Consider the following 57,478-nt stretch of genomic DNA (forward strand, 5'->3'; position numbering starts at 1 on the left):
GGCACGTGAACGCGGAGGAGCGGGAAGAGGGGGCTCTTGATACACAGCGTGCTCCCTAGAGTCGAGTGCCCAAGGCATAGCAACGGCCTACTGGGTGAGCAAGACAACCCGCCGCGAACCGGGCAGGTTCAAGGCGCCCTCGAACGCCTCACCGCCCGCTGTGCGGAGATCACCGCTGGACAGCCCCTGCATCCGCCCCGGGCCCCGGCGAACCGCTATGCCCTTGTTCCCCGAGAGCTCCCCATCGCAGCCTGTTGACCTGCTCTGTGACCGTCCGTCGAATCCTCGCCACGTTCTCGGTTCGTGTCCGACGACGGCCAACACCCGATCGCAACCTTCGACCGCATCCGCACCGCCCCGCGCACCCTCACCCCGGACACCGCATCAGCCCCCAAGCCGGCCGGTCCGACTCCTCAGCCACTCGAACCGAAACGTCGCTGGTGGAAGCGACGTGGCTGCTGCCGCCGAAAGACTCTCGGCGCAAAAGGGCTGTCAACGCGGCTTGACGTGGATCAAGCCCTCCTTCCTCTGGATGATGTACCGCTGCGGATGGGGCTCCAAGGACGGTCAGGAAACCGTCCTCGCCATCGAACGACCACATACGGGACGGGGACCTGACTGCAGCACGACGCCTCCTACCTGCAGAGCATTCCTAACCAGTGCCCGAAGGAGGGTTGGACCACTTGCACCAGTGACCAGGGCCACCAATTGAGATGATTTCTTAGGCCCGGGCCACGAAGAACTCCGCCAGCACCGGTGCGAGCGCGTCCGGGTCCACCATGTGGGTCTGGCCCTCCAGGACGCGGTACGTGCCCCGCGGCACCGACTCCGCGACCGCCCTGGTCGCCGCGCGCAGCCACGCGGGGCTCGCGCCGCCCGCGACCGCCAGGACGGGGACGGTGACCGAGGCCAGCCGGTCCCGGGGGACGAGACCGTCGCCCATGACGGCGTCGTCGTGGGCGAGGCTCGGGGCGATGGCCTCCATGCCGGGCCACATGGGGGACCGACGGGCGCCCTGGATCATCTCCTCTGCCATGCCGGTGAGGCGCAGGAACAGCTCAACCGCGTCCCCGCGCCGCCCCTCGGCCAGTGCCCGGCCCAGGCTCTCGGTGTACTCGGCGCGTTCCGCGGTGCCGCCGCCCTGGTCGGCGAACGGCGTCTCGTAGACGGCGACCTGACGTACCGGCAGCCCGGCGGCGGCCGCCGCCAGCACCAGCGCGCCGCCCGACGAGACGCCGTACAGCGCCGCGTCCCCGCCCGCCGCCTCGATCAGCGCGGCGAGGTCCTCCACCTCACGAGCCACCGAGTACGGCGCCGTGTCGCCGCTCTCGCCGCGGCCCCGGCGGTCGTAGACGATGACGCCGAAGCGGTCCGCGAGCCGTGCGGCCAGCGGTGCCACCGTGCCGCCCGTGGACATCGCCCCGCTCACCAGGACGACCGTCGGGCCCCGTCCGGTGTGCTCGTAGGCGATGGGGGTGCCGTCACGCGAGATGGTCTGCTTGTCCATACCGGTGAAGACTGCCGTCCGGCACCGGACTCATCGGGTCACGACACCTCCACTTCGTAGAAACAGAGGTGGTCCTTGATCGCGGCGACGTCCGGCTTGGGATCGGGATAGGACCAGACGAGGTCCGCCGCGTCGGGCAGCGACCAGTACGAGGCCGTGCCCTTGAACGGGCAGTACGTATGCGTGTCGGAGGGCGTCAGCAGGTCGAGCCGTACGTCCTCGGCGGGGATGTAGTACCGCACGGGGCTTCCCGTCTCGCGCAGTACGAGGGGGCGGTCGCTCTCCGCCAGAGTCCGGTCGCCGTGCACGACCCGGACGCGCCGGGTGCCCTGCTCGATGGTGATCGTGTGTCCTTCAGCCATGTAGGGAGAGCGCCTGGGGGCCGCCGGTTCTTCCCGCGTACGGTGACGGCATGCGTATCTGTGTCTTCCTCTCCGCCGCCGACCTCGACGACCGCTACACCCGACCCGCGCGCGAGTTCGCGGAACTGCTGGGCAAGGGCGGTCACACCCTCGTGTGGGGCGGGTCGGACACGGGCCTGATGAAGGTGGTCGCCGACGGCGTGCAGGAGACCGGCGGCCGGCTCTGCGGGGTCTCCGTGGACTTCCTGGCCGCCAAGGCCCGCGCGGGCGCCGACGAGATGGTGATCGCGCGCGACCTCGCCGAACGCAAGCGGCTGCTCCTGGAGAAGGCCGACGCCGTCGTCGTCATGGTGGGCGGCACCGGCACCCTCGACGAGGCCACGGAGATCCTCGAACTGAAGAAGCACGGGCACACCGACAAGCCGGTCGTGCTGCTCAACACCGAGGGCTTCTACGACGGCCTCAAGGAGCAGTTCCGCCGGATGGAGGACGAGGGCTTCCTGCCCCGCGCGCTCACCGACCTGGTGTTCTTCGCACAGGAGCCGGTCGGGGCACTGGCCTACCTGGAGGAGAGCCAGGGCGTCGAGTGAGCACCGGGTGATGCGAGCATGGCCGTCATGGCTACTCATGTGATCACCGGGGCCGGCTCCGGCATCGGCGCGGCCGTCGCCCGCCGCCTGCACGCACGCGGGGACGAACTCGTGCTGCACGCGCGCGACGCGGGCCGCGCGAAGGAACTGGCGGCCGAGTTCCCCGGGGTGCGGACGCTGGTCGGTGACCTGGCGGACCCGGACAAGCTGAGCTGGGCGTTCTCCCACCAGACCCTCCCCGAGCGGGTGGACTGCCTGCTGCACATCGCCGGGGTGGTCGACCTCGGCCCGGTCGGCGACCTGACCCCCCGGTCCTGGCACCACCAGCTCAACGTCAACCTGATCGCCCCCGCCGAGCTGACCCGCCACTTCCTGCCCCAGCTGCGCGCCGCCCGCGGCCACGTCGTGTTCGTGAACTCCGGCGCCGGCCTGAACGCCCACGCCGACTGGTCGGCGTACGCCGCCTCGAAGCACGGCCTGAAGGCACTCGCCGACTCCCTCCGCCACGAGGAGCACGCATCCGGCGTCCGTGTCACGTCCGTCTACCCCGGCCGCACGGCCAGCCCGATGCAGGCCAAGGTCCACCAGCAGGAGGGCAAGGAGTACGACCCCGCGCGGTGGATCGACCCCGAGTCGGTCGCGACGGCGATCCTGATGGCCGTCGATCTGCCGCGGGACGCGGAGGTCAACGACCTGACGGTGCGACCGGGGCAGTGAGCCGGGCGCGGCCGCGGGCAGGGCTCATCGGCCCGTCCGGCGTCTGACGGCGGGGCCGTTCGGGCCGAAGCGCGGGTCCGGGGGGCGGCAGCCCCCGGGCACCGGACACCCCGGATCCGGCCCGCCCGCGGAGCCGTACGCTTCCGGGGTGAGTGAAGACAAGCAGTTCAGCTTCGGTCCCGCGACCGGTGTCGGCTCCATGCCCGGCGGCGACGCCCGGGAGACCGCCAAGACCGTCACGGGGTCCCTCGAGGACTTCCCGTACCTGCCCGAGCTGCCGGCCCGCGGTCCCGGCGCGGACATGATCGGCCGGACCGCCGGGATGCTCGTCGAGCTGTACGCGCGCGTGGAGCCCAGCGGGTGGCGGCTCGGCGACCGGCCGGGGCGGGACACCAAGCGGGCCAGGTCGTGGTTGGGCCAGGACCTGGACGCGCTGGAGGAGTTCACCCAGCAGTACGAGGGGCCGTTGAAGGTGCAGGCGGTGGGTCCCTGGACGCTGGCCGCCGCGCTGGAGCTGCGCAACGGCGAGGCCGTCCTCTCCGATCCCGGTGCCTGCCGCGATCTCGCCGCCTCCCTCGCCGAGGGCCTGCGCCTCCATCTCGCCGAGGTACAGCGCCGCATCCCAGGCGCCCGGCTCGTCGTCCAGCTCGACGAGCCCTCCCTCACCGCCGTCCTGCGCGGCCAGGTGAAGTCCGCGAGCGGCTACCGCACCCACCGCGCCGTCGACCGGCAGGTCGTGGAGGCCACGCTGCGCGATGTCATCGGTGTGCACGACCAGGGTCCGGCCGTGGTGCACTCCTGCGCCCCCGACGTCCCGTTCGCCCTGCTGCGCCGGGCGGGCGCGGCGGCGGTGTCCTTCGACTTCGCGCTCCTCACCGAGCGTGACGACGACACGATCGGCGAGGCGGTGGAGGGCGGGACGCGGCTCTTCGCCGGTGTCGTCCCCGGCACGGACGGCCCATTGTCGGACCCTGCCGGTAGCGTCATGGGTGTCAGAACGCTGTGGCGCAGGCTGGGACTGCAACCGGGGCTTCTCGCGGAGGCGGTCACGCTCACCCCGACGTGCGGACTCGCGGGGGCGTCCCCCGAGTACGCGCGCAGGGCGCTCGCCCACTGCGTCCTGGCGGCGAGATCCCTCGCGGACAACCCAGAGTAACGGGAGGACGACACGGTGGCCGGCGACAAGCAAGCGGAGACGACGGTGCCCGCCGAGGCACGGGAGAAGCACGCGCAGCTCGCTGAGCAGATCGAGGAGCACCGCTTCCGGTACTACGTGAAGGACGCCCCCGTCGTCAGCGACGCGGACTTCGACACCCTCCTGCGCTCCCTGGAAGCGCTGGAGGAGGAGTACCCCGAACTGCGCACGCCCGACTCGCCGACCCAGAAGGTCGCGGGGGCGTACGCCACGGAGTTCACGTCGGTCGAGCACCGCTCGCGCATGCTCTCCCTCGACAACGCCTTCAGCGACGAGGAACTGGCCGCCTGGGCGGAGCGCGTCGCCAAGGACGTGGGCACCTCCGAGCACCACTTCCTGTGCGAGCTGAAGGTCGACGGCCTCGCCGTGAACCTCACCTACGAGCACGGCCGCCTCACCCGCGCGGCGACCCGCGGCGACGGACGCACCGGCGAGGACATCACGCCCAACGTCCGTACGATCGCGGAGATCCCGGACCGGCTGACCGGCGACCGCGTCCCGGACCTCGTGGAGATCCGCGGCGAGGTCTATTTCCCGATGGAGAAGTTCGCGGAGCTCAACGCCCGTCTGGTGGAGGCCGGCGACAAGCCCTTCGCCAACCCCCGCAACGCGGCGGCGGGTTCGCTGCGCCAGAAGGACCCCCGCGTCACCGCGAGCCGCCCGCTGCACATGGTGGTCCACGGCATCGGCGCCCTGGAGGGCTACGAGGGCCTCACGCGCCTCTCCCAGGCCTACGACCTCCTCAAGACCTGGGGCCTGCCCACCTCCCCGCACAACAGGGTGGTCGACGACCTCGACGGCGTACGGGAGTTCATCGCGTACTACGGCGAGAACCGGCACTCCGTGGAGCACGAGATCGACGGGGTGGTCGTCAAGCTCGACGAGATCCGCCTCCAGGGCCGCCTCGGTTCCACGGCCCGGGCTCCCCGCTGGGCCATCGCCTGGAAGTACGCCCCGGAGGAGGTCAACACCAAGCTCGTCAACATCCGTGTGGGAGTGGGCCGCACGGGCCGGGTGACGCCGTACGCCCAGGTCGAGCCGGTCACGGTGGCCGGCTCCGAGGTCGAGTTCGCGACCCTGCACAACCAGGACGTGGTCAAGGCCAAGGGCGTCCTGATCGGGGACACGGTCGTGCTGCGCAAGGCCGGTGACGTCATCCCGGAGATCCTCGGCCCGGTCGTCGACCTGCGCGACGGCAGCGAGCGCGAGTTCGTGATGCCGGCCGAGTGCCCCGAGTGCGGGACGCCGCTCAGGCCGATGAAGGAGGGCGACGTCGACCTGCGCTGCCCGAACGCCCGCGGCTGCCCCGCCCAGCTGCGTGAGCGGCTGTTCTATCTCGCGGGCCGCAAGGCACTGGACATCGAGCACTTCGGCTATGTCGCCGCGGCGGCGCTGACCAAGCCGCTGGAGCCCGCCGACCCGCCGCTGAGGGACGAGGGCGACCTGTTCGACCTGACCATCGAGCAGCTGCTGCCCATCAAGGCGTACGTGCTCGACCAGGACAGCGGTCTGCCCAAGCGCGACCCGAAGACGGGCGAGGAGAAGGTCGCCACCGTCTTCGCCAACCAGCAGGGCGAGCCAAGGAAGAACGCGCTGGCGATGCTGGAGAACATCGCGGCCGCCAAGGAGCGCCCGCTCGCCCGCGTTCTCACCGGCCTGTCGATCCGTCATGTGGGCCCGGTGGCGGCCGAGGCGCTGGCGCGCGAGTTCCGCTCCATCGACCGGATCGAGCAGGCCACCGAGGAGGAGCTGGCGAACACCGACGGTGTCGGGTCGATCATCGCCGCCTCCCTCAAGGAGTGGTTCGCCGAGGCGTGGCACCAGGAGATGCTGCGCAAGTGGAAGGCCGCCGGCGTCCGGACGGAGGACGAGGGTTCCGGCGAGGACGAGGGCCCGCGCCCGCTCGAAGGACTCACCGTCGTCGTCACCGGCACGCTCGAGCACTTCACGCGTGACGACGCCAAGGACGCGCTCCAGAGCCGCGGGGCGAAGGTGACGGGTTCGGTGTCGAAGAAGACGGCGTTCGTCGTCGTGGGTGACAACCCGGGCTCGAAGTACGACAAGGCGATGCAGCTCAAGGTGCCCGTCCTGAACGAGGACGGCTTCACCGTGCTGCTGGAACAGGGGCCGGAGGCGGCGGCCGAAGTCGCCCTGCCGGTCGAGGAGTAGCGGTGGAAGGCCACCCGATCGGCGCATACCAGATGCATACGGGTGGCCGGGGTTCAATCGGGCAACCGTCGACGACCGCTGCCCGTGAAAGCCTTCTGCGGCCTACTGTTGAGATGTGCGCCCGCCGTGCCCAGCTGCGGTCGGGGCATCCCCGTGCTCCTGGTGAGCCACGGAAGGGCTTTTCGACGCGGCGCCGTTGATGGTTGTCGGGCATCGGGTCGCGTGGCGTGGGCACCGCCGGCTGTGAGAGGGACGGGAATGGAACCGACCGAGAGCGCCGCTGCGGACTCACGGCTGCGCCTGTGCCGGGTCACCGGCGCCTGGCGGGACAGCAGACGCAGGACGAGGTCCGCGGCGCTCGACGGCGCGCAGGGGCGCTCCACCGGCCGGCGCACCACCGTGGACGGCCACGGCCCCGCCCGGAACCTCGTCGTCGACAGCCTCGGCCGGACCGGCCGAGGCGCCGAGCACCCGTCCGGCCTGCCCGGGACCGAGTCCGAACGGCACCTGTCCTGGCCCGCGCTGCGCGCGGGTGTCGTCACCGCCGCCGGGTTCGTCCTGGGCGCCGGCTTCTACCGCGCCTTCACCGGCAGCCACGCGCTCTTCCCCTCCGGCACCGTCGGCTGGTCGCTGGCCGTGCTGACCGGCATCATCGTCGGCCACCTGGTCATGCTGGGCCGCGCCCGCTGGTGGGGCGGCACCGGCTCCGGCGGCGCCCTCACCCTCGCCGTGCTGCTGCTCTACGGCTGGGTGCCCGCCGGAATGGTCAGCCTCACCGTCGTCGTCCTGGTCGGCATAGCCCGGCGCCACCGCTGGCGGCAGGGCATCCTGCACGGCGCGGTGGACATCCTCGGGATCGGCGCCGGGGCCCTGGTGCTCGCCGCCTTCGGGCGCGTGCCGTCCGTCGAGAGCCCCTGGAACCCCGACACCTGGACCTTCTACACGGCCCCCGAGGTGGTGCTGGTCGCGGCCGCCTACCTCGCGGTGACCCGCGTCCTGCTGTGGTACCTGCACGCACCCCGTGGCGGCGGACTGCCCACCGTCGCCCGCACCGCCCTGGTCAGACAGGGCCTGGTCGCGATCGCGCTGCTCGGCATCGCGCCCCTGGTCTGCGTGGTCGCCGTCGCCGAACCGATCCTGCTGCCGCTGTTCTCCATCCCGCTCGTCGCCCTCGACTCCACCCTGTGGATCGCCCGGGCCCGCGCCGAGGAGCAACTGCGCGACCCGCTGACCGGCCTGCCCAACCGTCAGTGGCTGCTGGAACGTATCTGGACGGCCCTGGACGACGCCGAGCGCATCGGTGCCCGCTCCGCCCTGATGCTGATCGACCTGGACCGTTTCCGCTCGGTCAACGACACCCTCGGCCATCTCGCCGGCGACCGGCTGCTCCTCCAGATCGCCGACCGGCTGCGGGTGGCCCTGCCGCGCGGGGCGGAGGCCGCGCGGCTCGGCGGCGACGAGTTCGCGGTGTTACTGCCGGTCGCCGACTCGACCACGTCCGCGACCCGCGTCGCCCGCGGTCTGGTGACCGCCCTCAGCTCCCCGCTCGACCTCGACGGGCTCACCCTCGTCCTGGAGGCCAGCGCGGGCGTCGCCGTCTTCCCGGACCACGCCCTCGACGCCGAGGGGTTGCTGCGGCGCGCGGACGTCGCCATGTACCAGGCGAAGCGGGACCGTACGGGCGTGGAGGTCTACGAGTCCAAGCGGGACTCGAACACCCCGGACCGGCTCGGGCTGCTCGGCGATCTGCGCCGGGCCCTGGACGCCCACGAGGTACAGCTGCACTACCAGCCCAAGGTCCGCTTCGACGGACAGGTGGCCGGCCTGGAAGCCCTGGTCCGCTGGGTGCATCCGGAGCGCGGAAAGGTCCCGCCGGACGAGTTCATAGCGATCGCCGAGTCCTCGGGGCTGATGCCTCATCTGACGGAGTACGTCCTGGAGACGGCGCTGGCGCAGGTCGCCCAGTGGCGCGCCCAGGGGCTGTACGTGCCGGTCGCGGTCAACGTCTCCCCGCGGGACGTCCACACACCCGGTTTCGCCGGCTCCGTCGCCGCCCGGCTCGCCCGGCACGGTGTCCCGGCCGGGGCACTCCAGCTGGAGATAACGGAACACGTCCTGCTCGAGGACCCGCAGCGCGCCGCCGACACCCTCGCCGCGCTGACCGGGCACGGGGTGAAGATGTCGCTGGACGACTTCGGCACCGGTTACTCCTCGCTGGTGCATCTGCGCCGGCTGCCGGTCAGCGAACTGAAGATCGACCGCTCGTTCGTGGCCCGGCTGGCCGTGGACACGGAGGACGCGGAGATCGTCCGCTGCACGGTCGACCTCGCCCATTCCCTGGGCCTGCTGGTGGTCGCCGAGGGTGTCGAGGACGACGAGACCTGGGAACGCCTGCGCGACCTCGGCTGCGACGCCGTACAGGGCTGGCTGGTCGCCGCCGCGATGCCTCCCGAGGAGACGACGGCGTGGCTGCGGGCGCGCGGGTCGCGCGGATGGCAGCGCCCGGCGGCGGCCCTGCCCGCGGCGGCCTCCGAGGAATGACCTTCCCTCTTCCGCCGGGGTGAGCCGTCGGCGGTGACCGTGGCCCGGAGCGGGCCCGGTCGCCGCTGTGCTCAGTCCGCCCCCGCCGTGAAGCGGCCGATCAGCAGGGCCAGTCGGCGGTCGTGCCCCGCCGCGGGCAGGCGTCCGCTGCGCATGAGGGTCACCAGTCCGTGCAGGCCCGCCCAGTACGTCTCGGTGAGCAGATCCGGGTCGTCGCCGTCGGCGACGACCGGCAGCACGGCGGTGTGCAGTTCCCCGAACGCCTCCCGGAGCGCCGCAGGTGCCTGTGCCGTGGCGAACGGCAGGTCCACCGTGTGCGTGAACATCGCGTCGTACAGGGCGGGCCGCCGCCGCGCGAAGGCGGTGTACGCCTCACCCACCGCCGCCAGTGCCTGCCGGTCGCCCCCGGCCGCCGTACGCACCGAGCGCAGCTCGTCGGCCAGCTCGGCGAAGCCCTGCACCGCGACCGCGGCCATGATGGCGTCCTTGCCCTTGAAGTGGCTGTAGAGGACGGGCTGGCTGTACTCGATCTCGGCGGCCAGCCGCCGCGTGGTGACCGCGTCCCAGCCCTCGGCCTCGGCCAGCTCCCGCGCGGCCGTGACGATCAGCCGCTCGCGTTCCGCTCGTTCGCGCTCCCGGCGCGTCTGGATCGACATGACCGGAATTCTAGCACTGCTAGTGTTCCTGTCGATGATCTGCTAGCTTCGCTCTTGTCCCTAGCGCTGCTAGCAAGGAGATCCGGCGTGACCATCACCGCGTACACCCTGGCTGTCGTGCTCGACCTGTTCGTCCTGTTCATCGGGGCCCGGTTCCTGTTCCAGCCCGGCCCCGCCGCCGTCGGCTACGGCGTGCCCGCCGAGCCGGCCGGGGACGCCGCCGCCTACCTCACGGTCAAAGGCCTGCGTGACGGCACGTTCGGCCTGCTGGGGCTGGCTCTTCTCGCGTTCGCCGGTGCCACCGCCGAGGCGTGGTTCATGCTCGCCGTGGCGATCGTGCCGCTCGGCGACACGCTGACAGTCCTGCGCAACGGCGGCACGAAGGCCGTGGCCTTCGGGATCCACTTCGCCACGGCGATGGTGGTGCTGATCAGCGCCGGGCTGCTCTTCGCGGTCTGAGGGAGTCCGCTGCGGCCGCCGGCGCGTCCGTGCCGGTCGCCGGAAACGTCCGGATCGGTCAGCCGTCGGCTCGTCCGGATCGATCAACCGTCGGCTCGTCCCTATCAGTCCCGAGCTCGGCCGTGTCGGTCGCCTGACCGCCCGCGTCCGTGTCGGTTCCTAGCTCGTCCGTGTCAGTCACAAGGAGGTTCGGAAATGTCGCTGCTCATCCCGAAGTTCGACTCGTCCGTGGTCGTCCGTGCGGCGGAGGCCGAGACGATCGGTGACGATCCCGTCGCCGTCAGGCTGCTGGCCGACAGCAGCGCGTCCGGCGGAGCGCTGTCCACCGTACGGGTCACCCTCGCGGAGGGCGCCGACGGCGCCCACCCGCATCTGCACCAGCGCTCCGCCGAGATGTTCTTCCTGCTGGACGGGGCCGCCGAGATCCTCTCCGGCGACGACGTCGTCACCGCGGAACGCGGCGACCTCGTCATCGTCCCGCCGGGCAGGCCGCACGCCTTCGCCGCCGGCCCCGGCACCGGCGCCGACATCCTCGTCGTGATCACTCCGGGCGTCGAGCGCTTCGAGTACTTCCGCCACCTCCAGCGCATCCGCCTGGGCGAGGCCGGCCCGGAAAGTCTGCTGGAGGTCCAGGACCTCTACGACAACCACTTCCTGCACAGCGAGGCGTGGGCCGGGCGCCGCTGACGAGGGCCTCCCGGGCCGGTCCGGGGGAAACCGTTTCACGTGCACACCGCCCGGCCCCCTAGGATTGGGGCCAAACCACTCTCACTCACCCCAGAGGAACGCTGCATGCCTGGCATCACGCGCGAGGAGGTCGCCCACCTCGCTCGGCTGGCGCGTCTGGAGCTGGAGGACGAAGAGCTCGACCACTTCGCCGGCCAGCTGGACGACATCATCGGCGCGGTGGCCCGCGTCAGTGAGGTCGCCGACCAAGACGTACCGCCGACCTCGCACCCGCTCCCGCTGACGAACGTCATGCGGGCGGACGAGGTCCGTCCGTCGCTCACCCCCGAGCAGGCGCTCTCCGGCGCCCCGGCCCAGGAGCAGCAGCGTTTCAAGGTGCCGCAGATCCTGGGGGAGGACTAAGACCATCATGACGGACATCATCAAGCTCACCGCCGCCGAGACCGCCGCGAAAATCGCTTCCGGCGAGCTCACGGCCGTCGAGGTCACCGAGGCCCACCTGGCCCGGATCGAGGCCGTCGACGAGAAGGTGCACGCCTTCCTCCACGTCGACCGCGAGGGCGCCCTCGCGCAGGCCCGCGCCGTCGACGCCAAGCGCGAGCGCGGCGAGAAGCTCGGCCCGCTGGCCGGCGTCCCGCTCGCCCTCAAGGACATCTTCACCACCGAGGGCGTCCCGACGACCGTCGGTTCGAAGATCCTCGAAGGCTGGATCCCGCCGTACGACGCGACCCTCACCAAGCGGCTGAAGGCCGCCGACGTGGTCATCCTCGGCAAGACCAACATGGACGAGTTCGCCATGGGGTCGTCGACGGAGAACAGCGCCTACGGCCCGACCGGCAACCCGTGGGACCTGACCAAGATCCCCGGCGGCTCCGGCGGCGGCTCCAGCGCCGCCCTGGCCTCCTTCCAGGCCCCGCTCGCCATCGGCACCGACACCGGCGGCTCCATCCGCCAGCCGGCCGCCGTCACCGGCACGGTCGGTGTGAAGCCGACGTACGGCGCGGTCTCCCGCTACGGCATGGTCGCCTTCTCGTCCTCCCTCGACCAGGGCGGCCCCTGCGCCCGTACGGTCCTGGACGCGGCGCTGCTGCACGAGGTCATCGCGGGGCACGACCCGCTCGACTCCACCTCCATCGACGTCCCGGTCCCGCCGGTCGTCGAGGCCGCCCGCAACGGCAGCGTCGAGGGCATGCGCGTCGGCGTCGTCAAGCAGTTCCGCGGCGAGGGTTACCAGGCCGGCGTCATCCAGCGCTTCGACGAGGCCGTCGCCCTCCTCAAGGAACTGGGCGCCGAGATCGTCGAGCTGGACTGCCCGTCCTTCGACCTGGCCCTTTCGGCGTACTACCTGATCGCGCCGTCCGAGTGCTCCTCCAACCTCGCCCGCTTCGACGGCCTGCGCTACGGCCGCCGGGTCGGCGACGACGGCACGCACTCCGCTGAGGAGGTCACCTCCCTCACCCGTGAGGCGGGCTTCGGTCCCGAGGTGAAGCGCCGCATCATGCTCGGCACGTACGCCCTGAGCTCGGGTTACTACGACGCGTACTACGGCTCCGCCCAGAAGGTCCGCACGCTGATCACGCGCGACTTCGAGAAGGCCTTCGAACAGGTGGACGTGATCGTCTCCCCGACGACCCCGACCACCGCCTTCGCGATCGGCGAGCGCGCCGACGACCCGATGGCGATGTATCTCGCCGACCTGTGCACCATTCCGACCAACCTGGCGGGTAACGCGGCCATGTCGCTGCCCTGCGGTCTCGCCCCCGAGGACAACCTCCCCGTCGGGCTCCAGATCATCGCCCCGGCACTGAAGGACGACCGCCTTTACAAGGTCGGCGCCGCCGTCGAGGCCGCCTTCGTGGAAAAGTGGGGTCACCCGCTGATCGAGGAGGCTCCGTCGCTGTGAGCAAGGCACTGTCCAAGGCCAAGGGCTTCAAGAAGTCCAAGTCCGGCACATACCTGTCCATGGCCACCACGGCCTTCGGTGCGATGGGTGTCGCCAAGCAGATCAAGAAGGCCCGCGCCGAGCACGACACACTGCGCCTGGTCGACGCCACGGTGTCCGCCGTCGCGATCGTCACCGGCCTCGCCATCCTTTACCGCGAGCTGAAGCGGCTGGGCGACGACGACGTCCTGCTGGGCTGAGAGGGAAGTTTCACCGTGACCACCACGACCGACCTGGTGTCGTACGAGGACGCGCTGGCGTCCTACGACCCCGTCATGGGCCTCGAGGTCCATGTCGAACTCGGCACCAAGACGAAGATGTTCTGCGGGTGTGCCACCGAGCTGGGCGCCGAGCCCAACTCGCAGACCTGCCCCACCTGCCTCGGCATGCCCGGCGCGCTCCCGGTCGTCAACGCGATCGGCATCGAGTCGGCCATCAAGATCGGTCTCGCGCTGAACTGCGAGATCGCCGAGTGGTGCCGCTTCGCCCGGAAGAACTACTTCTATCCGGACATGCCGAAGAACTTCCAGACCTCCCAGTACGACGAGCCGATCGCCTTCAACGGCTACCTCGACGTCCAGATGGAGGACGGCGAGACCTTCCGGGTGGAGATCGAGCGCGCCCATATGGAGGAGGACACCGGCAAGTCCACCCATGTGGGTGGTGCCACCGGCCGTATCCACGGCGCCTCGCACTCCCTGCTCGACTACAACCGCGCGGGCATCCCGCTCATCGAGATCGTCACCAAGCCGATCGAGGGGGCCGGCGAGCGTGCCCCCGAGGTCGCGCGGGCGTACGTCCGTGAGCTGCGCGAGGTCATCAAGGCGCTCGGCGTCTCCGAGGCCCGCATGGAGATGGGCCAGATGCGCTGCGACGTGAACCTGTCGCTGCGCCCGCACGGCCGGGAGAAGTTCGGCACGCGCAGCGAGACCAAGAACGTCAACTCGCTGCGGTCCGTCGAGCGCGCGGCCCGCTTCGAGATCCAGCGGCACGCGGCCGTGCTGAACAGCGGCGGCACGATCATCCAGGAGACCCGCCACTTCCACGAGGACACGGGGTCGACGACCTCGGGCCGGGTGAAGGAGGAGGCCGAGGACTACCGGTACTTCCCCGAGCCGGACCTGGTGCCGGTGGCGCCGTCCCGGGAGTGGGTCGAGGAGATCCGGGCCGCGCTGCCCGAGCTTCCGCTGGTCCGCCGCAACCGGCTGCGCGAGGAGTGGGGGATCTCGGCGACCGACATGCAGTCGATCCTCAACGCCGGTGCATTGGACCTGATCGTCGCCACCATCGACGCCGGTGCCGACGCGGGCTCCGCCCGCAAGTGGTGGATGGGCGAGCTCGCCCGCAGCGCCAACGAGTCGGCCCGGACGCTCGACGAGCTGGCCATCACGCCGGAGCAGGTCGCCCGGGTCACCGAGCTGGTCGCGAAGGGTGACCTGAACGACAAGCTGGCCCGCCAGGTCATCGAGGGCGTCCTCGCGGGCGAGGGCACCCCGGACGAGGTCGTCGACCGGCGCGGTCTGAAGGTCGTCTCCGACGAGGGCGCGCTCACGACGGCCGTCGAGGAGGCCATCGCCGGCAACCCGGGCGTCGCGGACAAGATCCGCGGCGGCAAGGTGGCCGCCGCCGGCGCCCTGGTCGGCGCGGTCATGAAGGCCACGCGCGGCCAGGCCGACGCGGCCCGCGTCAAGGAGCTGATCCTGGAGAAGCTGGGCGTCAGCGAGGGCTGAGTCCCGCTCCTGTGAACCCTGGGGGGACGCGTCGACACCGATGCGTCCCCCCAGGTGTGTTCAGCGGCGGCGACCGACCGCCCGTACGAAGCCGAGCGCGCGGCCTTCGTCGGCGCGCAGCAACGCGACCGACTCACGGGCCATCCCGGCCATGAACTCGCTCGGGCTCTCCTCGGCGCACACCTCGCTCCACAGCAGCCAGTCCTGCCAGCCGTCTGGCTGCCGGTCGACGGTCTCGACCTCGACGGCCCCGCTGCGGATCCAGTGGCGCCGCCACCAGGCGGCGGAGTGGAAGGACCAGAAGGCGGGTTCCCAGAACGGCTTCAGGTGCTCCGGCGGCTCGGTGCCCGTCGGCTCCTCCCGCAGCGCGGGAACGACGACCCCGATCCGCCCGCCCGGCTTCAGCAGCCGGGTCAGCGTGGGCAGGTACAGGTCGTCGGTGCCGAAGTAGTGGTACGCGTCGACGGAGACGATCGCGTCGAACGTGCCGTCGCCGAACGGCAGGTCGTGCGCCTCGACGAGCACGGGCAGGACGCGGTCGGCGACGCCCGCCTCGGCGATGCGCGCGGCGTTGTCGTCGGGCTTCACCCACAGATCGGCCGCGACGACCTGGACGCCGTACTCCTTCGCGAGGAAGACGGAGGTCATGGCGCGACCGCAGCCCAGGTCCAGGACGCGTGCGCCGGGGCGCAGGGTGTCCAGGCCGAGGGCCGGGGCCAGCCACTCCAGCAGCCACAGCGCGTACGGGCCCATCTGGTTCTCGATGCCCCAGCGGACGTCGTAGCGGTTGCTGCGCGGGTAGCGGGCCTGGCTCAGACGCTCAGCGAGACCGTCGGCGGAGGACTTCGAGGTGGGGGAAGGCGCGGTGTCTGTCGCGGTGTGGGGTCTGTGGTCGGGTGCGAGGTCGGGTGTGTGGTCGGACATCGGTGAACGGGCTCCTCGGGTTCGTGGTGGTGGAACGGGTGGCGTAGGAGCTCGGTCGGACCGTCAAACAATGCACCTGCTCGGATCGGTGGCGCTGGGCCGGGGACTGCGGACGGCGGGACGCTAGCAGCGGGCGGCACTCCCCGCAGCCGGGTTTCCGGGCCGGAGGGACTACGCTCGCCCGCCATGAGTGGTCGTACTGATTCCGAGACGGACGCCGAGAGGGATGCCGACATAGCCACGGTGCACGACGCAGGGGACCGGCCCGAGGACGAGGACCCGGGGGACCGGCCCGAGGGCGGCGACCTGGACGACCTGGGGGACCGGCCCGGGGACGAGGACCCGGGAGACAGGTCCGAGGACGAGGAGCCGGAGGACCGGGCCGAGGACCTGGAAGGCCACTCCGAGGACGAGGACCTGGAAGGCCAGGACGAGGACGTGCGCCGGGCCCGCTGGACGGCGACCGGTACCGGCGGCCTGCTGACGCTGGCGGGTCTGGCCGCGGCACTGCTGCGCTGGACCGGCTCCGCTCCGGTGCTCGCCCCGGCGGCCTACGCCCTCGGCGCCGTCGTCTGCGCGCTCGCCGCGGTCCTGGGATTCCGGGGACGCACCCGGCGCGCGCTGTGGCTGCTGATCGCCGGCGTGATGGTGATGGCGGTCGGAGACCAGTTCGACTGACGTTCCGGCGACCAGGGCGCGACGCGCCGCTCATGAGCGGCGACGCGGCCGAGAGCGACCGCGAGGACGCCCCCGAGTGGGGCGAGGCTCGCGCGTGTACCGCTCACAGGGTTCATTAAGAAAGCTCTCAGACTCCGTCCGTACGGTGCGGTCCATGGGAACGAAGACTGTTGACGAGACCGGTGCCACCACGGGCGCCGAGGCCACGACCGACGAGGAGAAGCTGGACGTCACCAAGACCGACGACGCCTCTGCCGAGGTGACGCAGACCGAGGCCGAAGACCTCGTCGAGGACGGACACGACGACGCGCAGGAGGGCCCCTCCGGGGTCGGCCAGGGCGCCGCCGCCGTGGTCTCCGCCGGACTCGGTCTCGTCTCGCTCACCGGTGGCTGGATCTCCACCGTGGCCGCCGCCCGCGAGACCCTGATCGGCCAGCTCAAGACCTCGTCGAACGCGAGCGTCGCCAACCAGATCAAGGAGATCTACGGCGACGCCTGGCACACCACCGCCCTGTGGGGCGGCCTGTTCGCGCTGACCGCCCTGGTCGTCGGCGTCGTGGTGCTCGCGCGGCCCGCGTTCGGCGCCCCCGGCAGGCCGCAGGCCCCGTGGATCAAGTCCGTCGCCTGGGGCGGGGTCGCGCTGGGCGTCATAGGACTGCTCCTGGCCGTCCTGAAGTACACGGACGTCCTGCTCGGACTGCCCTCCGCGAGCTGACCGCCGGCCACATCCCCGCAGGTCCCGAGGGGTCTTAGGGCGTCCGTAACCGCACTTACGGGCGCCCTGGGACCCCTCACCCGCGTCTAAGGCCCCCCTGCCCGCGGAAGATGCGGAACTCTCCCGATGTGGCGGACCCCCCTGGGAGACGAGGGTGGAGTCATCGCAGCGAGCGACAGCACCACTCCGACTCTCACCTCACAGGGGACACCATGTACGAGTACGAGCTCCAGCGGCTCCGTTCCGCCGAGCTGATCCGCCACGCCGAGCGGGAGAGGCTGGCCCGTGCGGTCGTCCGGGACCGTCGCGCCGCCCGCCGTGCCGCCGCCGAGCGGGCCACGGAGAGCGAGTCGCATATCCACCGCCCCCGCCGGCACCGGCTCACCCGCGCCGCGTGAGCCGCGGGGAGCCGCCGGGGCACGACGGCACGCGGCAGACCGTCCCGGCCGGTGGTGAGGGTCCGTGGCACACCGACGCGGTCGGCGAGGGGACGCGGCACGCCGCCCCGGCCGGAGACCGTCCGCGGGAGTCCGTCCCGGTCGTCGATGGGGCGCGGCGGCCGCCGTCCCGGGCGGCGGTGTCGGATCGCAGGGGGACGGCCGCACGGGGGTCGGCCGTCCGCTGCCACCGGATCACGGGGCGACGCCGGCCGGGCCCCTCCTCGCCCTCCCCATGACGGCTGGGGCACGGCCAGGCCGTTGTGCGATGCTCGGGCCCGTGGAGAACAGGTCCGTCAGCCCCGTGTTCGTGGGCCGCGCAGAGGAACTGGACGTTCTGAAGGACGCGCTCGCCCGTGCCGCCGCGGGCGAGCCGCAGGCGTTGCTGCTCGGCGGTGAGGCCGGAGTCGGCAAGACCCGGCTCGTCGAGGAGTTCGCCACCGCCGCCTGCCGCCGGGGCGCGGTCTTCGCGCTCGGCGGCTGCGTCGAGATCGGCGCCGACGGACTGCCCTTCGCCGCGTTCTCCACCGCACTGCGCGCCCTGCGCCGGGAACTGCCCGACGAACTGGCCGCGGCGGCCGCCGGGCAGGAGGAGGAACTGGCCAGGCTCCTGCCCGAGCTCGGCGAGAGCGGCTCCGGACGGCACGACGAGGAGGGCATGGCCCGCCTCTTCGAACTCACCGCACGGCTGCTGGAGCGGGTCGCGGCCGACCGCACCGTGGTCGTCGCCCTGGAGGACCTGCACTGGGCGGACGCCTCGACCCGTCACCTCCTCGCCTATCTCTTCCGCACCCTGCGCACCGGCCGCCTCGTCGTCCTCGCCACCTACCGCGCCGACGACATCCACCGCCGCCATCCGTTTCGGCCCCTGCTCGCCGAACTCGACCGGCTGCGCACCGTCCGCCGCCTCGAACTCGCCCGCTTCAACCGGGCCGAGGTGGGCCGCCAGATCGCCGGCATACTCGCCGCCGAACCGGACCCCGCCCAGGTCGACGACATCTTCGAACGCTCCGACGGCAACGCGTTCTTCGTCGAGGAACTCGCCGTCGCCGCGGGCGAGGGCTGCTCCACCGGACTCACCGACTCCCTGCGCGACCTGCTCCTGGTCCGGGTCGAGAGCCTGCCCGAGAGCACCCAGTACATCGCCCGGATCGTCGCCGAAGGCGGCTCCACCCTCGAATACCGGCTGCTCGCCGCCGTCGCCCGGCTCACCGAGGACGACCTCATCGAAGCGCTGCGCGCCGCGGTGAACGCCAACATCCTGCTCGCCACCCAGGCCGGCGACGGCTACCGCTTCCGGCACTCCCTGGTCCGCGAGGCCGTCAGCGACGACCTGCTCCCCGGCGAACGCTCCCGCCTCAACCGCCGTTACGCCGAGGCCCTGGAGAGCGACCCGACGCTGGTCCCCGCCGAAGAGCGCGTCATGCGCCTGGCCAGCTACTGGTACCACGCCCACGACCCGGCCAAGGCCCTGCCCGCCGTCCTCGACGCCTCCGCCACGGCCCGCCGCCGGCACGCCTACAGCGAGCAGCTGCGGCTGCTGGAACGCGCGATGGAACTGTGGGACACCGCCCCCGAGGCCGTCCGGGCCGGGCTGCGCACCCTCGACTACGCGCAGGCCTACCCTGCTCACGGCTGCGACCCCGCCACCACCCCTCTGCGGTTCCTCGACCTGATGGCCGAGGCGGCCGTCGCGGGCCGCTTCTGCGGCGAACGCGAACGCGCCCTGAAGATCACCAAGCGCGCGCTGCACCTGCTGGACGGCGACGACGACCCGCTGCGCACCGCCTGGTTCTGGGTCCAGCGGTCCCGGCTGGTGCAGGCCCAGGCCCGCGGTGACGGCTGGGAGGAACTGGCCACCGCCCAGGAACTCGTGCGCGGTCTGCCGCCGTCGGAGGTGCACGCCGAGGTGCTGGGCAGCGTGGCCGCCTGGCTGATGACGCACGAGCCGGGCCCCGAGGCCCTCTCGGCCGCCGAGCGCGCCGTGGAGTACGCCCACATGGTCGACGCGGGCGAGATCGAACTGAACGCCCGCCTCACCCTCGGCGGCCTGATGGTCGACGCCGGGCACATCGACGCAGGACTCGCCCAGATGCACGAGGTCAGGCAGCGGGCGCTCGACCTCGGCATCGCGTACGTCGGCGGCCGCGCCTACGTGAACCTGCCCGCGAAACTCGAAGCCGTCGGCCGCTCCCGGGAAGCCGTCTCGCTCCTGGAAGAGGCGGCCCGCTACACCCGGAAGTTCGGCCTCGTGGACTCCGAGGGCTGGGTCCGGGGCAACCTCGCGGGATCGCTGTACTCGCTCGGCCGCTGGGACGCCGCCGCCGACGCGGCACAGACCGCCATACGGTATGGACAGGACGCCCGACCGCAGGGCGAAGGAGCCCTCTGCCTGGCCCAACTCGCCCTGTCCCGGGGCGACCTGGCCGAGGCCGGACGCCAACTGGCGGCGGCGAAGGCGCACTTCGGATCCTGCGATCCCGTGCCCCAGCAGACGATCCCGCTGGCCTGGGTCACCGTCGGCGTCACCGCCGCCGAGGGCCGCCTCCTGGACGCCCGCGCCGCACTCGACCAGACCCTCGACGTCGGCTTCTCACCCGGCACCCAGCGGTCTGCCTGGCCCCTGCTGCTGGCCGCCGCCACCGCCGAGGCCGACGCCCGTGCGCTGCCCGCCGCGCAACAGGGTCGCCGGCGGACCCTGGAGCGCATCCTGGGGTCCGTCAAGAACCTCACCACGGACGCACCCGTCTGGCTCGCCCACGAGAAGTGGGTCCGCGCCGAACTGCACCGAGCCGAGGGCCGGGCCACCGCCGACACCTGGACGGAGGTGGTCACCGCCTTCGAACAACTGGAGCGCCCCTACGACCTCGCCCGCATCCGGCACCGCCTCGCCGAGGCGCTCCTCGCCGGCGGCGGCGAGGACGAGCGCGCCCGCGCCACCGAACTGCTCCGCCTGGCCCACGCCGTCGCCGAGCACCTCGGCGCCCGCCCGCTGGCCGACGCCGTCACCCTCCTCGCCCAGCGCGCCCGCATCTCCCTGACCCGGGCCCCCGCGCGGACCACCGACCCCACCGAGACCCTGGGCCTGACCGGCCGGGAACGCGACGTCCTGCGACTGGTCTCCGCCGGCCGCACCAACCGCCAGATAGCCGAGGAACTCTTCATCTCCCCGAAGACCGCGAGCGTCCACGTCTCCAACATCCTGGGCAAGCTCGGGGTCTCGGGACGGGGGGAGGCGGCGGCGGTGGCGCATCGGATGGGGCTGTTCCCGTCCGACTCGCTCCCCACCGGGCCCGGCAGCTGAGCCGTACGCTGTAGGGGACCGGCAGGAGGACCAGTGTTCGACGCCTTCGCGGACCTCTTCGCGCCGGGCCGCAAGCACACCCGAGACGAGCAGAACCGGCTGGAGCTGACCCGTGAGGACACCGGGGACAGCGACCCCGGACGCGGGCCGATAGATCTCGCGTCCGGGAAGGTCGTCGTCCACCCGCCCCGGCGGCCGGCCGAGGCGGACCGAGCCGACTCGGACGACTCCGACCTCGGTGGCTCCGACCCGGGTGGCTCCGACCCCCGTGGCTCCGATCCCGGCGGGGGATGAGGAAGCGAGGAGCGAGGAGCGAGGAACGGGGAACGGGGGGTGGGCTCAGCTCACCTCCAGTTCCAGGATCCGGTCGTCCCCCTGCTTCGGGTCTCCACGGCCGTCCGTGTTGCTCGTGACCAGCCACAGCTTGTCGCCGCCCGCCGACACCACCGTGCGCAGGCGGCCGTACTCGCCGCTGAGGAAGGCTTGCGGGGGCGCCGACGCCTCCGTGCCCTTCAGCGGGATGCGCCACAGGCGCCGGCCCTTCAGACCCGCCATCCAGAGGGAGCCCTCGGCGTACGCGACCCCGCTGGGGGAGGCGTCGTCCGTACGCCACTGGGTCACCGGGTTGTGGTACTTCGGGTCGGACGCCTTGCCCTCGGCATCCGGCCAGCCGTAGTCGTCGCCCGGCTTGATCGCGTTCAGCTCGTCCCAGGTGTCCTGGCCGAACTCCGAGGCGAACAGGCGCTGTTCGGAGTCCCAGGCCAGCCCCTGCACGTTCCGGTGGCCGTACGAATACACGGGGGAGTCGGGGAACGGGTTCCCCGGCGCCGGTTCACCCTCCGGGGTCAGCCGCAGGATCTTGCCGCCCAGGGACTTCTTGTCCTGGGACAGCCCCCGGTCGCCGCTCTCGCCCGTGCCGGCGTAGAGCATCCCGTCCGGGCCGAAGGCGATCCGGCCGCCGTTGTGGATCACGCCCTTCGGGATGCCCTTGAACACCGTGTCGGGCGCGCCCAACTGTTCGCCCGCGGGCTTCTTGTCGTCGTAGAGCATGCGGACGATGCGGTTGTCCGAGGCCGAGGAGAAGTACGCGTAGATCATGTGGTCCGAGGCGTAGTCCGGTGAGAGCGCGATGCCCAGGAGGCCGCCCTCGCCGGCCGGAGACACCCCCGCCACCGCGCCCAGCTCCGTCTTCTTGCCGGTCTCCTCGTCGACCAGGGTGATCGTCCCCTCGTCCCGGGAGGAGACGAGCAGGCCGCCGCCCGGGAGCGGGGCCAGGCCCCAGGGACTCTTCAGATCCTCGGTGACCGTGCGCAGCACCTTCACCGAGCCCTTCGCGGGCGGGGTCTTCTCGGCGGCCGGATCCGAGGGGGACGCCTGCGCGCTCGTACGGCTCGGGGAGGCGCTCGCGCCCTCGCCCGGTCCTCCTTTGCCGCCGGAGGAGCAGCCGGCCGTCAACAGGAGCGCTCCCGCGGCCAACACGGCCGTCACAGCACGACGTTGCACGATCATGGTCCCTTCGACGCGGCGGGTTCTACTTGTCTTACACCGCTCGCGCCTCACGGGTTCCCGATCACGGCCACCGATGCGGGAACGAGTCCCCGGCCACGGCTCTGCCGACCCCGGTTCGAGTCCCCGGCCCCGGCTCTGCCGACCCCGGTTCGAGTCCCCGGCCCCGGCTCTGCCGACCCCGGTTCGAGCCCCGACCTCAGACGCCCTCAGTCCCAGGACCCCAGCGCCCCCGGCAGTTCCGCCACCTCCGACAGGTCCTCGGCCGTCAGGCGCAGTCCGGCCGCCGCCGCGTTCTCCGTCACCCAGCGCTCCTGCTTGGCACCCGGCACCGGAACGACGTGCCGGCCCTGGGCCAGGACCCAGGCCAGGGCCACCTGGGCCGCCGTGACGTGCTCGCCGTGCCGGCGGGCCACCCGGCGCAGGCCGACGACGATCGGCTGGTTCGCGGCCATCATCTCGGCGGTGAAACGGGGGTGGCGGGCGCGCATGTCGTCCGGCTCGAAGCCCTCACCGGGAGTGAGCGTGCCGGTCAGGAAGCCGTTGCCGAGGGGCATGGCCGCCAGGAACCCGATGCCGCGTGCCTCGCACCACGGCAGCAGCGCGTCCAGCGCCTCCGGCGACCACACGGACAGTTCGGCCTCCACGGCGCTCACCGGGAAGACCTGCTGCACCCGGTGCAACTGGCGGATCGTCGCGTCGTGCAGCCGTGCCCCGGACCGGCGGCCGCCCCGCGCGCCCACCGCGCACAGCCCGAGCGCCCGCACCTTCCCGGCCCGCACCAGCTCCGCCATCGCGCCCCAGGTCTCCTCGACGGGAACCTCGGGGTCGGCGCGGTGCAGTTGATAGAGGTCGATGACGTCCGTCTGGAGGCGGCGCAGCGAGGCGTCGCAGGCCCGCTTCACATACCCGGGGCGCCCGTTGGCCACGACGTGCTGCTCGCCCACCAGCAGGCCGACCTTCGTGGACACCAACGCGTCCGCGCGCCGTTCCTTCAACGCCCGTCCCACCAGCAGCTCGTTGGTGAACGGGCCGTACATGTCGGCCGTGTCCAGGAGCGTCGAGCCCAGGTCCAGAGCCCGGTGCACCGCTCTGAGCGATTCGTCGCCCCGCTGCCGAGACCCGCTGTACGCCCAGCTCATCGGCATGCACCCGAGTCCGACGGCCCCCATCGCGAGCGCCCCCGCACCGATCGTCCTGCGCTCCACGTGCCGTGAACCTCCCTCTCCTGCCCCCCAACCTAACCTCTGCCTCCCGGGCGGCCTGACATAGCCTCCTGGCCATGAGTGCTGACGTGTGGCTTCCCATCCCGCCGGACGAGATCGAGGGGCTTCCGCAGGGACCCAGGTACCTCTTCTGGAACGGTGCCCCGGACTTCCCCGCGGACCCCGCCGACTGCGCCTTCTACGTCGTGCCGTACATGAAATCCGCCGAGATCGGCGTACGCCCCCTGGCGGAGATGAGCTCCGTCCAGGTGATCCAGACGCTGTCCGCCGGCACCGACCACGTCGAGCCCGCGCTCGCGGGCCTGCGTCCCGGGGTGCTGCTGTGCAACGCCCGTGGAGTGCACGACGCGAGCACCGCCGAACTCGCGCTGGCGCTGATCCTCGCCGCGCTGCGGGGCATCCCCGACTTCGTGCGGGCCCAGGACCAGGGCCGGTGGGCCGGCGGGTTCCGGCCGGCCCTCGCCGACAAGAACGTCCTCATCGTCGGCTACGGGGCCATCGGCGAGGCCATCGAGGACCGGCTCGTTCCGTTCGAGGTTGCGCGGGTGGCGCGCGTCGCGCGCTCTGAGCGCACCACGGCGCGCGGTCCGGTGCATCCACTCACCGAACTGCCCTCCCTGCTCCCGGAGGCGGACGTCGTCGTCCTCTCCACGCCCCTGACGGAGAGCACGCGCGGTCTGGTCGACGGTGCCTTCCTGGCCCGCATGAAGAACGGTGCGCTGCTGGTCAACGTCGCCCGCGGCCCGGTGGTCGACACCAAGGCGCTGCTCGCCGAGCTGGAGGGCGGCCGTATCACCGCCGCCCTGGACGTGGTCGATCCCGAACCGCTGCCGCCGGGGCACCCGTTGTGGCACGCGCCGGGTGTGCTGATCAGCCCGCACGTGGGCGGCCCGACGTCCGCGTTCCTGCCGCGCGCAAAGCGGCTGCTGGTGGACCAGTTGGGACGTTTCGTGAACCGGCGGCCGCTGCGGCACGTGATCCGTACGACAGGTGCGGTCGACGTGTGATCCGGATCGAGCACCCTCCGCAGTCCCACGGACGCGGTGTGTGTCCGCGCCGCGTCGATCGTCACGGAGCGTAGAGGAACTATGTCCCTGAGTGACGAGACTGGTGTATCGTCCCGACAGGGGCTGCGCCGCGCACCGTTCGGCGCTGGGGATGGACATTTCAGACTGGTGAGGGGGGCGACGGGCGATGCACGGCCTATGGACGAACGACCCGACGCGTCGGGGCCGCCGGCGGCGGCCCTGGCGCACGGCGGCACGCAGGCGACGCGGTCATCACGCCGATCACAGCGGCCACCACAACCGGCACCACCGCAGGCACAGCTGTCGCAGGAGGCACACGCACCCAGCGCACCGGGACCCGCGGGACCCGGGAGCCGCGCGGACCGGGAGGGCCCGGTGAGCTCGCCCCCGCCCTCCGCGACCACCCTCGACGGAGCGCTGCGGGCACAGCCTCCCTCGCAGGCGCCGCTGTTGCGCCGGCCGGTCTCCGGCGGCGGAACGAGCCTGGTCCACCAACTCGTACTGGCCCTGGTGTGCGCGGGATACGCCGTCGGTTCCGCGCTCGGCTGGGGCTCGAGCGAAGTCGCCCTGTTCATGGGTGACTTCGGGCTGAGCGCCGCGGCGGGCACCGCCGCCGTGTCGTGCCTCCTCTACGCGCGTGCCCGCCGTGTCCGCTTCCGACCCGCCTGGCTGCTGTTCGCCCTCTCCTCGGCGATGGCGTCCCTGGGCAACGGTGTCTGGGGGTGGTACGAGGTCGTCCTGCGACGGCCCGTCCCCAGCCCCAGCTCCGCCGACCTGTTCTTCCTCTGCTTCGCGCCACCCGCGATCGTGGGCCTGCTGGTGCTCGCCAAGCGACCGGTGACAAAAGCGGGCTGGGTCTGCCTCGCGCTGGACGCCTGGCTGATCGGCGGCTCGCTGCTCACGCTGTCCTGGAGCCTGGCGCTCGCCCAGGCCGCGGAGTTCGACGGGCCGAGCGTGGCGCACACCGCGCTGTCGCTGGCCTACCCGCTGCTCGACATCGCCCTGGTCAGCATGGTGCTGGCGCTGCACTTCCGGCGCTCGGCGGTCAACCGCACCGCGGTCAACACCGCGATCGGCGGGCTGGCCCTGACCGTGATGTGCGACGCCCTGTTCACCTCGCCCCTGCTGCACAACAACTACCACTCGGGCCAGCTGCTCGACGCGGGCTGGTTCGCAGGTTCGCTGCTCCTGGCGTACGCCCCGTGGGCCGCGCCCCGGCCGCAGGGGGCGGCGGCCGACGAAGGGCACACGCGTGTGGTGCGCGAACACCTGCCCGGACAGCGCCCGGGCGGTCAGCACCCCGTGCCGCCGCGGGGATCCCCGCCGGGGTCCCCCCAGGGAGGTGATCACAGCCGGTATCCGGCCACCCGGCCCATCACCGGCTCCCTGGCCGCCCTCACGCCCTATCTCGCCGCCGCCGTCTGCACCCTGGGCATCCTCTACAACGTCCTCGACGGGCACAGCGTCGACCGCGTGGTGCTCCTGACCGGCGGCACGGTCGTGCTCGCCCTCGTGGTGCGCCAGGGCATCATGCTCCTCGACAACATCACCCTCACCCAGGAGCTGGCGCAGCAGGAGAACCACTTCCGCTCCCTGGTGCAGGGCTCCAGCGACGTCATCATGATCGCCGCGCCCAACGGCATCCTCCGGTACGTCTCCCCGGCCGCCGCCGGGGTCTACGGACGGCCCGCGGAGGATCTCGTCGGCACCGAACTGGCCGCTCTCATCCATCCGGAGGATCTGGGCTGCGTGGTGCACGAGGTGCGCCGCTTCCTCGCCGCCAACGTCGGCGAGGAACCCACCACGCGCATCGAGTGCCGCTTCCGGTCCGGCGACGGCGGCTGGCTGAACGTCGAGTCCACCGTCAACCGTCACCACGGCGGCCTGATCTTCAACAGCCGGGACGTCACCGAAAGGGTGCGGCTCCAGGCGCAGCTCCAGCACAACGCCGAGCACGATCCGCTCACCGACCTGCCCAACCGCGCGCTGTTCACCAAGCGTGTGCAGCAGGCGCTGTCCGGCCGCCGCGCCTCCGACCGCGCCGCCCTGCGGGGCACGGCCGTCCTCTTCATCGACCTGGACGGCTTCAAGGCCGTCAACGACACGATCGGGCACCAGGCCGGGGACGAGCTGCTCGTCCAGGCCGCCCGCAGACTCCAGGACGCGGTCCGGCACGGGGACACGGCGTCCCGGCTGGGCGGCGACGAGTTCGCGGCCCTGATCGTCGGCGACGGCACCCGTGACCGTACCGCCCGCGAACGGCACATCCTGGAGCTCGCCGACCGCCTCAGGCTCACGCTTTCGCAGCCGTACCTGATCGACGGCAACGACGTCCGGGTCGCCGCGTCCATCGGCGTCTCCTTCGCCGAACCGGGGCTCGGGGCGGGCGAGCTGCTGCGCAACGCCGACCTCGCCATGTACCGCGCCAAGGCGGGTGGCAAGGGCCGGGTCGAGCTGTACAAGCCACAGATGCAGCAGGACGTGGTACGCAAGGCGGAGCTGGCCACGCGGCTGCGTGCCGCGCTGCACGACGGCGAGTTCGCCCTGCTGCACCAGCCCGTGGTCTGTCTGGAGGACGGCCGGGTCACCTCGGTCACCGCCCAGGCCCGCTGGCGCTCCTCCCAAGGAGTGCTCTTCACCCCCGCCGAGTTCCTGCGGGTGGCGGAGGACAGCGACAAGACCGCCGAACTGGGTCGCTGGGTATTGGAGGAGGCGGTCGAACAGGCCGCCGAGCGCACCGCGACCGGCCTCGCCGTGCCGGTGGTCGTGCGGGTGGGTGCCCGTCGGCTGCTCGACCGGTCGATGCCGCTCGGTTCCGTCGAGGCCCTGCTCACCCGGCACGGCCTGCCGTCGGGGTCCCTGGTGATAGAGCTGGCCGACACCGAGCCCAGGGTGCCGCTGGACGAGCTGGAGCGCCGGCTGTGCGCCCTGCGGCGCCTCGGTGTCCGGATCGCCCTGGACGGGTTCGGCAGTGGCTACGCGGCGATCACGGCCCTCAGAAGGCTCCCCGTCGATGTACTGAGGCTCGACCGCTCGCTCGTCGAGGGGGTCGTGGAGTCCGCGCGGCTGCACAAGATCACCAGTGGACTGCTGCGGATCGCCAACGACCTCGGACTCCAGTCGGTGGCCGACGGCGTGGACCTGCCGGAGCAGGTCGTCGCCCTACGCGCGATGGGCTGCACCCATGGCCAGGGCGTGGCGTTCTCCGGTCCACTGGACGAGTACCGGCTGCGACGGGCGCTCGCCTCCGGCTGTTATCCGGTGCCGCACGGACCGGCAGAACCCGCGTTCGCGGGCGGTGGTACGGGGGCGTACACAGGCGGTGTGCCCGCTGTCCTCGGAGGCGGAACAGCCCTCCGCTCACATAATGAGACTCCCGTCCCACCCACTTGACAGTGGGTGTGTGCCGGGGGGAGGGTCAGATCCATGCGCACCCGAATTCTCGTACTTGGACAGCGCGTCGGCTGAGCTGGGAACGACCGGAGGACGATCCGGAATCCCCAGCGACCTCACCGGCGCGCTCCCCTCGCTTGCCTTTTGGCACGAGGGGTTTTTTGTTGCACAGACGCCTGAGTGCAGCAGCCGCACATCGCACAAACTTCGCAAAAACCCTCAGCATCGAGAAGAGAAGCCGATGACCGAGCAGGCCACCGGGGCCCATCATCCGCAGCCGCGGCCCCGATCCGGCGGACCGCAGTCCGCGTCCGTCGAGCACGTCACGGGCGCGAAGTCCCTCGTCCGTTCTCTCGAGGAGGTCGGGGCCGACACGGTGTTCGGCATTCCCGGAGGTGCGATCCTTCCCGCCTACGACCCGTTGATGGACTCGACGCGGGTGCGCCACGTCCTGGTCCGGCACGAGCAGGGTGCCGGCCACGCGGCGACGGGATACGCGCAGGCCACGGGCAAGGTCGGGGTGTGCATGGCGACCTCGGGGCCGGGCGCGACGAACCTGGTGACGCCGATCGCGGACGCGCACATGGACTCGGTCCCGCTGGTCGCGATCACCGGCCAGGTCGCGTCGAAGGCGATCGGCACGGACGCGTTCCAGGAGGCCGACATCGTGGGGATCACGATGCCGATCACCAAGCACAACTTCCTGGTGACGAAGGCGGAGGACATCCCGAGGGTCATCGCGGAGGCGTTCCACATCGCCTCCACGGGCCGGCCGGGTCCGGTGCTGGTCGACATCGCCAAGGACGCGTTGCAGGCGCAGACCACGTTCTCGTGGCCGCCGGTGATGGACCTGCCGGGCTACCGCCCGGTCACCAAGCCGCACGCGAAGCAGATCCGTGAGGCCGCGAAGCTCATCACCTCCGCGAAGCGACCCGTCCTCTACGTCGGCGGCGGCGTCCTGAAGGCGCAGGCCACCGCCGAGCTGAGGGTGCTGGCCGAGCTCACCGGAGCGCCGGTCACCACCACCCTGATGGCGCTGGGCGCGTTCCCCGACAGCCACCCGCTGCACGTGGGAATGCCGGGCATGCACGGTGCGGTCACCGCCGTCACCGCGCTGCAGAAGGCCGACCTGATCGTCGCCCTCGGAGCCCGTTTCGACGACCGGGTCACCGGCAAGCTGGACAGCTTCGCGCCGCACGCGAAGATCGTCCACGCGGACGTCGACCCGGCGGAGATCGGCAAGAACCGCGCCGCGGACGTGCCGATCGTCGGCGACGCCCGCGAGGTCATCGCGGACCTGGTCCAGGCGGTTCAGCGCGAGCACAGCGAGGGCCAGCAGGGCGACTACAGCGCCTGGTGGAAGGACCTCAACCGCTGGCGGGAGACCTACCCGCTGGGCTACGAGCAGCCCGACAACGGCTCGCTCGCCCCGCAGCAGGTCATCCAGCGCATCGGCCGGCTCGCCCCCGAGGGCACGATCTTCGCGGCGGGCGTGGGCCAGCACCAGATGTGGGCGGCGCACTACATCGAGTACGAGAAGCCCGCGACCTGGCTGAACTCCGGCGGCGCGGGCACGATGGGGTACGCGGTGCCGGCCGCGATGGGCGCCAAGGCGGGTGCGCCCGACCGGACCGTCTGGGCGATCGACGGTGACGGCTGCTTCCAGATGACCAATCAGGAGCTCACCACCTGCGCCCTCAACAACATCCCGATCAAGGTCGCCATCATCAACAACGGCGCTCTGGGGATGGTCCGGCAGTGGCAGACCCTCTTCTACAACCAGCGCTACTCCAACACGGTGCTGCACTCCGGTCCCGGAGCGAGCGGCAGGGAGCCGAGCGCGGGGACGCGCGTGCCGGACTTCGTGAAGCTCTCGGAGGCGATGGGCTGCTACGCGATCCGGTGCGAGTCCCCGGACGACCTCGACAAGGTCATCGAGGAGGCCAACTCCGTCAACGACCGCCCGGTGGTCGTGGACTTCATCGTCCACGAGGACGCGATGGTGTGGCCGATGGTCGCCGCCGGAACGTCCAACGACGAGATCATGGCCGCCCGGGACGTCCGCCCCGACTTCGGCGACAACGAAGACGACTGAGCGAGAGAGACCCACAGAAATGTCCAAGCACACGCTCTCCGTCCTGGTCGAGAACACGCCCGGCATCCTCGCCCGGATCGCCGCCCTGTTCTCCCGCCGCGGCTTCAACATCGACTCGCTCGCGGTCGGTGTCACGGAGCACCCCGACATCTCCCGCATCACCATCGTGGTGCAGGTCGACGAGCTGCCACTCGAACAGGTGACGAAGCAGCTCAACAAACTCGTCAACGTGCTCAAGATCGTCGAGCTGGAGCCCGGTTCGGCCGTTCAGCGCGAACTCGTTCTGGTGAAGGTGCGTGCCGACAACGAGACGCGCTCCCAGATCGTCGAGATCGTGCAGCTCTTCCGGGCCAAGACCGTCGACGTCTCGCCGGAGGCCGTCACCATCGAGGCCACCGGCAGCAGCGACAAGCTGTCGGCGATGCTCAAGATGCTGGAACCGTACGGAATCAAGGAACTCGTCCAGTCCGGCACGATCGCCATCGGCCGCGGCGCCCGTTCGATCACGGACCGGTCGCTGCGCGCGCTGGACCGATCTGCGTAAGTCTTGGTAGGGCGGCGGGCCGCGGTCGGCCGCCCGTATACCGAGACCCCGAAACCTCCCTTCCCCTCACCGTCATACGGTGGGACGCATCACCCGCACACCAAGGAGAGAACCCAAAGTGGCCGAGCTGTTCTACGACGCCGACGCCGACCTGTCCATCATCCAGGGCCGCAAGGTCGCGGTCATCGGTTACGGCAGCCAGGGTCACGCGCACGCCCTGTCGCTGCGTGACTCGGGTGTCGACGTGCGGGTGGGTCTGCACGAGGGCTCCAAGTCCAAGGCGAAGGCCGAGGAGCAGGGCCTGCGTGTGGTGTCCCCGGCCGAGGCCGCCGCCGAGGCCGACGTCATCATGATCCTCATCCCGGACCCGATCCAGGCCCAGGTCTACGAGGAGTCCATCGCGCCGAACCTCAAGGACGGCGACGCCCTGTTCTTCGCGCACGGATTCAACATCCGCTTCGGCTTCATCAAGCCCCCGGCCGGTGTGGACGTGGCCCTGGTCGCCCCGAAGGGCCCGGGTCACCTGGTGCGCCGTCAGTACGAGGAGGGCCGTGGCGTCCCGGCGATCGCCGCGGTGGAGCAGGACGCCACCGGCGACGCCTTCCCGCTGGCCCTCTCCTACGCCAAGGCCATCGGCGGCACGCGCGCGGGTGTCATCAAGACGACGTTCACCGAGGAGACCGAGACCGACCTGTTCGGTGAGCAGGCGGTGCTCTGCGGTGGTACGTCGGCGCTGGTGAAGGCCGGTTTCGAGACGCTGGTCGAGGCCGGATACCAGCCGGAGATCGCGTACTTCGAGTGCCTGCACGAGCTGAAGCTGATCGTGGACCTCATGTACGAGGGCGGCCTGGAGAAGATGCGCTGGTCGGTCTCCGAGACCGCCGAGTGGGGCGACTACGTGACCGGGCCGCGCATCATCACCGACGCCACGAAGGCGGAGATGAAGCAGGTCCTGGCCGAGATCCAGGACGGCACGTTCGCCCGTAACTGGATGGACGAGTACCACGGCGGTCTGAAGAAGTACAACGAGTACAAGGCGCAGGACTCCGAGCACCTGCTGGAGACCACCGGCAAGCAGCTGCGCAAGCTGATGAGCTGGGTCGACGAGGAGGCGTAGGCCTCCACGCCGGGGGCCGGGGCGACACGCCCCGGCCCCTCCGGCGAACCACGGGTAACGCCAGGGAGACAGGGTGTTGTCCACCCCGTCCAGCCACGGACGGGTGATCCTTCCGCAGAGGCGCAAGAGGGCGTTTGCCGCGCCACTACACTTCTGCACTACATACGCGTCAGGCCCACAGCGTCGTGCGTCTTCCACGCGGCTAGCCCCCCTCCTCCGCCTGCGGCCGTCGGGACGGCCGTCCGCACGCGCCCCCATCGCCAGGAGGGCATGGGAGGTGCCCCAGATTTGCGAGGACTCACGTGAGCTCGAAACCTGTCGTACTCATCGCTGAAGAGCTGTCGCCCGCGACCGTGGAGGCGCTCGGCCCGGACTTCGAGATCCGGCACTGCAACGGAGCGGACCGAGCCGAACTGCTCCCGGCCATCGCCGACGTCGACGCGATCCTGATCCGCTCGGCCACCAAGGTGGACGCCGAGGCGATCGCCGCCGCCAAGAAGCTGAAGGTCGTCGCACGAGCCGGCGTCGGCCTGGACAACGTCGACGTCTCCGCCGCCACCAAGGCCGGCGTGATGGTCGTCAACGCTCCCACCTCGAACATCGTGACCGCCGCCGAGCTGGCCTGCGGTCTGATCCTCGCCACCGCGCGCCACATCCCGCAGGCCAACACCGCCCTGAAGAACGGCGAGTGGAAGCGGAGCAAGTACACCGGTGTCGAGCTGGCCGAGAAGACCCTCGGCGTGGTGGGCCTGGGCCGGATCGGCGCGCTCGTCGCGCAGCGCATGTCCGCGTTCGGCATGAAGGTCGTCGCCTACGACCCCTACGTGCAGCCCGCGCGCGCCGCCCAGATGGGCGTCAAGGTCCTGTCGCTCGACGAGCTGCTCGAGGTCTCCGACTTCATCACCGTCCACCTGCCCAAGACCCCCGAGACGGTCGGTCTGATCGGCGACGAGGCGCTGCGCAAGGTCAAGCCGAGCGTGCGTGTCGTCAACGCCGCGCGGGGCGGCATCGTCGACGAGGAGGCGCTGTACTCCGCCCTCAAGGAGGGCCGGGTCGCCGGTGCCGGTCTCGACGTGTACACGAAGGAACCGTGCACGGACTCCCCGCTGTTCGAGTTCGACCAGGTCGTGGCCACCCCGCACCTCGGGGCGTCGACCGACGAGGCGCAGGAGAAGGCCGGCATCGCGGTCGCCAGGTCCGTGCGGCTCGCCCTCGCCGGTGAGCTCGTGCCGGACGCGGTGAACGTCCAGGGCGGTGTCATCGCCGAGGACGTCAAGCCGGGCCTGCCGCTCGCCGAGCGCCTCGGCCGCATCTTCACCGCGCTCGCCGGTGAGGTCGCGGTCCGCCTCGACGTCGAGGTGTACGGCGAGATCACCCAGCACGACGTGAAGGTGCTGGAGCTGTCGGCGCTCAAGGGCGTCTTCGAGGACGTCGTCGCCGAGACGGTCTCGTACGTGAACGCCCCGCTGTTCGCGCAGGAGCGCGGTGTCGAGGTACGGCTGACCACCAGCTCCGAGTCGCCCGACCACCGCAACGTCGTCACCGTGCGCGGCACGCTCTCCAACGGCGAGGAGGTCTCGGTCTCCGGCACGCTGGCCGGTCCCAAGCACCTTCAGAAGCTCGTCGCGGTCGGTGAGTACGACGTCGACCTCGCGCTCGCCGAGCACATGGCGGTGCTGCGCTACGAGGACCGTCCCGGTGTCGTCGGCACGGTGGGCCGCATCCTCGGTGAGGCCGGGATCAACATCGCCGGGATGCAGGTGTCGCGTGCGGTCGCGGGTGGCGAGGCGCTGGCGGTGCTGACCGTGGACGACACGGTGTCGCCCGGGGTGCTGGGTGAGGTCGCGGCGGAGATCGGCGCGACGTCGGCCCGCTCGGTCAACCTCGTCTGAGGTCGCCGTCGCGCCGGGGACCGCCGCCCCCCCCCAGGCCCCGCTTCGGCCGGAACGGCCTCGTCCGTCGACCCGGACGGGCTGAGAACGCGGAGCCCCGTGTCACAGGGCGCCGGGTGGGCTGAGAACTCTCAGCCCACCCGGCGCCTTTTCGTGTCCGGTCAGGCGTCCTCGACGCGGATCTTGCGAAGCGTCGTCGTGGCCAGTACCGCCGCGCCCGCCAGCAGGACCGCCCCCGCGATCCCGGCCGCCTGCATGCCGCTGGTGAAGGCCTCCCGTGCCGCGGTGGCCAGGGCATCTCCCGCGTGCCCCGGCAGCCGGGCGGCGACGGCGAGTGCGCCGCCCAGCGTCTCGTGGGCCTCGGCCGGTGCCGTGGACGGGATCTCGTGGCGGTAGACCGCGGTGCCGATGGAGCCGAGGACCGCCATGCCCAGGGCGCCGCCGAACTCCGCGCCGGTCTCCAGGAGTGAGGAGGCGGAACCCGCGCGCTCGGCCGGGGCCGCGCCCAGCGCCAGGTCCGTCACCTGGGAGATGACCATGACGATGCCGGAGGCGAGGACCCCGCAGGCGGCCAGGACCAGCCAGAGGGAGTCGGTGCCGGCGAGGGCGAGCATGCCGTAGCCCGCCGCGCCGATCACGAAGCCTGCGGTGACGACGTGGGCACGGTGGACGCCCTGGTGGACCAGGGCGGTCGCCGCAGGGGCGGCCATACCGATCGGCACCGAGGGGAGCAGCGCCCACAGGGCCGCTTCCATCGCGCTCCTGCCGAGCACCGATTGGAGGTACTGGGTGGTGAAGAACGCCGAACCCAGCATGGCGAAGGACGAGAGGAGGTTCAGGACGACGGCCGGGGCGAAGCCGCGGCCGCGGAACAGGGCCGGGGAGATCATCGGGGAGGCCGTCGTGCGCTGGCGGTGGACGAAGAGGGCCGCGAAGAGCAGGCCCACGACGACCGCGGCGACGTACCGGACGTGCCAGCCGTGGGTGGGGATCTCCTTCAGGCCGTAGACGACGGGGAGTACCCCGGCCATCGACAGCGGGACGCTCGGCCAGTCGAAGCGGCCCGGCCGGGGGTCCTTGGACTCGGGAAGCAGAACCGGACCGAGGACCAGCAGCAGCACCATCGCGGGCAGGTTGACCAGGAACACCGAGCCCCACCAGAAGTACTGCACCAGCACGCCGCTCATCACCGAGCCGAGCGCGATCCCGGCCGTCATCACGCCGGACCACATGGCGATCGCCTTGGCGCGCTGGCCGGGGTCGGTGAACATCGTGCGGACCAGCGCCATCGTCGACGGCATGAGGGTCGCGCCGCCGACGCCGAGGACCGCGCGGGCAGCGATCAGGGTCTCGGCGCTGTCGGCGTAGGCGGCCACCACCGAGGCGGTGCCGAAGGCGGCGGCGCCGATCAGCAGCAGCTTGCGGCGGCCTATGCGGTCGCCGATCGAGCCCATCGTCATCAGCAGGCCGGCCAGGACGAACGCGTAGACGTCGAAGATCCACAGCTGTTGGGTGCCGGTCGGTTCCAGGTCCGCGCCGATCGCGGGGATGGCGAAGTAGAGGACCGAGACGTCCATCGAGACCAGCAGCAGCGGCAGCATCAGCACGCCGAGGGCGGTCCATTCGCGGCGGCCGGCGAGGGCGGCCGGGGTCGGGGTGGTGCGCAACGGGTTCGGCGGGTTCGTCATGCCACGGAATGTACGCACGTCTTAAACGCTTGTCTAGAACGCTTGTATAAATCACTTGTATGGGACGGTTGTATGGATCGCGGGTAGGCTGTCGGGCATGGGACACCGTGAGGATCTGCTCGAAGGCGCCAAGCGCTGCCTGCTGGAGAAGGGCTTCCTGCGCACGACGGCGCGCGACATCGTGAAGGAGTCCGGGACGAACCTGGCCTCGATCGGGTACCACTACGGTTCCAAGGACGCGTTGCTGGTCCAGGCGTACGTCGCCCTCATCGAGCAGATGGGGGACCGGTTCGACCCCGGGTGGGGAGCGGGTGACGCGGCGCAGGCGCCGGGGGGATCGCTGGAGCGCTTCCGGGACGTGTGGGCGAGCGTGATCCGGTCGATGCCCGAGTCACGGGCCGTCTGGCTGCTGAGCTTCGAGCTGATCCTCCAGGGCGACCGGCTTCCCGAGGTGCGCAAGCTGCTGGTCGAGGCGCAGGAGCAAGGCCGTTCGGGGATCGTGCCCCTGTTCAGCGGCGTCCCGGAGGCGGAGCTCGACCAGGAGACCGTCGAGACCGCGGGACGCCTCTACCAGACCCTCCTCCAGGGCCTCATGGTGCAGTGGATCTTCGACCCGGACTCGGCGACCGACGCAGACCACCTCACCGAGGGCCTGCGCCGGGTGATCGCCGGAGCCACGAAGGGCTGACGTCACGCCCCTATGGACCGGCGGCCGCGAAGCGCCGACCGCTCGACGGCGCCCGCCCGCCGTCGGCGCCCGCCGCCCGTGCGGCTAGAGCCGCGCCCCCTTCAACGTCATGTGCAGCAGCAGCCGGTCCTCCCCGTCGTCGAGGTCCAGTCCCGTCAGCTGCTCGACCCGGGACAGCCGGTAGTACAGGGTCTGGCGGTGGATGCCCAGCTCCGCCGCCGTGCGGCCGGCCTGCCCCGCGCAGTCGAGATAGACCTCGGCGGTGCGGGCCAGTTCCCGCTGGGCCGGATTCAGCAGGGCCTGTACGGCGGGGTCGTGGGCGACCGTCGGCGGCAGCGAGGTGAGCAGGCGGTACGGGCCGATCCGGGACCACTCGGCGACCGGACCGAGCCGGGGTTCCGCCAGGGCGGTCCGGGCCGCCGCCGAGGCCTCGCGCCAGGCGGTGGCCAACTCCGCGAGGCCGGTGCGCGCTTCCGCCACGCCGGCCGCGCCCTCGGACGCCTCCCGCAGCAGCCGCGCCGCCGTGGTCAGCGCGGGCCCGCGCACATCCGCCGACCGCAGCCGCACGAGTACCGCGAGGCTCTGCCCGGTCGCGCCCCACGGGAGCGTGCACAGCGCCGTCGCGTGCGGCACCGCCCGCGCCGACGGGGCGCCCTCCGGATCGGCCGACCGCCAGGGGGCCACGCACACCACCGTGTGCGGGCCGTCCGCGCGGGCGCCCAGCGCGGTGCGCAGCTCCGCCACCGCCATGTCGTGCTGCCACCCGCGCTCGGCGGTCAGCACCGCCCGCAGTTCCCGGGAGAGGTCGGCGCCGTGCTGCGCCTCGTCCGCCAGCAGCGCGCCGATCCGCGCGGTGACCTGCATGGCGGCGGCCAGCTGCGGGTCGGAAGGGCCCGGGTCGTCGTCCAGCAGCCACACGTAGCCCAGGACGACACCCCGATGGCGTACGGGCAGACAGATGCGCCCCCGGTACACGCCCGCCTCCGGCGTCGGCGGGATCCGGACCGGACCGGCCGCCCGCGTGATGCCGAAGCCCTCGAACCAGGTCCGGACGGCCGCGGTCGATCGGCGGGTCAGGATCGAGCGGGTGCGGACCGGGTCCAGCGCCGCGGCGTCCAGGTCGTCCTCACTGGCGTACGCGCCGAAGGCGATCAGCTCGAAGTCGCGGTTCTCCAGCGTCGCCGGAGCGCCCAGGAGCTCCGAGATCTCGTCGACCAGCTCCTGGTAGTCACCCCGGTTGAATGGCCCGGTATCCGACGTCACCCGGGCATTCTCCCGCATTTCCCGGGCACGTTCATACATCTGTCTGAGATCGGGGGCGCGGATGCGTGACAGCTGTCGATGGCCGACGATCGAAGAGATCCCTAGGTTTCACGGTGGTTCTCCGTGCCGTACCCGAATCGTCGGGCAGCGGCCGTTCTGGTGCTTGTCTGTGGAGGTGCCCCGTGCTGGGTCCCGTGATTCTCGCCGCGTCGCGCAGCGACCGGATGCGACGCCTGATCTCGGCGGCCCCGGTCACCAAACAGGTCGTCGACCGGTTCATCCCCGGCGAGACCGTCGGCGACGTCGTCCCGATCATCGAGGACCTGACCGCCAAGGGTCTCGAACTGACCATGGACGTGGTCGGCGAGGACATCACCACCCCCGAGCAGGCCGCGGCCGCGCGCGACGCCTACCTGGAACTGGTCGGCCGCCTCAAGGAGCTCCAACTCGGCGAGCGGGTCGAGATGTCCGTGAAGCTGTCGATGTTCGGCCAGGCGCTCGACGGCGGCCACGAGCTGGCCCTCGCCAACGTCCGGCCGGTCGTCGAGGCCGCCGCCGCCATCGGCACGACGGTCACGCTGGACGCCGAGGACCACACCACCCTCGACTCGATGTTCGCGATCCACGAGGAGCTGCGGAAGGACTTCCCGCAGACCGGCTGCGTCATCCAGGCCTACCTCTTCCGCACCGAGGCCGACGCCCGCCGCCTCGCCGCGGCCGGCAGCCGCGTCCGCCTCGTCAAGGGCGCCTACAAGGAGCCCGCCGAGGTCGCGTACCAGCAGAAGCACGAGATCGACAAGGCGTACGTGCGGATCCTGAGGACGCTGATGGAGGGCGACGGCTACCCGATGATCGGGTCCCACGACCCGCGGCTCATCAGCATCGCCCAGGAGCTGGCCCGCAAGGCGGGGCGCAAGCTGGACGAGTACGAGTTCCAGATGCTGTACGGGATCCGGAGCGAGGAGCACCTGCGGCTCGCCGCCGAAGGACACCGCATGCGCGTCTACACCGCCTACGGCACCGACTGGTACGGCTACTTCATGCGTCGCCTCGCGGAGAAGCCGGCCAACCTCCTCTTCTTCGCCCGTTCGACCCTCACCAAGGGCTGAGCCCGAAACACCGCTCACTAAGGAGTTACGGAACCCATGGACGCTGTGACCCAGGTCCCCACCCCCGTCAACGAGCCGGTGCACGGCTACGCCCCCGGCTCGCCCGAGCGCGCCCGCCTGGAGGCCAAGCTCAAGGAGCTCGCCGAGAACCCGGTCGACCTGCCGATGACCATCGGCGGCGAGAAGCGGATGGGCGGCGGTGAGGCCTTCCAGGTCGTCCAGCCGCACGACCACAAGGCCGTCATCGGCACCTACCGCAACGCCACCCAGCAGGACGCGCAGGACGCCGTCGACGCGGCCCTCGCCGCCGCGCCCGCCTGGCGCGCGATGTCTTTCGACGACCGCGCGGCGATCATCCTGCGCGCCGCCGAGCTGCTGGCCGGCCCCTGGCGCGAGACCCTCGCCGCCTCCACCATGCTCGGCCAGTCGAAGACCGCCCAGCAGGCCGAGATCGACTGCCCCTGCGAGCTGGTCGACTTCTGGCGCTTCAACGTCCACTACGCCCGCCAGCTCCTCGCCGAGCAGCCGCCGGCGAACTCCCCGGGCGTGTGGAACCGCATGGACCACCGCCCGCTGGAGGGCTTCGTCTACGCGATCACCCCCTTCAACTTCACCGCGATCGCGGGCAACCTGCCCACCGCCCCCGCGCTCATGGGCAACGTGGTCGTGTGGAAGCCGTCCCCGACCCAGACCCACGCCGCCGTGCTGCTGATGCAGCTGCTGGAGGAGGCCGGTCTGCCCAAGGGCGTCATCAACCTCGTCACCGGTGACGGCATCGAGGTCTCCAAGGTCACCCTGGAGCACCGGGACCTGGCGGCCATCCACTTCACCGGCTCGACCAGGACCTTCCAGTACCTGTGGAAGACGGTCGGCACCAACATCGAGAAGTACCGCACCTACCCGCGCCTGGTCGGCGAGACCGGCGGCAAGGACTTCGTGGTCGCCCACCCGAGCGCCGACCGCGCCGTGCTGAAGACCGCGCTGACCCGCGGTGCCTTCGAGTACCAGGGCCAGAAGTGCAGCGCGACCTCCCGGGCGTACATCCCGGCGTCGATCTGGAACTCGGGCTTCAAGGAGGAGTTCGCCGCCGAGGTCGACCACCTCACCATGGGTGACGTCACCGACTTCTCGAACTTCATCGGCGCGGTCATCGACGAGCGTGCCTTCGCCAAGAACAAGGCGGCGATCGACCGGGCGCAGGACGACCCGTCCTGCACGATCGTCGCGGGCGGCTCGTACGACGACTCGGTCGGCTACTTCGTCCGCCCGACCGTCATCGAGTGCACCGACCCGCAGAACGAGGTCTTCACGACCGAGTACTTCGGCCCGGTCCTCGCCGTGCACGTCTACGAGGACGACAAGTACGACGAGATGCTCACCCAGATGGAGTCCGTCTCCGACTACGCCCTCACCGGCTCGGTCATCTCGGGCGACCGCGCGGCGACCGCGTACACGATGGAGAAGCTGCGCTACGCGGCCGGCAACTTCTACATCAACGACAAGTCGACCGGCGCCGTGGTCGGCCAGCAGCCCTTCGGCGGCGGCCGTGCCTCCGGCACCAACGACAAGGCCGGCGCCCCGCAGAACCTGATGCGCTGGACGCTGACCCGCGCCATCAAGGAGACGCTGGTCCCGCCGACCGACTACACGTACCCGCACATGGGCTGACACTCCTTCGCGCGACGGGCCGGGCCGAGTTACTTCGGCCCGGCCCGTTCGCGTGGCTTGCGGGAAGCGGTCGAGGCGGCGCGCTGAGCGGGCCGCGGTGAGCCGGAGCGAGCCGCGGCCCCGGCGCCGCACCCGCGGTGCCCCGGCGCGGTCGCCGTCTCAGATAGTAGGAAGTCCGAGTAATTGTAGAGACAGGCGCGCGCTCCTCGCTTAGCGTTGTAGAAGCCGAACGTCTCGCTCGATCAAGCGAATGGCGGTCGTGAGCCGGGCCCCACGCAGGCAACCCCTGCGGCCTTCGCTCCCCGCCCCTTCCGGCGTCTCGTAAACCGTTCCGCACTCCCGGATCTCGAAGGAGTCGATTTCCCATGGCCGAGACGACCGTCCGCCGCCGAGTCCGTCACGTCTCCCGCACGAGCGAGTCCGACCGCAAGAACGCCGCGGCCGCACTCCAGCGCGCCCTCGACCGCCGTGACAACGGCGGCGAGACCGGCCACTGAGCCGGACTCGCTGAGCCGAATCCCCAGTACCGGGAGCCGCGCCCGCCGGGGTGCGGTGCGGGGTCTATGCCCCGCGCCGCACCTCGAAATGGTCGATGCGCCTGCCGTTCTCGTCGAGCGCCGACACCGTCAGCCGCGGCGACGCTCCGCCGGCCGCCTCCACGGACAGCAGCGAGAAGCCGCGGTAGCGCACCCGCGACCAGGCCACCGTCTCGGCGTGCTGCTGCCGTGACGCCGTCCAGTGGAAGGTGTCGACCGACTCGCGGTCGGCGACCCGCCCCTCGTAGCTCTCGTCGGCTCCCGCCGGGAAACCGTAGAGGTCCTTGCCGCCACCGCCCGCGGTGACGTACACGATGCCGTCCCGGGTCGGATCGGTGGACCCGCCGACCGGCACCGGCCTGCCCACCGCGCCGTTCTTGACGGCGTCGGTCCGCTCGTACACGTGGTTGTGCCCGTTGATCACCAGGTCCACCTGGTGCCGGGCGAACAGCGGCAGCCACTCGGCGCGCACCCCGCCGTCGGAGGCGTGCGCGGAGGTCGAGTAGGCGCAGTGGTGGAAGAAGACCACCACGAACTCGACGTCCGGCGCCGCCCGCAGCTCGCCCAGCCTGCGGTCCAGCCAGGCCGTCTGCCGGCCGTCGGTGTACCCGCGGTTGGCGGGGATCTCGTACGACACGTCGTTCGCGTCCAGCGCCACCACGCCCACGTTGCCGTAGACGAAGGAGTACACGCCCGGCGCGGTGCGCGGGTCGAAGCCGGTGTCCGGGAGCGAGAAGCGGGCCAGTTGCCCGCCGTAGCCGTCCGGGGAGTACCAGGCCTCCATGTCGTGGTTGCCGGTGGTCACCATCCACGGCACGGACCGGGCGACCGGCTCGGTCTGCCGCAGGAACAGGTCCCAGTAGCCGGGGTCGTAGCCGTCCGACGTCTTGCCCTGCCCGTTCGCGTCCGCGTAGCAGATGTCGCCGGCGTGCAGGTGGAAGGCCGGTTCGCGGGCCAGCAGCACCCGGTCGGTGGCGGTGGCGGCCCGCGACACGCCCTGGTCGCCGAACGCGGTGAACACGAACGTCTCCGGGTTCGCGGGTGCCGTGCGGAACGAGGCGATCGTGGCGCGGTGCCCGGCCGCGGCCGGGTCGAAGCCGTCGTGGCCGACGCCGTAGTAGTACGTCGTGCCGGGCAGCAGTCCGTCCAGGGCCGCGTGCACGTAGTACTGCTCCACGGCCGGGCGCACCCCCGCCACCCCCGGGGTGCGCAGGGCGCGCATCTCGGCCCCGATCCGCCGGCCCAGATCGTCCGGCCGCGCCCCGAGGCGCAGATACGGGCCGCGCACCGCGGCCGGCACCTGCCAGGAGACCCGCATCCCGGTCCGCGGGTCGGCGCCGAAGGCGAGATGCCGGCCGAAGGGGACGACGGCGGAGCCGGGGACGCGGGAGGTCACCGCGGACGGACCGGCCGTCGTGGCGGACGGGCCGGTGGACGAACCGGCCGACGGACCGGCGGTCGTGGTGCCGGTGCCCGCCCCGGAACAGCCGGTCAGCAGCCCGCCCGCCACCGCGTCCGCGCTCACCAGGGCGCGACGCCGGGTCAGTTTCGCGCGCAGGTACTCGTACTGCTCCGCCATGCTCATCCGGCGGGCGAGCCGCGGCGGGATACCGACGTCGGGGAGGTCCATGTCCGTGAACTTCCCGGCGAACGCCGACACCCGCCCCTCGCAGGGGTGAACACAACCCGACGGAATGACTCCGTCCGCCATCGAGGTGTCCGGATGACGGACACCCTGTGTCATCCCATGGGACGAGGAGTAGGGTGCCCGCATGTCTCGCAGCATCAATCTCGCAGTGATCCCCGGTGACGGCATCGGCCAGGAGGTCGTGGCCGAGGGTCTCAAGGTCCTCTCCGCCGTCCTGCCGCAGGATGTGAAGCTGGAGACCAAGGAGTACGACTTCGGCGCCCAGCGCTACCACGCCACCGGTGAGACCCTCACCGACGCCGACCTCGAAGCGCTCAAGAAGCACGACGTCATCCTGCTCGGCGCGATCGGCGACCCGTCGGTGCCGTCCGGCGTCCTGGAGCGCGGCTTCCTGCTCAAGCTGCGCTTCGCCTTCGACCACCACGTCAACCTGCGTCCGTCGAAGCTGCTGCCGGGTGTGGCCACGCCGCTGGCCGGCCAGCCCGAGATCGACTTCGTCGTGGTCCGCGAGGGCACCGAGGGTCCGTACACCGGCAACGGCGGCACCATCCGCAAGGGCACCGAGCACGAGGTCGCCACCGAGGTCTCCGTGAACACGGCCTTCGGTGTCGAGCGCGTGGTGCGCGACGCCTTCGCCCGGGCCCAGGCCCGCCCGCGCAAGAAGCTCACGCTGGTCCACAAGAACAACGTGCTGACCTTCGCGGGTCACCTGTGGACGAACATCTTCAACCAGGTGGCCGAGGAGTTCCCCGAGGTCACCACCGAGTACATCCACGTCGACGCGGCGACCATCTACCTGGTCACCCAGCCCGAGCGCTTCGACGTGATCGTCACCGACAACCTCTTCGGCGACATCATCACCGACCTCGCCGCTGCCGTCTCCGGCGGCATCGGCGTCGCCGCCTCCGGCAACATCGACCCGAGCGGCGACTTCCCGTCCATGTTCGAGCCGGTGCACGGCTCGGCCCCGGACATCGCGGGCCAGGGCAAGGCCGACCCCACCGCCACGGTCCTGTCCGTCGCGCTCCTGCTGCGACACCTCGGCTACGACGCCGAGGCGACCCGGATCGAGGACGCGGTCTCCGCCGACCTCGCGGAGCGGGCCGCGCTGCCCGCCCGCAGCACCACCGAGATCGGTGACGCCCTCTCCGTACGAGTAGCCGGCTGACCCGCCGCGCCACTCGAATCACTCGAAGCCGCCGGGTCGCATCAGCACCCGGCGGCTTTTCGTATGCCTCGCCGGGTGCCACCATCAACCCTGGGCCGCATTCACCCCGTTTTCTTCCGCCGCGGGCCTCGCGCGATAATCGAACGCGGAGCCGCGGTATGAGGGAATGCTCGGACGTCCTATCACTGGCCACCGGCCGTGCGGGCGTGAGCGCGGCCCGTCACTACAACCGGTGAAGGACACCTACTCATGACGACGCCCACGATCGAGCTGAAGCCCTCCGCCAACCCGCTCTCCGCCACCGAGCGCGAGGCGATCCTGGCGAACCCCGGGTTCGGCCGCCACTTCACCGATCACATGGTGACGATCAAGTGGACCGAGGGCCGCGGCTGGCACGACGGTCAGCTCGTCCCGTACGCGGCGATTCCGCTCGACCCGGCCACCAACGTGCTGCACTACGCCCAGGAGATCTTCGAGGGGCTGAAGGCCTACCGCCGCCCCGACGGCTCCGTCGCCACGTTCCGCCCGGACCAGAACGCCAAGCGCTTCCAGCGGTCCGCCGGCCGGCTCGCGATGCCCGAGCTGCCGGTCGAGACGTTCATCGAGGCGTGCGACCTGCTGGTCCAGCAGGACAAGGGCTGGGTGCCCGCGCACGGCGGCGAGGAGTCCCTCTACCTCCGTCCGTTCATGATCGCGACCGAGGTCGGCCTGGGGGTGAAGCCCGCCAACGAGTACCTGTTCATCGTCATCGCCTCCCCGGCGGGCGCGTACTTCCCCGGCGGGGTGCGGCCGGTCTCCATCTGGGTCTCCGAGGACCGCGTCCGCGCCGTCCCCGGCGGTATGGGCGACGCCAAGACCGGCGGCAACTACGCGGCATCCCTGCTCGCCCAGGCCGAGGCCGCCGCCAAGGGCTGCGACCAGGTCTGCTACCTCGACGCGGTCGAGCACCAGTGGGTCGAGGAACTCGGCGGCATGAACCTGTACTTCGTGTACGGCGACAGGATCGTCACCCCGACCCTCACCGGTTCGATCCTGGAGGGCGTCACCCGCGACTCCCTCCTGGCCGTCGCCCGCGACCTCGGCTACCGGGCCGAGGAGGGCCGCGTCTCCGTCGACCAGTGGCAGCGCGACGCCGAGAAGGGCACTCTCACCGAGGTCTTCGCCTGCGGCACCGCCGCCGTGATCACCCCGGTCGGCACCGTCAAGCGGGACGGCACCGAGTGGCAGCAGTCGGGCGGCGAGCCGGGCGAGGTCACCATGAGGCTGCGCCGGGCCCTGCTGGACATCCAGCGCGGCACGGCCGAGGACAAGCACGGCTGGATGCACGAGCTCGCCTAGGGCGTGTGCCGAGGGGTTCTAGACCTCGCTGTGTGTCAGGGCCGCCCCGGACTCCGTGTCCGCGGTGGCCCTGTCGCGTTCCGCCCCGCCCGTCCACAGCAGGTACGTCACCCCGCCGACCAGTCCTGACAGCAGGAAGCTGCAGTCCACCCCGCCCGTCAGCGACAGCAGCGGGCCCTCGTACGACGGCAGGGAAACCGCCAGCAGGCCGACGGCCGCGCCCAGCGCCCAGGAGGCGGTGGCCGGCAGGTTCCAGCCGCCCCGGTACCAGTAGATCCCGCCCCGCGCCCGGCGGTTGAAGACCTGGAGGGCGTCCGCGTCGTACCGGCCGCCGTTGCGGGCGAAGCCGATGAGGGTGATGACCGCCCAGGGCGTGCCGATCGCCGTCAGCAGCAGCACGAAGGACGTCATCGCGGACTGCGCGTTCCACGCGTAGTGCCCGGCGAAGACGCAGGCCGTCGCCACGACCGCCACCGTCACCGTGGCGCGGGCCCGGGAGGCGCGGGGCAGGATGGCGTCCAGGTCGAGGCCCATGGAGTACAGCATCAGGCCCGCGTTGCCGACCGAGCCCGCCGACGCGGCGACCAGGAGCGGCACCAGGTACCAGCCGGGGGAGGCGGAGACGAGCGGGCCCGCGTAGTCCAGGGCGGCGCCGGCCGCGTACGCCGTGAAGGTGCCGAACAGTTGCGGGACCAGCAGGCCCAGGGCCAGGCCGAGCCAGGTCGCGTGCAGGACCCGGCGGGAGGAGTGGCGGGCGGGGGAGATGTAGCGGGTGTAGTCGCCGAGCAGGGTGATGAAGGCGATCGGGCCGGAGAGACCGGCGGCCACCGTCGCCAGGAACCAGGTCGGCCAGAACCCGCCCAGCAGATAGCCGCCCGTCTCCGGCAGCGCGGCCGTCGTGAAGTGCGGGGCGTACGCGATCACGCCCAGCACCAGCAGGGCCGTCATGCCGATCGCGAGGACACGGGACATGGCGAGCAGGACCCGGTAGCCGTAGACGGCGCCGGCCACGGTGGCGGCCGCGAGCAGCGCGTACACCAGGGCGTACGACGCTCCCGAGGCCGTCAGCCCGAACAGCCGGTGCAGGACGTCGACCATGACGTCACCACCGATCCACACCGTCAGCGCGGTGTAGCCGAGGGCGAGCAGCAGGCCGACCACCGAACCGACCAGCCGGCCACGCACCCCGAACTGGGCGCCGGAGGAGGTCGAGAGGTTGGTCGCCGTGCGCAGGGAGACCAGCGCCAGCGGGGCCGTCAGGGCCGTGCCGACCGCCGTGCCCGCCACGATCGAGCCGACCGACGCCCACCAGCCGAGCCCGAAGGACGGCGGCAGCCAGCCGAAGATGATCACGCCGAGGCAGAGGTTGGAGCCGAGCAGGATCGAGACGAGATCGCGCGGACCGCTGGTCCGCTCCTCGTCGGGGATGGTGTCGACCCCGCGCTGTTCTATCGGCATGGCTGGTCTCCTTCGACGAACCTCGGAACGGTCGGGCGGTTTCCGGGTGACGACGGCCGGGCGGCGTCGTCCGGGCGACCGTGTGTGAACGATCGCGTGTGAGCGGCAATGGCTGAGCGGCACTGGTTGAGCGGGAATGTTTGAGCGACGTTCAATGTGACGGGTACGAAGGTCGGTCGTCAATGTTTCGGTTGCGTGAGTCCGGCGTTTAGAGTGATGCTCTAAATGTCAGGAAGGCAAGGAGGTGCCGCGTCGTGAGACTCACCCCCACCGAACGTGACCGGCTGCTGCTCTTCGGGGCCGCCGAACTGGCCCGCGCCCGCCGCGCCCGTGGCCTGCGGCTGAACGTGCCGGAGGCGACCGCGCTCATCGCGGACACCGTCTGCGAGGCCGCCCGGGACGGGAAACGGCTCGCGGAGGCCATCGCCGCCGCCCGGTCGGTGCTCGGCCCGCACGACGTGCTGCCGGGCGTCGCCGACGTGGTCACCGAGGTGCACGTGGAGGCCGTCTTCGACGACGGCTCGCGGCTCGCGGTCGTCGGCGACCCGATCGGCGGCGGCGGACTGGGCGAGGGGGGACCGGGCGCGCTGCTGCCGGGACCCGAGCACACCGAGCCCGAGGCCGTCGTCCGGCTGACGGTCACCAACACCGCGACCGTCCCGGTCTCCGTCACCTCCCACTTCCACTTCTTCGAGGCCAACCCGCGCCTCGACTTCGCCCGTGAGCGGGCCTACGGGATGCGGCTGGCGGTCCCGGCCGGCTCCTCGGTGCGCTTCGGCCCGGGGGAGAGCGCCGAGGTCGGGCTCGTGCCGATCGGCGGCGAGCGGATCGCGATCGGCTTCGCCGGTCTGGTCGACGGGGCGCTGGACGCGCCGGGGGCCCGGGAAGAGGCCCTGCGCAGGGCCGCCGCCTGCGGATATCTGGGAGCAGAGGCATGAATCCCTACGAGTACGCCGCCACCCACGGCCCCCGCGCCGGCGACCGCGTCCGGCTCGGCGACTCCGGGCTGACCGTCCGCGTCGAGTCCGACGCCCAGAAGTACGGCGACGAGTTCCTCGCCGGCTTCGGCAAGACCGCCCGCGACGGCCTCCACCTCAAGGCGGCCGCCGTCCGCGCCACCTGCGACGTCGTGATCAGCAACGTCGTCGTGATCGACGCCGTGCAGGGGATCCGCAAGGTCTCGATCGGCATCCGCGAAGGCCGGATCTGCTCGATCGGGCGGGCCGGCAACCCCGACACCCTCGACGGGGTCGACGTCGTGGTCGGCACGGGCACGTCCATCGTGTCGGGCGAGGGACTCATCGCCACCGCCGGGGCCGTCGACACCCATGTCCACCTGCTGTCGCCGCGCATCATGGAGGCCTCGCTCGCCTCCGGTGTGACGACGATCATCGGGCAGGAGTTCGGACCGGTGTGGGGCGTCGGCGTCAACTCGCCGTGGGCGCTGCGCCACGCCTTCAACGCGTTCGACGCCTGGCCGGTCAACATCGGCTTCCTGGGGCGGGGTTCGTCCTCCGATCCGGCCCCGCTGATCGAGGCCCTCGCCGAGGGCGGCGCGTCCGGTTTCAAGGTGCACGAGGACATGGGCGCCCACACCCGGGCGCTGGACACGGCGCTGCGCGTCGCCGAGGAGCACGACGTCCAGGTCGCCCTGCACAGCGACGGACTGAACGAGTGCCTGTCGGTCGAGGACACCCTCCGGGTCCTGGAGGGCCGCACCATCCACGCCTTCCACATCGAGGGCTGCGGCGGCGGACACGTGCCGAACGTGCTGAAGATGGCGGGCGTGCCGAACGTCATCGGCTCCTCCACCAACCCCACTCTCCCCTTCGGCCGGGACGCGGTCGCCGAGCACTACGGCATGATCGTCTCCGTCCACGACCTCAAGCCCGACCTGCCCGGCGACGCCGCCATGGCCCGCGACCGCATCCGCGCCGGGACCATGGGCGCCGAGGACGTGCTGCACGACCTGGGCGCGATCGGCATCACCTCGTCGGACGCGCAGGGCATGGGGCGGGCGGGGGAGACCGTGCGCCGTACGTTCGCGATGGCCGGGAAGATGAAGGCCGAGTTCGGCGCCCCCGAGGACCACGACAACGAACGGGTCCTGCGCTACATGGCCAAGCTGACCATCAACCCCGCCATCGCCCACGGCCTCGCGCACGAGGTCGGCTCGATCGAGACCGGCAAGCTCGCCGACATCGTGCTGTGGCGGCCGGAGTACTTCGGCGCCAAGCCGCAGCTGGTGCTCAAGGCCGGCTTCCCGGCGTACGGCGTGGTCGGCGATCCCAACGCCGCCACCGACACCTGCGAACCGCTGGTGCTGGGCCCGCAGTTCGGCGCGCACGGCACGACCCCCGCCGACCTCTCCGTCGCCTTCGTCGCCCGCGCCGCGCTCGACCAGGGCGGCGACGGGCTGCCGACCCGCCGCCGCCGGGTGGCCGTGCGCGGCACCCGCGGCATCGGCCCGGCCGACCTGCGCCTCAACTCCCGTACCGGAGCGGTCGACGTCGACCAGCGCACCGGACTGGTCACCCTCGACGGTGAACCGGTCCGGTCCGAGCCCGCCGACTCGGTCTCCCTCAACCGCCTGTACTTCCTCTGAAAAGGACTTCCCCCATGTCCGCAGCCGCCGACGGCTTCCGCATGCCCGCCGAGTGGACCCCGCACGAGCGCACCTGGATGGCGTGGCCGGGACCCAACCCGACCTTCGACGACCCCGAGGACCTCGCCGCCTCCCGCCGGGCCTGGGCATCCGTCGCCCGCGCCGTGCGCCGCTTCGAACCGGTCACGGTGGTGTGCGGACCGGGCCAGGCCGCGGAGGCCACCGCACTGCTGGGACCCGGCGTCGAGTACGTCGAACGCGAGCTCGACGACGCCTGGATGCGGGACATCGGCCCCACCTTCCTCACCGACGGCGAGGGCGGACTGGCCGCCGTGGACTGGACGTTCAACGGCTGGGGCGCCCAGCACTGGGCCCGCTGGGAGCACGACGCGAAGATCGCCGGGCAGGTCGCCGACCTCGCGGGGGCACGGACGTACGCTTCGGAACTCGTCAACGAGGGCGGCGCGATCCACGTCGACGGCGAGGGGACCGTGCTGCTGACCGAGACGGTGCAACTCGGCCCCGAGCGCAATCCGGACTGGACGAAGGCGCAGGTCGAGGCGGAGATCCATGCCCAGCTCGGCACCCGCAAGGCGATCTGGCTGCCCCGCGGCCTCACCGGCGACTACCCTCCGCACGGCTTCGGCACCCTCGGCCATGTCGACATCGTCGCCGCCTTCGCGCGGCCGGGCGTGGTGGTCGCCCACCACCAGCCCGACCCGGCGCACCCCGACCACGAGGTGACGCGGGAGGCCATCGGCCTGCTGAGGGCGCAGACCGACGCGCGCGGCCGCCGGCTGGAGGTCGTCGAGGTGCCCGCGCCGACCGTCCTGGAGGCCGACGGCCACTGGGCCGACTACTCGTACATCAACCACTACCTCTGCAACGGGGGTGTGGTGCTGTGCGGGTTCGACGACCCGCGCGACGAGATCGCGGCCGGTATCTTCCGCCGTCTGTTCCCGGAGCGGACGGTGACGCTGGTGGACGCCCGTACGATCTTCTCCGGTGGCGGTGGCGTTCACTGCGTCACCCAGCAGCAGCCGAGGGTCCAGGAGTAGGTGGGAGCAGGGATGGCCGGTGCGGCACGGGCGCGCAGGAACGCGCCGCCGCGCGAGGAGGTCCTCGCCGCGGCCATGGACATGATCGCCGAGCGCGGTCTCGAGAAGCTCACCATGGCGGCGCTCGGCCGCGAGGTCGCCATGAGCAGCGGCCATCTCCTGTACTACTTCCGCTCCAAGGACGAGCTGCTGCTCCAGGCCCTGGAGTGGAGCGAGGGCCGGCTGGGCGCGGAGCGCGGTCGGCTGCTCGCCGGGCGCGGCTCGGTCCGCGAGCGCCTCGACGCGTATGTCGACCTGTACGTCCCCGACGGCCACCGCGACCCGCACTGGACCCTGTGGCTGGAGGTCTGGAACCGCTCGCAGAACGCCGACGACGACGCCCGTGACCGCCAGGCCGCCATCGAGGGTGCCTGGCACCGCGACCTGGTGGCGCTGATCGCCGAGGGCATGTCGCGGGGGGAGTTCCGTACGGTCGACCCGGATCGCTGCGCGGCCCGGCTGCGGGCGCTGCTCGACGGCTTCTCCATCCATGTGGCGATCGGGCTGCGCGGCACGGACCGGACGCAAGTTCTCGGCCACGTACGGGAGTTCCTGGACGAGAGCCTCCTCGCGGACAGCTGAGCGTACGCCCTGGTTGTACGCAATACGACGGATTGACCCTGTAGCGCTCGGTGCGTTTGCCTCGAAGCGAGCCCTCGGCGCGGGCCGGGGGTGAAGCGTCCACGGGGACCTCAGGGGGAGACATGTCCAGAGTTTCAGCTGCGTCGGGCCTGTGCTCAGGGTTGACGCTGCTGCTCGCACTCACCGCGACGCCTGCGTCCGCACTCACCGCGACGCCTGCGTCCGCACTCACCGCGACGCCTGCGTCCGCACTCACCGCGACGCCTGCGTCCGCACTCACCGCGACGCCCGCGTCCGCACTCACCGCGACGCCTGCGTCCGCCGCACCGCGCGCCCCCAGGGTGGAGAGGGTGAGCACGGCCGCCGACGGCACCCAGGCCGACGGGCCGTCGAACGACGCCGCGATCAGCGCCGACGGCCGCCACGTCGCGTTCACGTCCACCGCGCCGAGCTTCGGCTGCGCGCAGTTCTTCCCGTGCCTGCTCGTGAAGGACCTGGCCGCCGGCGGCCTCACCAGGATCGACCTCGGCAGCGGTTACACCTACGGCTCACCGAGGATGAGCGCCGACGGCGGCCGGGTCGGCTACTCCGCGGGCGTCCGGTTCCTGGTTCCGTACCTGTACGACCGCGCCACCGGCCGCTCGGAACAGCTGTGGCCCGAGAACCCGCCCGGCCGCAACGAACTGGGCCGCGTCGAGTCGATCAGCCCGGACGGCACGCACGTCGCGTACACCATCGGCAACCGCAGCGGCCCGCAGGGCTCTCGGCTCCTGTACGTACGTGACACGGCCACCGGCACCGACGAACTGGTCTCACCCGCCGAGGAGGGCTCGAAAGGCGGGGCCTCGGTGAGCGGCGACGGCGAGCGGGTCGCCTACCAGCTCCCGGGCCTCACCGAGGACGACCCGAGCGACGTCTTCGTCAGGGACCGGGCGACGGGCGAGCGGACGCAGGCCGACACGGGTCTCGGCGCCGCGGAACTGGTCCGCGTCACCGCGGACGGCCGCCGCGTCCTCCTCGACGCCGAGAACGGCGTGTACGTCCACGACCTCCGCACGGGCGAGTCGCGGCGCGTGGCCGAGGGGCGGGCCTTGTCGGCCACGGCTGACGGCCGGTACGCCGTCGTCGCGGGCGAGGACGGCGTGCGGGTGCGCGATCTGCGGACCGGCCGGCTCGGGGCGGCTCTCCCGGCGGACGCCCAGCCGGGCACGGACATGCTGGCTGCCGAAGGGCGCGCGGTGACGTTCGGTTCGGCGGCGTCGCACCTGGTGGCGGGCGACACCAACAGGGAGTCGGACGTTTTCGTCCTCTCGGGCAGGCTCCGCAAGAACCCCGCCCCGATGCCGTCCGTCACCGAGCGGATCAGCATGACCTCGGACGGGCGGCAGCGGCCGGGGGCGTCCTACGACCCGGCGATGGGGGAGGGCAAGGTCGTCGCCTTCACCTCGCAGGGGACCGACGACCCGAAGGACACGGACGTGTTCGTCGACGCCGGCGGCGGAGTCTCCCGGGTCGACTCCGGTACTCAGGGCCCCGCGCACCAGGGCACGCCCTGCTCCAGCGGACGCATGGTCGGCTATGTGGCGCCGTTCGAGCCCGACGGCGGACCGGGCGTCCACATCCGCAACCGCGCGGTCGGCAAGCTGAGCAGCCTGGGCTCCTACCAGGGCGTCCGCTTCACCTGGATGGGACAGCCCAGCGTGGACCCCGGCTGCCGGTGGATCGCCTACGCCGCCACACTGCCCCCCACCGACGCCGACCCGCACCCGCGATCTCGCGTCTACCGCTTCAGGCTCGACGGCGGCACCACTGATGTGGTCAGCGCGCTCAGGGGTGAAGCGGCGGCCAATCCGTCGATCAGCGACGACGGCCGGTACATCGCCTTCGAGCAGGGTGGCCGCGTCTGCGTGCGCGACCTGGACACCGGCGCCCTGGAGACGGCCGGAGCGGAGGGGCACGCGTCGGCACCCTCCCTCAGCGCGGACGGACGCAAGGTCGCGTTCCGGCAGGGCCGGAACGTCCACGTCGTCGACCTCGACACCGGGGCCACGACTCGGGTCGAGGGAGCGGAGCCCTCGCTGTCCGGGGACGGCACGCATGTCGCGTACACCTCGGGCCGTTCCGTTTACCTGCTCGAGATCGCCACCGGCAAGAGGCAGTTGATCAGCGTCGACCGCTGGGGCGGCCGCAACGACCTCCCGGCACGGCACCCCTCCGTCAACGCCGACGGCACCGTCGTCGCGTTCCAGTCGGCGTCGCCCGATCTGGTGGAGGGGGACACCAACGGGGTGTCGGACGTCTTCCTGCGGACCGTGCGATGACGACGGCCCTCCAGGTCCCGCCGGACCGGACCGCCGACGGCGGCGACACGTCCGTACGGCGACCATGGTGACCAGCGGAGTGCTCGCATCCTGAGACGCTCGGTGAGCACGGGGGCGGATTGTGCCAGACTTCCCCCGTGCTCTCGTTCGCCATGATTATTGGCAGCAGGCGCGCCGGTCCGCAGTGACCGCCACGTACGACCAGGTACGGGCGGCCATCGTGTCCTCGACCCGCGCGCAGACCTCTCGCACCCGCGAGAGGTTTTTCGTTTTCCTGGCCCACCTTCAGCCGGGAGGCAAGTGCGAGGGACCATGGGGGGACGGTGGAGCCGGTCATTCCGGTAGACCGAGATCCAAAACAGGAGCCTTGACACCATGACGGAAACCAGCGAGCTCGACGACTCGTTCCACGTCTTCGACACGACCCTGCGCGACGGCGCCCAGCGGGAGGGCATCAACCTCACCGTCGCCGACAAGCTGGCCATCGCACGGCACCTGGACGACTTCGGCGTGGGCTTCATCGAGGGCGGCTGGCCCGGCGCCAACCCGCGGGACACGGAGTTCTTCGCCCGCGCGCAGCAGGAGATCGACTTCAAGCACGCCACGCTGGTCGCCTTCGGCTCCACCCGCCGGGCGAACGCGAAGGCCTCGGAGGACGCGCAGGTCAAGGCCCTGCTGGAATCCGGCGCCCCGGTGATCACCCTGGTCGCGAAGTCCCACGACCGGCACGTGGAGCTGGCGCTGCGCACCACGCTGGACGAGAACCTGGAGATGGTGCGGGACACGGTCTCCTTCCTGCGCTCCCAGGGCCGCCGGGTCTTCGTCGACTGCGAGCACTTCTTCGACGGCTACCGCGCCAACCCGGAGTACGCGAAGGCCGTCGTCCGCACGGCCGACGAGGCCGGCGCCGACGTGGTGGTCCTGTGCGACACCAACGGCGGCATGCTCCCGGCCCAGGTCCAGGCGGTCGTCGCCACCGTCCTCGCCGACACCGGCGCCCGGCTCGGCATCCACGCCCAGGACGACACGGGATGCGCGGTCGCCAACACGCTGGCCGCCGTCGACGCGGGCGCGACCCACGTCCAGTGCACGGCCAACGGCTACGGCGAGCGCGTCGGCAACTCCAACCTCTTCCCGGTGGTCGCGGCGCTGGAGCTGAAGTACGGCATGCAGGTCCTCCCCGAGGGCGCGCTGCGCGAGATGACCCGCATCTCGCACGCGATCGCCGAGGTGGTCAACCTGACCCCGGCCACCCACCAGCCCTACGTGGGAGTGTCGGCCTTCGCCCACAAGGGCGGCCTGCACGCCTCCGCGATCAAGGTCGACCCGGCCCTCTACCAGCACATCGAGCCCGAGCAGGTCGGCAACACCATGCGGATGCTGGTGTCGGACATGGCGGGCCGCGCGTCCGTCGAGCTCAAGGGCAAGGAACTCGGCATCGACATCAGCGGCGACCGCGCACTGGTCGGCCGGGTCGTCGAGCGGGTGAAGGAGCGCGAGCTCAAGGGCTACACGTTCGAGGCGGCGGACGCGAGCTTCGAGCTGCTGCTGCGCGCGGAGGCCGAGGGCAGGGCCCGTACGTACTTCGAGGTCGAGTCCTGGCGCGCGATCGTCGAGGACCGCCCCGACGGCTCACACGCCAACGAGGCCACGGTCAAGCTCTACGCCAAGGGCGAGCGCATCGTCGCCACGGCGGAGGGCAACGGTCCGGTCAACGCCCTGGACCGGGCCCTGCGCGTGGCCCTGGAGAAGATCTACCCCCAGCTCGCCAAGCTGGAGCTGGTGGACTACAAGGTCCGCATCCTGGAGGGCAAGCACGGCACCCAGTCCACGACCAGGGTCCTGATCTCGACGTCGGACGGCACCGGCGAGTGGTCCACGGTGGGCGTGGCGGAGAACGTCATCGCCGCCTCCTGGCAGGCGCTGGAGGACGCGTACACGTACGGGCTGCTGCGGGCCGGGGTGGAGCCCGCGCGGTAGCCGGTGTCTCAGCAGGAGTCCTCGGCGAGCCGCTCGAACTCGCCGAGGCTCATGGCCCGGTCCTCGGCCCACACCCGGCCGGGCCCGAGCCGGCGCAGGTCGGCGGCGCGGAACGTGACGAGGCCGGTGTACTCGTAGTTGTACTCGGCCTTCATGAAGCCCAGTTCGTACGTGTACCCCGGCACCAGCCGCTGCCGTCCGGCCGGCCGCGCCCGCCAGGCGGCCGGGGGCGAGAACAGCGGGAACGCGGCGTCGGCGATGTGCCGCTCGCCGGGGACACGCCAGCCGGAGAGGCCGGACGCGGAGTCCGGCTCGTCGTCCGCGGCGGCGGCCGGCGTGCCGCGAAGGCCGAGCCCCTGTACGAGGTCGTCGCCGCACGGCCGCACCAGCGCCCACGGGCCGCCCGAGGCGTCCAGGTAGACGGCCGCCAGGGGGCGCAGTTCGGCCCCGCACCCGCTCAGCAGCGCCAGCGCGCCGATCGTGCCCGCCAGTGCCGCCGCCAGCCGTCGCACCCGGGCTCCCGCCAGCCGTCGCACCCGGGCTCCCGCCCGCCGTCGCACCCGGGCTCCCGCCCGCCGTCGCACCCGGGCCGACGTCCCGCTCGGCACGCGTCGCCGACCCGGTCGTCGAAGCCGGGTCCGGCTCATCGCGCGGCCGTCCGCCCCGACCCGGCCGGGGCCCGTGAACTCCAGGACGTACGCGCGGCCGGGCAGCGGCTTTTGCTGTCCGGCCGCCTTCGTACGCCGGGCGGCGGGCGGGTGAAGAGGGGGAACGTGGGTCGGGGCGACGTCGCCATACCCACCGAGCCCCGCCGCCGTACCCACCGCACCCGCCTGCTTACGCCGCACGACCGCCCCCTTCGCCCCCGTGGAACGCGGGGACCTACTGCAGGACCTACTGCAGATGCCACTTCTGGTTGGCGGCCCCGGTGCACGACCAGATCTGCGCCCGCGCCCCGTTGGCGGACGAGTTGTCCGTCACGTCGAGGCACTTGCCCGCCGCCGTGTTCACCACATCACCGGTCGTGGCGTTGTACGACCACCGTTGCGCACCGGTTCCATTGCAGTCGTACAACTGGACCTTCGCCCCGTCCGCCGTCGACGCCGAGGCCACGTCCAGGCACTTGCCGAGCGCCCGGACCGAGCCGTCGGCCTGCGCCGTCCATCGCTGCGCGGTGGACCCGTTGCAGTCGTACAGCTGCACCGCGGTTCCGTTCGCCGTCGAACCGCCGGCCACGTCCAGGCACTTGCCCGCCAGCCCGACGAACGCGCCCGACTGCTCCCCGCCCCCGCCCTGCGTCCCCGACCAGGTGAAGGTCGCGGACGTCTTGCCCGGAAGCGAATAGGTCGCGTGCTGTGAACCCCAGTTGATGGTCACGGTCTTCGCGGCCGACCCGTCGTTGTACGCGATCAGGGCCTTGCTGCCGTCCGGATTGCGCCACGCCACGTTCGGCACGGCCGCCGACGCCGTCGACGCGATCCGCTGCGCCCCCGGCCGTACGAACTTCGTCAGATGGCCCATCGTGTAGTACTCGACGGTGTAGTCGACCGTGCCGCTCGCGCCGCCGCCGTTGTGCACCGTGATCAGCCCGGTGCAGGTCCCGCAACCGCCGTTGTGCGGCCCCATGTTCTGGTCCACCGCCAGCGACCACTTGGTCACCGACTTCGCCCAGTTGCGGGTGTAGTCGACGATGTTGAGCATGTCCTCACGCTGCTGGTTGGCGATCCACGTCCCGCCCGAGTGCTCGGTGCCGAACGCGTCCAGCTGTGCGTACTGGTTGTGCACGGACGTCTGCTTCGTGACGTCACCGCCGTAGCCGTGCCACGCGATGCCCCCGAAGTTCGGATGCGACCGCACCGCCGCGTCGTCCACCGTCTGCGCCGCGTACGAGTCGTACACGTCCCAGTTCCAGTCGTGCGCCAGCACCTTCGTCGACAGCCCGGCCGCCGCGAGCTTCGGCAGCAGCTCGCTCTTGGTGAAGTAGGCGAGACCCGACGCGTTCCAGCTCATCGAGGGATACCCGGAGCAGCAGGTCGGCTCGTTCTGCGCCGTCACATAGGAGACCGGCACCCCCTGGTCCCGGTACGCCTGGAGGTACTTCACGAAGTACGACGCGTACGCCCCGTAGTCCTCCGATTTCAGCCATCCCCCGTTGAGCTGGCCGCTGTCCTTCATCCAGGCCGGCGCGGTCCACGGCGAGGCCATCACCGTCAGCGAGGGGTTCAGCTGGAGCGCCTGCTTCGTCAGCGGCACGACGTCCGCGAGGTCGTGCGCGATCGAGAACTTCGCCAGCGAGGCGTCCGTCTGCCCGGCCGGCACGTCGTCGTACGTGTACCCGTACCGCGCCAGGTCCGACGCGCCCATGGGATTGCGCAGGAACGACAGCCCGATCCCGTCCGTCGGCGAGAACAGCTTCCGCATGGTCGCGTCCCGGGTCGCCTGCGACAGCGCCCCGCTGCTGTTCATCAGCCAGGCCGCGGTGTCCGTGAAGGACGCGCCGCCGCCGGTGAAGGTCTGGTACCGGGTGTTCTCGTCGACGGTGATGTTCTCACCGCCGCCGCCGGCACCCGCCTGGAAGGCGAACGGGGCCTGGGCCTGGAGCCCGCGGACCACATGCCGTCCGCCGCTGTCGTCGGTGGTGGTCAGCCAGGCCGTGACCTGCTCGCCGGCCGCGTGGGCCGGCACGGCCGCCGTGAACCCGGCCGTGGTGAGCAGTCCGGCGATCAGCAGCCGTACCGCTCTGGTGGATCTCCTCATGGAGCGCCGCCCTTCTGGAGGTGGGGGTGGGGAGGCGTTGCGAGCCGTGAGTAAATGACGGCTTCGTATACCCGTCAAGGGGTCGCGCGTTCACATTCCGAAGAGACAACACCCCTGTTCTGGCCGGGCGTTGCTTGTGTACCGGTTCTGACGTGAAG

At 71.5% G+C, this 57,478-nt stretch carries 46 protein-coding genes and 1 pseudogene; 35 read left to right on the plus strand and 12 right to left on the minus strand.

What is annotated here, in order from left to right:
* Window positions 1–217: 217 nt before the first annotated feature.
* A pseudogene (locus ACFV0T_RS23525) lies at window positions 218–607 on the plus strand (DUF4291 family protein); the annotation flags it as partial.
* A gap of 114 nt (window positions 608–721) precedes the next feature.
* Here the strand turns inward: ACFV0T_RS23525 and ACFV0T_RS23530 are convergent.
* On the minus strand, window positions 722–1,507 hold the full coding sequence (locus tag ACFV0T_RS23530; protein ID WP_385782370.1) for an alpha/beta fold hydrolase: 786 nt from the start codon (window positions 1,505–1,507) through the stop codon (window positions 722–724).
* Window positions 1,508–1,545: 38 nt separating this feature from the next.
* Window positions 1,546–1,869, minus strand: a complete 324-nt coding sequence (locus ACFV0T_RS23535; RefSeq protein ID WP_385782373.1) for a DUF427 domain-containing protein — start codon at window positions 1,867–1,869, stop codon at window positions 1,546–1,548.
* Window positions 1,870–1,919: 50 nt separating this feature from the next.
* Between ACFV0T_RS23535 and ACFV0T_RS23540 the strand changes: the two genes are divergently transcribed.
* The 5 genes from ACFV0T_RS23540 to ACFV0T_RS23560 all read left to right on the plus strand — a co-directional run bounded on the left by ACFV0T_RS23540 (window position 1,920) and on the right by ACFV0T_RS23560 (window position 9,081).
* Window positions 1,920–2,459: a TIGR00730 family Rossman fold protein gene (locus ACFV0T_RS23540; protein ID WP_385782375.1), complete on the plus strand. Its 540-nt coding sequence runs from the start codon at window positions 1,920–1,922 to the stop codon at window positions 2,457–2,459.
* An 18-nt stretch (window positions 2,460–2,477) separates the two neighbouring features.
* Window positions 2,478–3,176: an SDR family oxidoreductase gene (locus tag ACFV0T_RS23545; RefSeq protein WP_385782377.1), complete on the plus strand. Its 699-nt coding sequence runs from the start codon at window positions 2,478–2,480 to the stop codon at window positions 3,174–3,176.
* Between the two features lie 148 nt (window positions 3,177–3,324).
* Window positions 3,325–4,332 carry a methionine synthase gene (locus ACFV0T_RS23550; RefSeq protein WP_385782380.1) on the plus strand — a complete coding sequence of 336 codons (1,008 nt, stop codon included), beginning with the start codon at window positions 3,325–3,327 and terminating at the stop codon, window positions 4,330–4,332.
* 15 nt (window positions 4,333–4,347) lie between these two features.
* Window positions 4,348–6,540: an NAD-dependent DNA ligase LigA gene (gene ligA / locus ACFV0T_RS23555; protein ID WP_385782383.1), complete on the plus strand. Its 2,193-nt coding sequence runs from the start codon at window positions 4,348–4,350 to the stop codon at window positions 6,538–6,540.
* 258 nt (window positions 6,541–6,798) lie between these two features.
* Window positions 6,799–9,081 carry a putative bifunctional diguanylate cyclase/phosphodiesterase gene (locus tag ACFV0T_RS23560; protein ID WP_385782386.1) on the plus strand — a complete coding sequence of 761 codons (2,283 nt, stop codon included), beginning with the start codon at window positions 6,799–6,801 and terminating at the stop codon, window positions 9,079–9,081.
* A 71-nt stretch (window positions 9,082–9,152) separates the two neighbouring features.
* Here ACFV0T_RS23560 and ACFV0T_RS23565 read toward each other — a convergent pair whose 3' ends face one another.
* The gene (locus ACFV0T_RS23565; protein WP_385782389.1) at window positions 9,153–9,737 is read right to left on the minus strand and encodes a TetR/AcrR family transcriptional regulator; all 585 of its coding nucleotides are present in this window, start codon (window positions 9,735–9,737) and stop codon (window positions 9,153–9,155) included.
* 87 nt (window positions 9,738–9,824) lie between these two features.
* Here ACFV0T_RS23565 and ACFV0T_RS23570 point away from each other — a divergent pair, with 87 nt between their 5' ends.
* The 6 genes from ACFV0T_RS23570 to gatB all read left to right on the plus strand — a co-directional run bounded on the left by ACFV0T_RS23570 (window position 9,825) and on the right by gatB (window position 14,555).
* A complete protein-coding gene (locus tag ACFV0T_RS23570; protein WP_385782391.1) occupies window positions 9,825–10,196 on the plus strand; it encodes a DUF4267 domain-containing protein in 372 nt (123 codons plus the stop codon).
* Between the two features lie 195 nt (window positions 10,197–10,391).
* Window positions 10,392–10,883, plus strand: a complete 492-nt coding sequence (locus ACFV0T_RS23575; protein WP_385782394.1) for a cupin domain-containing protein — start codon at window positions 10,392–10,394, stop codon at window positions 10,881–10,883.
* A 105-nt stretch (window positions 10,884–10,988) separates the two neighbouring features.
* Window positions 10,989–11,285, plus strand: a complete 297-nt coding sequence (gene gatC, locus ACFV0T_RS23580; protein ID WP_385782397.1) for an Asp-tRNA(Asn)/Glu-tRNA(Gln) amidotransferase subunit GatC — start codon at window positions 10,989–10,991, stop codon at window positions 11,283–11,285.
* 7 nt (window positions 11,286–11,292) lie between these two features.
* A complete protein-coding gene (gene gatA, locus ACFV0T_RS23585; protein ID WP_385782400.1) occupies window positions 11,293–12,786 on the plus strand; it encodes an Asp-tRNA(Asn)/Glu-tRNA(Gln) amidotransferase subunit GatA in 1,494 nt (497 codons plus the stop codon).
* The gene (locus ACFV0T_RS23590) at window positions 12,783–13,025 is read left to right on the plus strand and encodes a hypothetical protein (RefSeq protein WP_385782403.1); all 243 of its coding nucleotides are present in this window, start codon (window positions 12,783–12,785) and stop codon (window positions 13,023–13,025) included. Before gatA ends, ACFV0T_RS23590 begins: the two co-directional genes overlap by 4 nt.
* A 15-nt stretch (window positions 13,026–13,040) precedes the next feature.
* Window positions 13,041–14,555: an Asp-tRNA(Asn)/Glu-tRNA(Gln) amidotransferase subunit GatB gene (gatB, locus tag ACFV0T_RS23595; RefSeq protein ID WP_385782406.1), complete on the plus strand. Its 1,515-nt coding sequence runs from the start codon at window positions 13,041–13,043 to the stop codon at window positions 14,553–14,555.
* A 60-nt stretch (window positions 14,556–14,615) separates the two neighbouring features.
* On the opposite strand, the gene ACFV0T_RS23600 is transcribed toward gatB, so the two are convergent.
* A complete protein-coding gene (locus tag ACFV0T_RS23600) occupies window positions 14,616–15,479 on the minus strand; it encodes an SAM-dependent methyltransferase (RefSeq protein WP_385782409.1) in 864 nt (287 codons plus the stop codon).
* A 186-nt stretch (window positions 15,480–15,665) separates the two neighbouring features.
* Here ACFV0T_RS23600 and ACFV0T_RS23605 point away from each other — a divergent pair, with 186 nt between their 5' ends.
* The 5 genes from ACFV0T_RS23605 to ACFV0T_RS23625 all read left to right on the plus strand — a co-directional run bounded on the left by ACFV0T_RS23605 (window position 15,666) and on the right by ACFV0T_RS23625 (window position 20,907).
* Window positions 15,666–16,157 carry a hypothetical protein gene (locus ACFV0T_RS23605; RefSeq protein WP_385782412.1) on the plus strand — a complete coding sequence of 164 codons (492 nt, stop codon included), beginning with the start codon at window positions 15,666–15,668 and terminating at the stop codon, window positions 16,155–16,157.
* Window positions 16,158–16,311: 154 nt separating this feature from the next.
* Entirely contained in the window at window positions 16,312–16,872 is a 561-nt protein-coding gene (locus tag ACFV0T_RS23610) for a hypothetical protein (RefSeq protein ID WP_385782415.1), read from the plus strand.
* Window positions 16,873–17,084: 212 nt separating this feature from the next.
* Window positions 17,085–17,270 (plus strand): hypothetical protein, encoded by a 186-nt coding sequence (locus ACFV0T_RS23615; RefSeq protein ID WP_385782418.1) that lies wholly within the window; start codon window positions 17,085–17,087, stop codon window positions 17,268–17,270.
* 307 nt (window positions 17,271–17,577) lie between these two features.
* The gene (locus ACFV0T_RS23620; RefSeq protein WP_385782420.1) at window positions 17,578–20,613 is read left to right on the plus strand and encodes an AAA family ATPase; all 3,036 of its coding nucleotides are present in this window, start codon (window positions 17,578–17,580) and stop codon (window positions 20,611–20,613) included.
* A gap of 33 nt (window positions 20,614–20,646) precedes the next feature.
* The gene (locus tag ACFV0T_RS23625; protein ID WP_385782423.1) at window positions 20,647–20,907 is read left to right on the plus strand and encodes a DUF6191 domain-containing protein; all 261 of its coding nucleotides are present in this window, start codon (window positions 20,647–20,649) and stop codon (window positions 20,905–20,907) included.
* A gap of 45 nt (window positions 20,908–20,952) precedes the next feature.
* Here the strand turns inward: ACFV0T_RS23625 and ACFV0T_RS23630 are convergent, their stop codons facing one another.
* A complete protein-coding gene (locus ACFV0T_RS23630) occupies window positions 20,953–22,122 on the minus strand; it encodes a PQQ-dependent sugar dehydrogenase (protein ID WP_385782426.1) in 1,170 nt (389 codons plus the stop codon).
* 206 nt (window positions 22,123–22,328) lie between these two features.
* Window positions 22,329–23,327, minus strand: a complete 999-nt coding sequence (locus ACFV0T_RS23635; RefSeq protein ID WP_385782429.1) for an aldo/keto reductase — start codon at window positions 23,325–23,327, stop codon at window positions 22,329–22,331.
* A gap of 74 nt (window positions 23,328–23,401) precedes the next feature.
* On the opposite strand from ACFV0T_RS23635, the gene ACFV0T_RS23640 reads away from it, so the two are divergent.
* The 6 genes from ACFV0T_RS23640 (at window position 23,402) to serA (ending at window position 33,414) form a co-directional block, all read left to right on the plus strand.
* A complete protein-coding gene (locus ACFV0T_RS23640) occupies window positions 23,402–24,352 on the plus strand; it encodes a 2-hydroxyacid dehydrogenase (protein ID WP_385782431.1) in 951 nt (316 codons plus the stop codon).
* A gap of 396 nt (window positions 24,353–24,748) precedes the next feature.
* Entirely contained in the window at window positions 24,749–27,766 is a 3,018-nt protein-coding gene (locus ACFV0T_RS23645; RefSeq protein WP_385782434.1) for a putative bifunctional diguanylate cyclase/phosphodiesterase, read from the plus strand.
* A gap of 241 nt (window positions 27,767–28,007) precedes the next feature.
* On the plus strand, window positions 28,008–29,861 hold the full coding sequence (locus ACFV0T_RS23650; RefSeq protein ID WP_385782437.1) for an acetolactate synthase large subunit: 1,854 nt from the start codon (window positions 28,008–28,010) through the stop codon (window positions 29,859–29,861).
* A gap of 19 nt (window positions 29,862–29,880) precedes the next feature.
* A complete protein-coding gene (ilvN, locus tag ACFV0T_RS23655; RefSeq protein ID WP_385782440.1) occupies window positions 29,881–30,405 on the plus strand; it encodes an acetolactate synthase small subunit in 525 nt (174 codons plus the stop codon).
* A gap of 118 nt (window positions 30,406–30,523) precedes the next feature.
* Window positions 30,524–31,522, plus strand: a complete 999-nt coding sequence (gene ilvC / locus ACFV0T_RS23660; RefSeq protein ID WP_385782443.1) for a ketol-acid reductoisomerase — start codon at window positions 30,524–30,526, stop codon at window positions 31,520–31,522.
* Between the two features lie 302 nt (window positions 31,523–31,824).
* Entirely contained in the window at window positions 31,825–33,414 is a 1,590-nt protein-coding gene (gene serA, locus ACFV0T_RS23665; RefSeq protein WP_385782446.1) for a phosphoglycerate dehydrogenase, read from the plus strand.
* 161 nt (window positions 33,415–33,575) lie between these two features.
* Here the strand turns inward: serA and ACFV0T_RS23670 are convergent, their stop codons facing one another.
* Complete coding sequence (locus ACFV0T_RS23670) at window positions 33,576–35,102, minus strand: MFS transporter (protein WP_385782449.1); 1,527 nt, start codon at window positions 35,100–35,102, stop codon at window positions 33,576–33,578.
* Window positions 35,103–35,199: 97 nt separating this feature from the next.
* Between ACFV0T_RS23670 and ACFV0T_RS23675 the strand changes: the two genes are divergently transcribed.
* Entirely contained in the window at window positions 35,200–35,790 is a 591-nt protein-coding gene (locus tag ACFV0T_RS23675) for a TetR/AcrR family transcriptional regulator (RefSeq protein ID WP_385782452.1), read from the plus strand.
* Between the two features lie 84 nt (window positions 35,791–35,874).
* On the opposite strand, the gene ACFV0T_RS23680 is transcribed toward ACFV0T_RS23675, so the two are convergent.
* Window positions 35,875–37,071, minus strand: coding sequence for a PucR family transcriptional regulator (locus ACFV0T_RS23680; protein ID WP_385782454.1), 1,197 nt, complete (start codon window positions 37,069–37,071; stop codon window positions 35,875–35,877).
* Between the two features lie 164 nt (window positions 37,072–37,235).
* On the opposite strand from ACFV0T_RS23680, the gene ACFV0T_RS23685 reads away from it, so the two are divergent.
* The 3 genes from ACFV0T_RS23685 (at window position 37,236) to ACFV0T_RS23695 (ending at window position 40,327) form a co-directional block, all read left to right on the plus strand.
* The gene (locus ACFV0T_RS23685; RefSeq protein ID WP_385782457.1) at window positions 37,236–38,162 is read left to right on the plus strand and encodes a proline dehydrogenase family protein; all 927 of its coding nucleotides are present in this window, start codon (window positions 37,236–37,238) and stop codon (window positions 38,160–38,162) included.
* A 36-nt stretch (window positions 38,163–38,198) separates the two neighbouring features.
* Entirely contained in the window at window positions 38,199–39,830 is a 1,632-nt protein-coding gene (gene pruA, locus ACFV0T_RS23690) for an L-glutamate gamma-semialdehyde dehydrogenase (RefSeq protein ID WP_385782460.1), read from the plus strand.
* Window positions 39,831–40,195: 365 nt separating this feature from the next.
* Window positions 40,196–40,327 (plus strand): hypothetical protein, encoded by a 132-nt coding sequence (locus ACFV0T_RS23695; protein ID WP_015493350.1) that lies wholly within the window; start codon window positions 40,196–40,198, stop codon window positions 40,325–40,327.
* A 64-nt stretch (window positions 40,328–40,391) separates the two neighbouring features.
* On the opposite strand, the gene ACFV0T_RS23700 is transcribed toward ACFV0T_RS23695, so the two are convergent.
* Window positions 40,392–41,996, minus strand: a complete 1,605-nt coding sequence (locus ACFV0T_RS23700) for a purple acid phosphatase family protein (protein ID WP_385782464.1) — start codon at window positions 41,994–41,996, stop codon at window positions 40,392–40,394.
* 142 nt (window positions 41,997–42,138) lie between these two features.
* On the opposite strand from ACFV0T_RS23700, the gene ACFV0T_RS23705 reads away from it, so the two are divergent.
* Together ACFV0T_RS23705 and ACFV0T_RS23710 are read left to right on the plus strand one after the other, a co-directional pair.
* Window positions 42,139–43,182 (plus strand): 3-isopropylmalate dehydrogenase, encoded by a 1,044-nt coding sequence (locus ACFV0T_RS23705; RefSeq protein ID WP_385782466.1) that lies wholly within the window; start codon window positions 42,139–42,141, stop codon window positions 43,180–43,182.
* Window positions 43,183–43,431: 249 nt separating this feature from the next.
* Window positions 43,432–44,520 carry a branched-chain amino acid aminotransferase gene (locus ACFV0T_RS23710; RefSeq protein WP_385782469.1) on the plus strand — a complete coding sequence of 363 codons (1,089 nt, stop codon included), beginning with the start codon at window positions 43,432–43,434 and terminating at the stop codon, window positions 44,518–44,520.
* Window positions 44,521–44,538: 18 nt separating this feature from the next.
* Here the strand turns inward: ACFV0T_RS23710 and ACFV0T_RS23715 are convergent, their stop codons facing one another.
* A complete protein-coding gene (locus ACFV0T_RS23715; RefSeq protein ID WP_385782472.1) occupies window positions 44,539–45,978 on the minus strand; it encodes a cytosine permease in 1,440 nt (479 codons plus the stop codon).
* Window positions 45,979–46,232: 254 nt separating this feature from the next.
* Here ACFV0T_RS23715 and ureA point away from each other — a divergent pair, with 254 nt between their 5' ends.
* The 6 genes from ureA to cimA all read left to right on the plus strand — a co-directional run bounded on the left by ureA (window position 46,233) and on the right by cimA (window position 54,563).
* Window positions 46,233–46,916: an urease subunit gamma gene (gene ureA, locus ACFV0T_RS23720; protein WP_385782475.1), complete on the plus strand. Its 684-nt coding sequence runs from the start codon at window positions 46,233–46,235 to the stop codon at window positions 46,914–46,916.
* Window positions 46,913–48,583: an urease subunit alpha gene (locus tag ACFV0T_RS23725; protein ID WP_385782477.1), complete on the plus strand. Its 1,671-nt coding sequence runs from the start codon at window positions 46,913–46,915 to the stop codon at window positions 48,581–48,583. The genes ureA and ACFV0T_RS23725 overlap by 4 nt, the downstream gene beginning before the upstream one ends.
* A gap of 14 nt (window positions 48,584–48,597) precedes the next feature.
* On the plus strand, window positions 48,598–49,641 hold the full coding sequence (locus ACFV0T_RS23730; RefSeq protein ID WP_385782480.1) for an agmatine/peptidylarginine deiminase: 1,044 nt from the start codon (window positions 48,598–48,600) through the stop codon (window positions 49,639–49,641).
* Window positions 49,642–49,653: 12 nt separating this feature from the next.
* Window positions 49,654–50,262 (plus strand): TetR/AcrR family transcriptional regulator, encoded by a 609-nt coding sequence (locus ACFV0T_RS23735; RefSeq protein WP_385782483.1) that lies wholly within the window; start codon window positions 49,654–49,656, stop codon window positions 50,260–50,262.
* A gap of 350 nt (window positions 50,263–50,612) precedes the next feature.
* The gene (locus ACFV0T_RS23740) at window positions 50,613–52,583 is read left to right on the plus strand and encodes a hypothetical protein (protein WP_385782486.1); all 1,971 of its coding nucleotides are present in this window, start codon (window positions 50,613–50,615) and stop codon (window positions 52,581–52,583) included.
* Window positions 52,584–52,958: 375 nt separating this feature from the next.
* Entirely contained in the window at window positions 52,959–54,563 is a 1,605-nt protein-coding gene (gene cimA / locus ACFV0T_RS23745) for a citramalate synthase (protein WP_385782489.1), read from the plus strand.
* A gap of 8 nt (window positions 54,564–54,571) precedes the next feature.
* Here cimA and ACFV0T_RS23750 read toward each other — a convergent pair whose 3' ends face one another.
* Window positions 54,572–55,411: a hypothetical protein gene (locus ACFV0T_RS23750; RefSeq protein ID WP_385782491.1), complete on the minus strand. Its 840-nt coding sequence runs from the start codon at window positions 55,409–55,411 to the stop codon at window positions 54,572–54,574.
* Window positions 55,412–55,457: 46 nt separating this feature from the next.
* Window positions 55,458–57,320 (minus strand): lectin, encoded by a 1,863-nt coding sequence (locus ACFV0T_RS23755; protein ID WP_385782494.1) that lies wholly within the window; start codon window positions 57,318–57,320, stop codon window positions 55,458–55,460.
* Window positions 57,321–57,478: the final 158 nt, after the last annotated feature.

It is taken from the genome of Streptomyces sp. NPDC059582, assembly GCF_042735715.1.
Taxonomy (GTDB): domain Bacteria; phylum Actinomycetota; class Actinomycetes; order Streptomycetales; family Streptomycetaceae; genus Streptomyces.

Coding starts and splice junctions, on each gene's coding strand:
- ACFV0T_RS23575 (WP_385782394.1), top strand. CDS start 10,392: ATGTCGCTGCTCATCCCGAAGTTCGACTCGTCCGTGGTCGTCCGTGCG.
- ACFV0T_RS23545 (WP_385782377.1), top strand. CDS start 2,478: ATGGCCGTCATGGCTACTCATGTGATCACCGGGGCCGGCTCCGGCATC.
- ACFV0T_RS23630 (WP_385782426.1), bottom strand. CDS start 22,122: ATGATCGTGCAACGTCGTGCTGTGACGGCCGTGTTGGCCGCGGGAGCG.
- ACFV0T_RS23620 (WP_385782420.1), top strand. CDS start 17,578: ATGCTCGGGCCCGTGGAGAACAGGTCCGTCAGCCCCGTGTTCGTGGGC.
- ACFV0T_RS23650 (WP_385782437.1), top strand. CDS start 28,008: ATGACCGAGCAGGCCACCGGGGCCCATCATCCGCAGCCGCGGCCCCGA.
- ACFV0T_RS23755 (WP_385782494.1), bottom strand. CDS start 57,320: ATGAGGAGATCCACCAGAGCGGTACGGCTGCTGATCGCCGGACTGCTC.
- ACFV0T_RS23540 (WP_385782375.1), top strand. CDS start 1,920: ATGCGTATCTGTGTCTTCCTCTCCGCCGCCGACCTCGACGACCGCTAC.
- ACFV0T_RS23730 (WP_385782480.1), top strand. CDS start 48,598: ATGTCCGCAGCCGCCGACGGCTTCCGCATGCCCGCCGAGTGGACCCCG.
- ACFV0T_RS23605 (WP_385782412.1), top strand. CDS start 15,666: ATGAGTGGTCGTACTGATTCCGAGACGGACGCCGAGAGGGATGCCGAC.
- ACFV0T_RS23670 (WP_385782449.1), bottom strand. CDS start 35,102: ATGACGAACCCGCCGAACCCGTTGCGCACCACCCCGACCCCGGCCGCC.
- pruA (WP_385782460.1), top strand. CDS start 38,199: ATGGACGCTGTGACCCAGGTCCCCACCCCCGTCAACGAGCCGGTGCAC.
- ACFV0T_RS23710 (WP_385782469.1), top strand. CDS start 43,432: ATGACGACGCCCACGATCGAGCTGAAGCCCTCCGCCAACCCGCTCTCC.
- cimA (WP_385782489.1), top strand. CDS start 52,959: ATGACGGAAACCAGCGAGCTCGACGACTCGTTCCACGTCTTCGACACG.
- ACFV0T_RS23600 (WP_385782409.1), bottom strand. CDS start 15,479: ATGTCCGACCACACACCCGACCTCGCACCCGACCACAGACCCCACACC.
- ACFV0T_RS23535 (WP_385782373.1), bottom strand. CDS start 1,869: ATGGCTGAAGGACACACGATCACCATCGAGCAGGGCACCCGGCGCGTC.
- ACFV0T_RS23715 (WP_385782472.1), bottom strand. CDS start 45,978: ATGCCGATAGAACAGCGCGGGGTCGACACCATCCCCGACGAGGAGCGG.
- ACFV0T_RS23725 (WP_385782477.1), top strand. CDS start 46,913: ATGAATCCCTACGAGTACGCCGCCACCCACGGCCCCCGCGCCGGCGAC.
- ilvN (WP_385782440.1), top strand. CDS start 29,881: ATGTCCAAGCACACGCTCTCCGTCCTGGTCGAGAACACGCCCGGCATC.
- ACFV0T_RS23695 (WP_015493350.1), top strand. CDS start 40,196: ATGGCCGAGACGACCGTCCGCCGCCGAGTCCGTCACGTCTCCCGCACG.
- ACFV0T_RS23615 (WP_385782418.1), top strand. CDS start 17,085: ATGTACGAGTACGAGCTCCAGCGGCTCCGTTCCGCCGAGCTGATCCGC.
- ACFV0T_RS23700 (WP_385782464.1), bottom strand. CDS start 41,996: ATGGACCTCCCCGACGTCGGTATCCCGCCGCGGCTCGCCCGCCGGATG.
- gatC (WP_385782397.1), top strand. CDS start 10,989: ATGCCTGGCATCACGCGCGAGGAGGTCGCCCACCTCGCTCGGCTGGCG.
- ACFV0T_RS23705 (WP_385782466.1), top strand. CDS start 42,139: ATGTCTCGCAGCATCAATCTCGCAGTGATCCCCGGTGACGGCATCGGC.
- ACFV0T_RS23675 (WP_385782452.1), top strand. CDS start 35,200: ATGGGACACCGTGAGGATCTGCTCGAAGGCGCCAAGCGCTGCCTGCTG.
- ACFV0T_RS23680 (WP_385782454.1), bottom strand. CDS start 37,071: ATGCGGGAGAATGCCCGGGTGACGTCGGATACCGGGCCATTCAACCGG.
- ACFV0T_RS23530 (WP_385782370.1), bottom strand. CDS start 1,507: ATGGACAAGCAGACCATCTCGCGTGACGGCACCCCCATCGCCTACGAG.
- ACFV0T_RS23610 (WP_385782415.1), top strand. CDS start 16,312: ATGGGAACGAAGACTGTTGACGAGACCGGTGCCACCACGGGCGCCGAG.
- ACFV0T_RS23565 (WP_385782389.1), bottom strand. CDS start 9,737: ATGTCGATCCAGACGCGCCGGGAGCGCGAACGAGCGGAACGCGAGCGG.
- gatA (WP_385782400.1), top strand. CDS start 11,293: ATGACGGACATCATCAAGCTCACCGCCGCCGAGACCGCCGCGAAAATC.
- ACFV0T_RS23560 (WP_385782386.1), top strand. CDS start 6,799: ATGGAACCGACCGAGAGCGCCGCTGCGGACTCACGGCTGCGCCTGTGC.
- ACFV0T_RS23735 (WP_385782483.1), top strand. CDS start 49,654: ATGGCCGGTGCGGCACGGGCGCGCAGGAACGCGCCGCCGCGCGAGGAG.
- ACFV0T_RS23640 (WP_385782431.1), top strand. CDS start 23,402: ATGAGTGCTGACGTGTGGCTTCCCATCCCGCCGGACGAGATCGAGGGG.